The sequence below is a fragment of the Trinickia sp. Z7 genome (assembly GCF_056498045.1).
Map to the genome: position 1 here is coordinate 457,954 of NZ_JAUEQW010000001.1, position 57,323 is coordinate 515,276.

The 57,323-nt window shown below is 64.0% G+C and carries 51 protein-coding genes (1 of these 51 running past the window's edge); 29 read left to right on the forward strand and 22 right to left on the reverse strand.

The features are described 5' to 3' along the window. Positions 1-197 precede the first annotated feature (197 nt). The gene (locus QQS38_RS02060; protein WP_479643700.1) at positions 198-1,157 is read right to left on the reverse strand and encodes a helix-turn-helix transcriptional regulator; all 960 of its coding nucleotides are present in this window, start codon (positions 1,155-1,157) and stop codon (positions 198-200) included. 112 nt (positions 1,158-1,269) lie between these two features. Here QQS38_RS02060 and QQS38_RS02065 point away from each other — a divergent pair, with 112 nt between their 5' ends. After that, on the forward strand, positions 1,270-2,580 hold the full coding sequence (locus tag QQS38_RS02065; protein WP_479643701.1) for an APC family permease: 1,311 nt from the start codon (positions 1,270-1,272) through the stop codon (positions 2,578-2,580). Positions 2,581-2,600: 20 nt separating this feature from the next. Here QQS38_RS02065 and QQS38_RS02070 read toward each other — a convergent pair whose 3' ends face one another. Continuing rightward, the gene (locus QQS38_RS02070; protein WP_479643702.1) at positions 2,601-4,001 is read right to left on the reverse strand and encodes an alkaline phosphatase family protein; all 1,401 of its coding nucleotides are present in this window, start codon (positions 3,999-4,001) and stop codon (positions 2,601-2,603) included. A 594-nt stretch (positions 4,002-4,595) separates the two neighbouring features. On the opposite strand from QQS38_RS02070, the gene QQS38_RS02075 reads away from it, so the two are divergent. The 3 genes from QQS38_RS02075 to QQS38_RS02085 are packed head-to-tail and all read left to right on the forward strand — an operon-like array spanning position 4,596 to position 8,939. Further along, complete coding sequence (locus QQS38_RS02075; RefSeq protein WP_479643703.1) at positions 4,596-6,509, forward strand: TonB-dependent receptor plug domain-containing protein; 1,914 nt, start codon at positions 4,596-4,598, stop codon at positions 6,507-6,509. Between the two features lie 34 nt (positions 6,510-6,543). Next, entirely contained in the window at positions 6,544-7,044 is a 501-nt protein-coding gene (locus QQS38_RS02080; protein ID WP_479643704.1) for a YfiR family protein, read from the forward strand. Continuing rightward, positions 7,041-8,939, forward strand: coding sequence for a putative bifunctional diguanylate cyclase/phosphodiesterase (locus QQS38_RS02085; RefSeq protein WP_479643705.1), 1,899 nt, complete (start codon positions 7,041-7,043; stop codon positions 8,937-8,939). The genes QQS38_RS02080 and QQS38_RS02085 overlap by 4 nt, the downstream gene beginning before the upstream one ends. 25 nt (positions 8,940-8,964) lie before the next feature. On the opposite strand, the gene QQS38_RS02090 is transcribed toward QQS38_RS02085, so the two are convergent. After that, the gene (locus QQS38_RS02090) at positions 8,965-10,290 is read right to left on the reverse strand and encodes a hypothetical protein (RefSeq protein WP_479644079.1); all 1,326 of its coding nucleotides are present in this window, start codon (positions 10,288-10,290) and stop codon (positions 8,965-8,967) included. 356 nt (positions 10,291-10,646) lie between these two features. Here QQS38_RS02090 and QQS38_RS02095 point away from each other — a divergent pair, with 356 nt between their 5' ends. Then, entirely contained in the window at positions 10,647-11,915 is a 1,269-nt protein-coding gene (locus QQS38_RS02095; protein ID WP_479643706.1) for an acyltransferase family protein, read from the forward strand. Positions 11,916-12,030: 115 nt separating this feature from the next. Here QQS38_RS02095 and QQS38_RS02100 read toward each other — a convergent pair whose 3' ends face one another. Together QQS38_RS02100 and QQS38_RS02105 are read right to left on the reverse strand one after the other, a co-directional pair. Further along, the gene (locus QQS38_RS02100) at positions 12,031-13,200 is read right to left on the reverse strand and encodes an aldose epimerase family protein (protein ID WP_479643707.1); all 1,170 of its coding nucleotides are present in this window, start codon (positions 13,198-13,200) and stop codon (positions 12,031-12,033) included. A gap of 98 nt (positions 13,201-13,298) precedes the next feature. Next, a complete protein-coding gene (locus tag QQS38_RS02105) occupies positions 13,299-14,456 on the reverse strand; it encodes a pyridoxal phosphate-dependent aminotransferase (RefSeq protein ID WP_479643708.1) in 1,158 nt (385 codons plus the stop codon). Between the two features lie 40 nt (positions 14,457-14,496). On the opposite strand from QQS38_RS02105, the gene QQS38_RS02110 reads away from it, so the two are divergent. From QQS38_RS02110 to QQS38_RS02120, 3 genes are all read left to right on the forward strand, one after another. Then, positions 14,497-15,162 carry a GntR family transcriptional regulator gene (locus QQS38_RS02110; protein ID WP_479643709.1) on the forward strand — a complete coding sequence of 222 codons (666 nt, stop codon included), beginning with the start codon at positions 14,497-14,499 and terminating at the stop codon, positions 15,160-15,162. Between the two features lie 270 nt (positions 15,163-15,432). Next, positions 15,433-15,948: a ComEA family DNA-binding protein gene (locus QQS38_RS02115; RefSeq protein ID WP_479643710.1), complete on the forward strand. Its 516-nt coding sequence runs from the start codon at positions 15,433-15,435 to the stop codon at positions 15,946-15,948. A gap of 130 nt (positions 15,949-16,078) precedes the next feature. Then, on the forward strand, positions 16,079-16,531 hold the full coding sequence (locus QQS38_RS02120; protein WP_479643711.1) for a YidB family protein: 453 nt from the start codon (positions 16,079-16,081) through the stop codon (positions 16,529-16,531). A gap of 125 nt (positions 16,532-16,656) precedes the next feature. Here QQS38_RS02120 and QQS38_RS02125 read toward each other — a convergent pair whose 3' ends face one another. Both QQS38_RS02125 and gntR read right to left on the reverse strand, forming a co-directional pair. Continuing rightward, positions 16,657-17,364, reverse strand: coding sequence for a ProQ/FinO family protein (locus QQS38_RS02125; RefSeq protein WP_479643712.1), 708 nt, complete (start codon positions 17,362-17,364; stop codon positions 16,657-16,659). A 135-nt stretch (positions 17,365-17,499) separates the two neighbouring features. Then, on the reverse strand, positions 17,500-18,573 hold the full coding sequence (gene gntR, locus QQS38_RS02130) for an HTH-type transcriptional regulator GntR (protein ID WP_479643713.1): 1,074 nt from the start codon (positions 18,571-18,573) through the stop codon (positions 17,500-17,502). A gap of 175 nt (positions 18,574-18,748) precedes the next feature. Between gntR and QQS38_RS02135 the strand changes: the two genes are divergently transcribed. Further along, positions 18,749-20,011 carry an ABC transporter substrate-binding protein gene (locus QQS38_RS02135; protein ID WP_479644080.1) on the forward strand — a complete coding sequence of 421 codons (1,263 nt, stop codon included), beginning with the start codon at positions 18,749-18,751 and terminating at the stop codon, positions 20,009-20,011. Positions 20,012-20,086: 75 nt separating this feature from the next. On the opposite strand, the gene QQS38_RS02140 is transcribed toward QQS38_RS02135, so the two are convergent. The 7 genes from QQS38_RS02140 to QQS38_RS02170 form a co-directional block, all read right to left on the reverse strand. Continuing rightward, on the reverse strand, positions 20,087-20,875 hold the full coding sequence (locus QQS38_RS02140) for an ATP-binding cassette domain-containing protein (protein WP_479643714.1): 789 nt from the start codon (positions 20,873-20,875) through the stop codon (positions 20,087-20,089). Then, complete coding sequence (locus QQS38_RS02145) at positions 20,875-21,882, reverse strand: ABC transporter permease (protein WP_479643715.1); 1,008 nt, start codon at positions 21,880-21,882, stop codon at positions 20,875-20,877. Before QQS38_RS02145 ends, QQS38_RS02140 begins: the two co-directional genes overlap by 1 nt. Further along, positions 21,882-22,985, reverse strand: a complete 1,104-nt coding sequence (locus QQS38_RS02150) for a substrate-binding domain-containing protein (protein ID WP_479643716.1) — start codon at positions 22,983-22,985, stop codon at positions 21,882-21,884. The genes QQS38_RS02145 and QQS38_RS02150 overlap by 1 nt, the downstream gene beginning before the upstream one ends. Positions 22,986-23,644: 659 nt before the next feature. Continuing rightward, the gene (gene boxA, locus QQS38_RS02155) at positions 23,645-24,898 is read right to left on the reverse strand and encodes a benzoyl-CoA 2,3-epoxidase subunit BoxA (protein ID WP_479643717.1); all 1,254 of its coding nucleotides are present in this window, start codon (positions 24,896-24,898) and stop codon (positions 23,645-23,647) included. 145 nt (positions 24,899-25,043) lie between these two features. After that, positions 25,044-26,471: a benzoyl-CoA 2,3-epoxidase subunit BoxB gene (gene boxB, locus QQS38_RS02160; protein WP_479643718.1), complete on the reverse strand. Its 1,428-nt coding sequence runs from the start codon at positions 26,469-26,471 to the stop codon at positions 25,044-25,046. Between the two features lie 32 nt (positions 26,472-26,503). Then, the gene (gene boxC / locus QQS38_RS02165; protein ID WP_479643719.1) at positions 26,504-28,171 is read right to left on the reverse strand and encodes a 2,3-epoxybenzoyl-CoA dihydrolase; all 1,668 of its coding nucleotides are present in this window, start codon (positions 28,169-28,171) and stop codon (positions 26,504-26,506) included. Between the two features lie 137 nt (positions 28,172-28,308). Beyond that, complete coding sequence (locus QQS38_RS02170; RefSeq protein WP_479643720.1) at positions 28,309-29,271, reverse strand: helix-turn-helix transcriptional regulator; 963 nt, start codon at positions 29,269-29,271, stop codon at positions 28,309-28,311. A gap of 197 nt (positions 29,272-29,468) precedes the next feature. Here QQS38_RS02170 and QQS38_RS02175 point away from each other — a divergent pair, with 197 nt between their 5' ends. The 4 genes from QQS38_RS02175 to QQS38_RS02190 all read left to right on the forward strand — a co-directional run bounded on the left by QQS38_RS02175 (position 29,469) and on the right by QQS38_RS02190 (position 34,134). Further along, positions 29,469-29,942, forward strand: a complete 474-nt coding sequence (locus tag QQS38_RS02175; protein WP_479643721.1) for a DUF4863 family protein — start codon at positions 29,469-29,471, stop codon at positions 29,940-29,942. 29 nt (positions 29,943-29,971) lie between these two features. Further along, entirely contained in the window at positions 29,972-31,555 is a 1,584-nt protein-coding gene (locus QQS38_RS02180; RefSeq protein ID WP_479643722.1) for a 3,4-dehydroadipyl-CoA semialdehyde dehydrogenase, read from the forward strand. A 108-nt stretch (positions 31,556-31,663) separates the two neighbouring features. Further along, positions 31,664-33,295, forward strand: a complete 1,632-nt coding sequence (locus tag QQS38_RS02185) for a benzoate-CoA ligase family protein (protein ID WP_479643723.1) — start codon at positions 31,664-31,666, stop codon at positions 33,293-33,295. Positions 33,296-33,315: 20 nt separating this feature from the next. Then, positions 33,316-34,134 carry an alpha/beta fold hydrolase gene (locus QQS38_RS02190; RefSeq protein WP_479643724.1) on the forward strand — a complete coding sequence of 273 codons (819 nt, stop codon included), beginning with the start codon at positions 33,316-33,318 and terminating at the stop codon, positions 34,132-34,134. A gap of 45 nt (positions 34,135-34,179) precedes the next feature. Here QQS38_RS02190 and QQS38_RS02195 read toward each other — a convergent pair whose 3' ends face one another. Then, on the reverse strand, positions 34,180-34,920 hold the full coding sequence (locus QQS38_RS02195) for a helix-turn-helix transcriptional regulator (RefSeq protein WP_479643725.1): 741 nt from the start codon (positions 34,918-34,920) through the stop codon (positions 34,180-34,182). A gap of 114 nt (positions 34,921-35,034) precedes the next feature. Here QQS38_RS02195 and QQS38_RS02200 point away from each other — a divergent pair, with 114 nt between their 5' ends. Beyond that, complete coding sequence (locus tag QQS38_RS02200; RefSeq protein WP_479643726.1) at positions 35,035-35,571, forward strand: peroxiredoxin-like family protein; 537 nt, start codon at positions 35,035-35,037, stop codon at positions 35,569-35,571. A 13-nt stretch (positions 35,572-35,584) separates the two neighbouring features. Here QQS38_RS02200 and QQS38_RS02205 read toward each other — a convergent pair whose 3' ends face one another. The 3 genes from QQS38_RS02205 to QQS38_RS02215 all read right to left on the reverse strand — a co-directional run bounded on the left by QQS38_RS02205 (position 35,585) and on the right by QQS38_RS02215 (position 39,080). Beyond that, a complete protein-coding gene (locus QQS38_RS02205) occupies positions 35,585-36,460 on the reverse strand; it encodes a helix-turn-helix domain-containing protein (protein ID WP_479643727.1) in 876 nt (291 codons plus the stop codon). A gap of 83 nt (positions 36,461-36,543) precedes the next feature. After that, complete coding sequence (locus QQS38_RS02210) at positions 36,544-37,359, reverse strand: acetoacetate decarboxylase family protein (RefSeq protein ID WP_479643728.1); 816 nt, start codon at positions 37,357-37,359, stop codon at positions 36,544-36,546. 176 nt (positions 37,360-37,535) lie between these two features. Further along, a complete protein-coding gene (locus QQS38_RS02215) occupies positions 37,536-39,080 on the reverse strand; it encodes an FGGY-family carbohydrate kinase (RefSeq protein ID WP_479643729.1) in 1,545 nt (514 codons plus the stop codon). 248 nt (positions 39,081-39,328) lie between these two features. On the opposite strand from QQS38_RS02215, the gene QQS38_RS02220 reads away from it, so the two are divergent. From QQS38_RS02220 to trxC, 6 genes are all read left to right on the forward strand, one after another. After that, entirely contained in the window at positions 39,329-40,492 is a 1,164-nt protein-coding gene (locus QQS38_RS02220) for an efflux RND transporter periplasmic adaptor subunit (protein WP_479643730.1), read from the forward strand. 16 nt (positions 40,493-40,508) lie between these two features. Then, positions 40,509-43,757 (forward strand): efflux RND transporter permease subunit, encoded by a 3,249-nt coding sequence (locus tag QQS38_RS02225; RefSeq protein WP_479643731.1) that lies wholly within the window; start codon positions 40,509-40,511, stop codon positions 43,755-43,757. Between the two features lie 11 nt (positions 43,758-43,768). After that, complete coding sequence (locus tag QQS38_RS02230) at positions 43,769-43,978, forward strand: YgaP family membrane protein (RefSeq protein ID WP_277427804.1); 210 nt, start codon at positions 43,769-43,771, stop codon at positions 43,976-43,978. 39 nt (positions 43,979-44,017) lie between these two features. Continuing rightward, a complete protein-coding gene (locus tag QQS38_RS02235) occupies positions 44,018-45,388 on the forward strand; it encodes a TolC family protein (protein WP_479644081.1) in 1,371 nt (456 codons plus the stop codon). A gap of 83 nt (positions 45,389-45,471) precedes the next feature. Next, positions 45,472-46,743: an NAD(P)/FAD-dependent oxidoreductase gene (locus QQS38_RS02240; protein WP_479643732.1), complete on the forward strand. Its 1,272-nt coding sequence runs from the start codon at positions 45,472-45,474 to the stop codon at positions 46,741-46,743. A gap of 79 nt (positions 46,744-46,822) precedes the next feature. Next, positions 46,823-47,251, forward strand: coding sequence for a thioredoxin TrxC (gene trxC / locus QQS38_RS02245; RefSeq protein WP_479643733.1), 429 nt, complete (start codon positions 46,823-46,825; stop codon positions 47,249-47,251). An 84-nt stretch (positions 47,252-47,335) separates the two neighbouring features. On the opposite strand, the gene QQS38_RS02250 is transcribed toward trxC, so the two are convergent. Next, positions 47,336-47,785, reverse strand: a complete 450-nt coding sequence (locus tag QQS38_RS02250; protein ID WP_479643734.1) for a hypothetical protein — start codon at positions 47,783-47,785, stop codon at positions 47,336-47,338. Positions 47,786-48,313: 528 nt separating this feature from the next. On the opposite strand from QQS38_RS02250, the gene QQS38_RS02255 reads away from it, so the two are divergent. The 4 genes from QQS38_RS02255 to QQS38_RS02270 all read left to right on the forward strand — a co-directional run bounded on the left by QQS38_RS02255 (position 48,314) and on the right by QQS38_RS02270 (position 51,858). Beyond that, entirely contained in the window at positions 48,314-48,628 is a 315-nt protein-coding gene (locus QQS38_RS02255; protein ID WP_479643735.1) for a hypothetical protein, read from the forward strand. Then, positions 48,625-49,899 (forward strand): ferric reductase-like transmembrane domain-containing protein, encoded by a 1,275-nt coding sequence (locus QQS38_RS02260; RefSeq protein WP_479643736.1) that lies wholly within the window; start codon positions 48,625-48,627, stop codon positions 49,897-49,899. Before QQS38_RS02255 ends, QQS38_RS02260 begins: the two co-directional genes overlap by 4 nt. Before the next feature lie 2 nt (positions 49,900-49,901). Further along, positions 49,902-50,270, forward strand: coding sequence for a cytochrome b5 domain-containing protein (locus QQS38_RS02265; RefSeq protein WP_479643737.1), 369 nt, complete (start codon positions 49,902-49,904; stop codon positions 50,268-50,270). A gap of 322 nt (positions 50,271-50,592) precedes the next feature. Continuing rightward, on the forward strand, positions 50,593-51,858 hold the full coding sequence (locus tag QQS38_RS02270; protein WP_479643738.1) for an acyltransferase family protein: 1,266 nt from the start codon (positions 50,593-50,595) through the stop codon (positions 51,856-51,858). Here the strand turns inward: QQS38_RS02270 and QQS38_RS02275 are convergent. Both QQS38_RS02275 and QQS38_RS02280 read right to left on the reverse strand, forming a co-directional pair. After that, on the reverse strand, positions 51,815-53,230 hold the full coding sequence (locus QQS38_RS02275; protein WP_479643739.1) for a heavy metal sensor histidine kinase: 1,416 nt from the start codon (positions 53,228-53,230) through the stop codon (positions 51,815-51,817). The genes QQS38_RS02270 and QQS38_RS02275 overlap by 44 nt on opposite strands. Continuing rightward, entirely contained in the window at positions 53,227-53,898 is a 672-nt protein-coding gene (locus tag QQS38_RS02280; RefSeq protein WP_479643740.1) for a heavy metal response regulator transcription factor, read from the reverse strand. The genes QQS38_RS02275 and QQS38_RS02280 overlap by 4 nt, the downstream gene beginning before the upstream one ends. A gap of 115 nt (positions 53,899-54,013) precedes the next feature. Between QQS38_RS02280 and QQS38_RS02285 the strand changes: the two genes are divergently transcribed. The 3 genes from QQS38_RS02285 to QQS38_RS02295 are packed head-to-tail and all read left to right on the forward strand — an operon-like array spanning position 54,014 to position 56,113. Next, on the forward strand, positions 54,014-54,655 hold the full coding sequence (locus QQS38_RS02285) for a cytochrome b/b6 domain-containing protein (protein WP_479643741.1): 642 nt from the start codon (positions 54,014-54,016) through the stop codon (positions 54,653-54,655). A gap of 25 nt (positions 54,656-54,680) precedes the next feature. Then, complete coding sequence (locus tag QQS38_RS02290) at positions 54,681-55,454, forward strand: molybdopterin-dependent oxidoreductase (RefSeq protein WP_479643742.1); 774 nt, start codon at positions 54,681-54,683, stop codon at positions 55,452-55,454. A gap of 41 nt (positions 55,455-55,495) precedes the next feature. Further along, positions 55,496-56,113, forward strand: a complete 618-nt coding sequence (locus tag QQS38_RS02295; protein WP_479643743.1) for a hypothetical protein — start codon at positions 55,496-55,498, stop codon at positions 56,111-56,113. 11 nt (positions 56,114-56,124) lie between these two features. Here QQS38_RS02295 and QQS38_RS02300 read toward each other — a convergent pair whose 3' ends face one another. Further along, complete coding sequence (locus tag QQS38_RS02300) at positions 56,125-56,715, reverse strand: DUF1571 domain-containing protein (RefSeq protein WP_479643744.1); 591 nt, start codon at positions 56,713-56,715, stop codon at positions 56,125-56,127. Between the two features lie 265 nt (positions 56,716-56,980). Here QQS38_RS02300 and frmR point away from each other — a divergent pair, with 265 nt between their 5' ends. Then, positions 56,981-57,256, forward strand: a complete 276-nt coding sequence (gene frmR / locus QQS38_RS02305; protein WP_102612368.1) for a formaldehyde-responsive transcriptional repressor FrmR — start codon at positions 56,981-56,983, stop codon at positions 57,254-57,256. A 62-nt stretch (positions 57,257-57,318) separates the two neighbouring features. Further along, positions 57,319-57,323 carry the 5' end (the start) of an S-(hydroxymethyl)glutathione dehydrogenase/class III alcohol dehydrogenase gene (locus tag QQS38_RS02310; protein ID WP_479643745.1) on the forward strand. The gene runs 1,105 nt beyond the window's last position, so the window shows 5 of its 1,110 coding nt (coding positions 1-5); its start codon is at positions 57,319-57,321; its stop codon lies beyond the right edge, outside the window.

Genomic DNA, 57,323 nt, shown 5'->3' on the forward strand with positions numbered 1-57,323 from the left:
CGAGCGTCTCCTCATTTATGTCGGCCTTTTTAAAATGGCCGGGTTACATCGATGGAGCGATTCTAGGTGGAACAATCCTTCCCGAGCCTTTCACCACCCCCGGTCAGGCATACGGGATTACCATGACGGGCCGTTTCGGCGGATGGGAACCGGTTCGCAACCGTCACAACAGCGGCAAAAACGGCGCGCAGCGCGTGTCAGGCGGTAGCGTTCAATGCGGCGATTTCCTGGCCGAGCGTGCGTAGCGCTTCGCGCAACGCGGGCGGATCGAGCACGCGCACACACGCACCGAGCCGCAGCAATTGGCGCGCCGCCTGCTCCGTCGCTTCCACCGGCAGCGTCACTTCGCACCAGCCATCCTGCGCGGACAAGGCGCAAACCGCTCGATCGGCGGCGGCCGCGCCGAGCGCATGCAGATCGGCCAGCGCGTCGGGCCTGACGAGCAACGTCGCCTTGCCTTTGAGCAAGCCGCGCTCGAAGCGCTCCACCATGCCCGACCAGTGCTGCTGCAGGTCGAAACCGTCGGGGCGCTCGAAGGACTCATCGAGCAGGCACAAGCGCTCGATGTTGGCCGCCTTGTAGATGCCCATGCGCTTGCGCGCTTGTGCGACGAGATACCAATTGCCGGCCTTCAGTACGAGACCGAGCGGCCGGCAGCGGCGCAAGCGCGCGCCCTCCCAGCTTCGATAGCGCATTGCGATGCATCGCTGTTGCCACACTGCGCTCGCCAGTTGCGGCAGCAGCGGGGCCGGTTCCGGCCGTCGATACCAATCGACGGGATCGATATGCAAGCGCGAGCCGATCCGGGAGCCGCCCGCCGCCGCGGCCGGCAGCGCCGCCAGCAGCTTGAGCTGCGCCGAGCGCAGCGGCTCGCTCAAGCCCAGCGCGGCGGCCGCGCCGGGCAAGCCGGCGATCGGCAGCGTCTCGGCTTCGGCGCGCGTCATGCCGGTCAAGTCGGTCCGGTATCCGTCGAGCAGGGCAAACCCGCCGCCCGGGCCGCGATCGGCATAGACGGGCACGCCCGCCGCGCTCAGCTGATCGACATCGCGATAGATCGTACGCACCGACACCTCGAATTCGTCGGCCAATGCCTGCGCCGTGATGCGTCCGCGCGCCTGCAACATCAGCAGCATCGAGACGAGCCTGCTCGTTCGCATCGCCTGTCTCCCGATTCATGACATCCTTTGTCAGGTATCCGGGATTATAACGATCACACATCACGCCAACGAGCGACGCATCTGCGTCGGCCTACGAGAATTCGGACCCGCCATGAGCGAATCGACGAACACCACGCAGCGGCAACACGGAACAGCGCACGGGCGGCTCACCGTGCTTCAAGGGGCCGCGCTTTATGTGGGGGCCGTGCTAGGCACCGGCGTGATCGCGCTGCCCGCGTTGGCAGCCAAAGTGGCCGGCCCTGCGTCGCTGTTGGCGTGGCTTGCGCTCGTGCTGCTTTCGGCGCCCCTGGCCGCCACCTTCGCCGCGCTGGGCGCGCGCTACCCCGATGCGGGCGGGGTCGCCACCTATGCGCGCCGAGCCTTCGGCCCGCGCGCCTCGGCCATCGTCGGCTGGTGCTTTTATTTCGCCGTGCCGGCCGGCACACCGGCTGCCGCGATCTTCGCGGGCGCCTATGTCGCGGCGGCGCTGGGAGGCGGCGAACATACGGTGTTCTTGACGAGCGCTGCCTTGCTCGCGATCGTGACACTCGCCAATTCACTCGGCGTCACCGTATCGGGCAAGATGCAAGTCGTGCTGGCGACGTTGCTCGTCGCCTTGCTGCTGACTGCCGTCGCCGCCTCCGTGCCGCACGCGCATGCCGCCTACCTGCATCCGTTCGCTCCGCACGGCTGGCTCGCCGTGGTGCCGGCGGCCGCGCTGCTCGTCTGGAGCTTCGCGGGGTGGGAAGCCATCACGCATCTGGCCGGCGAATTCAAGCATCCGGCCCGCGATTTGCCGCTGGCATCGGCCATCGCCGTCGTCGTCGTCGGTGCGCTGTACTTGGCGGTCGCGCTCGCCAGCGTGCTCGTGCTCGGCCCTTCGGCCGGAGACAGCGCGGCGCCGCTCGCCGAACTGCTCGTGCTCGGCATCGGCGGCAATGTCCGCGTACTCGCCGCGGCGGCCGCATTGCTGCTCACGCTCGGGACGATGAACGCCTACTTCGCAGGCGCGGCCAAACTCGGCGCGGCGCTCGGCCGCGATGGCGCGTTGCCGGGCTGGCTCGCGGCGGGCAGCCTCGCCGGGGACGTGCCGCGCCGCAGCCTCGCCGTCGTGTCGGGGCTGTCCGCACTGTCCATGTGCGCGGTCGCGTTTGCAGGCGTTGGCCCCAAGCCGCTCGTGCTGATGACGACAGGCTCGTTCGTCACCGTCTACGCGCTCGGGTGCGCCGCGGCGCTGCGCTTGTTGCCGCGCGGCACCGCAGCGCATCGGTGTGCGCAATGCGCCCTCGTTTGCGTCGTCGCGCTGTGTCTTGCGACCGGTTGGTTCCTGCTGTGGCCGCTGGGCATGAGCGGCTGCGCCCTGCTCTATTTGCGGCTCGGCCGCCGCCGGGCGAATCGCACCGCAGTCGGTTGCGACGTTTGACGACGAGGCGCTGACGCCGCCTAGGCGGCGCCACCGCCGATCGGCCCGGGCCAGTCGAGCGCACGCAGCGCCGCCGCGCTGCCGCCCGGCCGAGCGGGGGCCGAGGCCGCGCCCACCGGCAACGCATGAGGACACGGGTGAATATCGCTGGCCTTGCGCGGCGTCGATAAGGTGAGCAGCGCCGTGAGATCGGCCGCGCCCGCGAAGCGCGGCGTATCGAGCAGCGGCGCGCCGTCCGAAGGCAGGAATTTCGCCAGCGTCTTTGCAATCGACGCATGGTCGTACACCGTGTGATCGATGCTGGCTTGCTTCACGTACGGCGACACGACGACAGCGGGCACGCGAAACCCGTAGCGATCGAATCGAAAGCCGCGCTTGGTCAGCCCTGTGGGCGAACTGGGCGCGAGCGCGCGCATGCCGGCTACGTGGGCGGAATCGGGGATCACGTGGTCGAAAAACCCGCCGTGCTCGTCGAACACGATCAACAGCAGGCTTTGCTCCCAATACGGCGACGAAAGAATCGCGTTGTAGACGCGTTCGACGAGCGCCTCGCCCAAGCGCACGTCTCCGCACGGATGCATCGATTCGCCGTTTTCGAAGTTGCCGATCGGGTCGTAGCGCGGCTCGATGAAGACGAAACTCGCATCGAGATTGCCGCTCGCCAACGTCGAAAAGAAATCCTCGTGCCCGATGAAGCGCGTGTGATGCGCATCGGCGCCTTTGATCGCCCACGACTGAGGGACGTCGCCATGGGCGACGAGCCATTGTTCGGGCGCAAGCCGGGTGAGCAACGAGTCTTCGCCATTGCCGTACTTGGCGCCGTCGAACAGGCTCGCTTCGATCGATACGAGGCCGCTCGGCGAATGATCGAGCCCCCAGGACGTGCCGGCCAAGGCGAAGAAACGATTCGGCCAGGTCGGGCCGGGCACCGACGAAAACCATCTGTCGCATACGGCGAATTGCTGCGCGAGAAAGTTCAGCACCGGCAGTTGGTCGGGTGTGAAGCAGCGCAACGCCGACGCCACGTCGTAACCGTGCGCCTCCAGATCGCGCGCAAAACCGAGGTCGTTCGGCACCGGCGCGCAAGCGGGATACGCGCCGTTCGCAAGCCCTGCCGAATCGTCGCGCACGCAGGTGGCGTATGCGCGACCGTCACTTGCGCAGGTCCATTGCATGAGCGCATCGGTAAACTCGTGGCCGGGGTCGAAGGCTAGCCGAAACGGCGCGCCCTGGCCTACCGCGTAGGCGGCCCCTCGCGCGCCCGCATTCGAAAACGGCGGCTTGCCGGTGAGCCCGTCTGCCTGTGTCGGCGCGCCGTCCGGCGTCCAACCGCGAAAATCCGACCACCCGAAGAGGTTGTCGTACGAGCGGTTCTCCAACATCAATACGAACATCTTCTTGATATTTAGGACTGCTGACATCTTCCACTCTCCGCTATTCGAGGAACGAGAAAGCCGCCGCGTAAGTCAGGTCGCAAGACGACAAGGCCCATCGGATCGATGAAGGCCCGCCGGACACCGCGTCCGGCCCGGTCGCGAAATTATGGACCCGCGACCTGACGAATGCCACCGTCATGGATTCGCGGCAAGCGCCGCACCGGCAGGCGTCCAATGTTGATTGAAACGGGCGTTTGGCGCATCGTCGCACCCGTTGCGCAAACGATTGCGGGAAAGGCCGACCGCGACGATCATGCCGAGCCCCTTCGCACAAGAATACGTTGCGCCAGCGGCCGTCGACGAACGGCGCGCGAACCCATGCGCGGTGAATCGCCGCGCTATCCCTAGAACAGTGCGGAGCGTGCGTCAAGCTGGGGCGAGCGCCCCTCAAGCTTTACATTTCGAGGCCGTTAAAAAGGCAGGCTCACAACAGATGATGGGTCGCCGTCTCACTCCTGCCTCATGCTTACGGACCGATTCATTCGCGGGCGAGTCCCGCACCCGCTGTGCCGCCTGGCGTTCGTAGCTGCGATTCTAGCCGCGACGGGAAACGTTCGCGCCGAAGATGCTCGCGCCGCCGTGCCCACTTCGCCGGTCGACCTCGCCTCGCTGCCGCTGGAAACGTTGATGCAGGTGAAAGTCAAGACCGCTTCGCTATTCAACCAATCCGTGGCCGAGGCCCCCGCCGCCGTTGTCGTGCTGACGGCCAAAGACATCCGGGCCTTCGGTTGGCGCACGCTCGCGGACGCGCTCGGTTCGCTGCCGGGCGTCTACACCACCTACGACAGGACCTATTCGTACCTGGGTGCGCGCGGCTTTCAGCGCCCGGGCGATTACAACAGCCGCTTCCTGCTGTTGATCGACGGCATGCGCGTGAACGACTCGGTGTACGATCAGGCGCCCATCGGCGACGACTTTCCGCTCGACATGGATTTGGTCGAGCGCATCGAATACGTGCCCGGCCCCGGCTCGGCCATCTATGGGTCGAACGCATTCTTCGGCGTGATCAACGTCGTCACGAAGAAAGGCAGCGATATTCACGGCGCGCAAGCCGCAGCCTCGGTCGGCAGCTTCGGCGAAAAGCGCGCACGCGCAACCTACGGCTGGCACGGCGAGCATGGTGCCGATCTGGTCCTATCCGCGACGTCTTTCGATCGCAGCGGCCAAGACCTCTACTACCCCGAGTTCGATACGCCCAACCAGAACCACGGCGTTGCGCAAGGACTCGACTACGACCGCGCCCAATACTTGTTCGCGAAGTTCGCCTACGCGGGCTTCAGGATCAGCGCCGGTTACGGCAACCGCACCAAGGGCATGCCGCCCGCGCCCTACGACGCCGTCTTCAATGCGCCGCAAAGCACCACCGATACACATAGTTTCATCGACGCGACCTACAGCCACAGCGTCGCGCATGGGGTCGACATCGCAACGGAACTCTATTGGGAGCGATACGACTACTCGAACCTCGCGTTGTACGGCGCACCGGCGCTCGCCAATCGCGACGGCGACAAGGCGATCTGGTACGGCGCGGATGTGCATGCCACCATTTCCTCCGTCCCTCGCAACAAGTTCGTCATGGGCGTGAGCGCGATGCGCGACGCGAGCCGCGATCAGTTCAACTACAACACCGATCCCTATCAGCTCGTGCTCGACGATCGACGCAGCAGCAACTCGATCGGCGTGTATGCGGAAGATGAGATCAAGCTGCCTTGGCGCATGACGTTGAACGCGGGATTGCGCGTGGATCACGAAACGATCGCGGGAACGAACGTGAGCCCGCGGCTTGCGCTGAACTACAGGCCGACGGACGTCGATACGTTCAAGATCATCTACGGACGAGCCTATCGCGCGCCGAACGCGTACGAACTCTATTACACGATTGCCGGCCCGGGCGGGCAGCAAGGCAACCCCTCGCTCAAAGCCGAGCACATCACGACAACCGAACTCGTTTACGACCGCGCGCTCGGCGAGAATGCCCATGCCACCGTTTCGTTGTTCCATTACGAAGTGCGCGACCTCATTACGGAGACCCTCGATCCGTCGGGCGTCTTTGTGTTCGAGAATACGGACAGGGCGCGCGCGAACGGCATCGAGCTCGCCTACGAGCAACACATCGCCTCGTTGGCCACGATCCGCGCGAGCTATGCCTGGCAGCTCGCGCGCAACGGCGATACCGGCGCCGTGCTGCAAAACTCACCGCGCAATCTGGCCAAGCTCAATGTCACCGTGCCTCTCTTTCATCATGCGGCCCGTTTGGGCGCCGAAATGCGGTGCGCATCGGCGCGGCTCGCGCAGGCAGGCTCGGCCGCCGGCTACTGCCTCGGCAACGTAACGATCGGTAGCGCGCGCCTAGTGCCGCACGCGGACGTGTCCTTCTCGGTTTATAACGTCACCGACAAGCGGTACGCGGATCCAGCCGGCCCCAACTTCACGCAGAACGTCATCGCGCAGCAAAGCCGGACCTTCGTGCTCAAGCTCGTCTACGGTTTCTGACATGCGCGCCGCTAGATCGCTCCCGAGCCTCACGATGGCCTGCGTCTCGCTTGCGACCGCCTGCGTGTGGACGCTGGCGCACGCCCAAGTCGACCTCTACTCGCTCGAGGCCGCTTACGTCTTCAACTTCACCGAATTCACCCAATGGCCGCCGGCGCACGCGAGCGGTCCGCTCGCCGTCTGCGTCAATCCGCGCACGGAACTGGGCGCGGCCATAACCAAGCTCGACGGGCGCACGGTGTCGGGCAGGACCTGGCACGTCCAACCGGTGCCGGACGGTGCGGCGATCGCCGCGTGCAACGTATTGATCGTCGAGGACGCCGCCTCCAGCGCCGCGAGCAAGTCGGCCAGCGCACGCGACGTGCCGATCCTCGTGATACGGGCGGCGGAGGCCGACGTCGGCGATGGGCCGTCCATCGTCACCTTGGTTCGCGACGGCGAGCGGCTTCGCTTCGACATCGACAACAAGGAGGCGGCGCGCCGCCGCCTCGCACTCAGCTCGAAATTGCTCCGCTTGGCTAGGAACGTCACATGAAGCGCAGCGGACATGCGGGGCCGAGCCCCATGAAGGAGATGGCGCGCATCAAGCTCGCGGGGTTCGGCGTCGCCCTTTTCATCTCCGGCTTGGTCTTACTGCTTTATCAAGCGTTGTCCCTGCGCTCGGCTCTCACCGCCGACGCCAACGTGCAGGCCGACATGATCGCGGACAACGTTTCGGCTGCGCTCATGTTCGAAGACGTGCGATCGGCGCAAGAGGTGTTGCATTCTCTGCGCAAAGTGCCCTACGTCGAGAGCGCCGCGATTTATACAGCGGGCGGCAAGCGCTTCGCTGCCTACGCGCGGCCCGGCGTTTCCGGACGAGAACTGGCCGAGGCGAGTCCCGACCACGTCAGGCCGGCCAAGCACCGTTTTTCATTCGAAGACGTGTTCGTTGCCGCGTCGATCGCGCAAAACGGCAAGCCGCTCGGCTCGGTCGTCGTCGTCGCCACCACGGAGAAAATGCTCGACGAGTTGCTGCACTATGCGGCGTTCATCCTCGGCGCCTCGTTGTGCGCACTCTGGATCGCATTCGTCGTGACCACACGGATGAGCGCGCGCATCGCGCAAGCGGAAAAGAAGCTCGAATATTTGGCCTCGACCGATCCGCTGACGGGGTTGCCGAACCGGCGTGCGTTCTACGAGCAATTGGAGCAACGGCTGCAGCGAGGCGCCGACGCGTGCTCGCGCGCGGCGTTGATTCTCATCGATCTCGACGATTTCAAAACGGTCAACGATACGCTCGGACATGGCGCAGGCGACGAACTGCTCAAACACGTCGCTATCGCGCTGCGCCAGAGCGTACGTCTCGCCGATCTCGTGAGCCGCCTCGGCGGCGACGAATTCGCCGTGCTGGTTGCGATCGCAAAGGAGAAGTCCGAAGGCATTCGCACGGCCGAGCGCATCGCGCGCGCCCTCGCGCGCCCGTTCGATTTGCCGCGCGCGAGCATCATGGCGAGCGCGAGCTTGGGCGTGAGCGTATTTCCCGATGACGCCGCGGATGTCGCCGGGCTCGTCAGCAGCGCGGATATCGCGCTCTATGCGGCCAAAGGGGTCGGCAAGAATGCGGCCGTCGAATTTCATCCCAGCATGACCGTCGAAGCGCGCAGGCGGGCGCGGGTCGACGCGCAATTGCGCAAGGCGATCGAAACCGATGCTCTGCATCTGGTGTACCAACCGCAGTTCGAATGCCGCACAGGGCGCTTGGTCGGCGCCGAGGCGCTCGTTCGTTGGGTGCATCCCGTCGATGGCGAGATCGCGCCGACCGAGTTCGTCCCGGTGGCGGAGGACAGCGACCTCATCGTGGCGTTGGGGTATTGGGTCCTGCGCCGCGCCTGCCGCGATGCGGCACGCTGGAACGCGGAGCACAGCGTGGGCGTTCACGTGGCCGTGAACGTTTCGGCACGTCAATTGCGGCAACCGCAATTTAGCGAGGACGTTAAGGCGGTGCTTGCCGAAAGTGGCCTTTCCCCGCATTTGCTCGAGCTCGAGCTCACGGAGAGCCAACTGATGGCGAACATGACCGCCGGCGTGGAAGCGATGCGCCAACTGCGCGCAGCCGGTATTCGCTTGTCCCTCGACGATTTCGGGACGGGCTACTCATCTCTGTCGTACTTGCAGGCGTTTCCCGTCAACAACCTGAAGATCGATCGCGCGTTCGTCAATCCATTACCGCGAGACGGACAGCCGATCGTGACGGCCATCATTTCGATGGCGCACAGCTTCGGGATTGCCGTCGTTGCCGAGGGCGTCGAAGAGCCAGCGCAACTGGCATGGCTTAGCGACGCAGGCTGCGATATCGTCCAGGGCTACCTGACGGGCAGGCCGATGTCGCTCGAAGGCATCACCGACCTTTTTCATTCCGAGTGCGAAGATTCCGAGCCGCTAGCCTGAGCCGCCGCGCAACCGGCTACTACCGCTACTGGTCGGCATTCGATGCGGTAAACGCGCTGTATGCCGTATGCGTGGGCTGTATCGGGGCCAAGTCGTTCATCACGATGCCGAACGTCTGGTCGCCGCTGATCAAGTCGTAGTACATCACCGCCTGAATACCTTCGTTCTTGCGCGCTGCATAGAAGCGCTGCAACTTTTGTTGTACATAGTTGGCGCGGAACTGCTCGTCTACCTCCGGCGCCGCGTTCCACTCGGTAATCATGAACGGCACGCCATAGCGCGCCTTGCAATAGGCCGGCAGGTTGAAGCCCGGACCCGCGCCATCGATCCCGATCTGGAAGATATCGCCGTAAGGTTGGTAGTTGTGCCAGGTCGTAATGTCCCAGCGCATCTTCCGATAGCCGCCCGAGCCGTCCGGCTGCTCGCCGTCCCACAGCAAATCCGAAGCGCCGATGTCGGCCACGGTGAAATTCACCGCGCACTTCGCAGTGGGCTGAACGGATTTGACGCCGTCGATCATCCCTTGAATCGCGCCGCGCAGAATGGGCCAATTCTGGTTGTTGAAATCGTGAGGCCCCGTGCCCGCCTGCCTCGAGTCGAGAATGATCGCCCGATCGCGCGTGAGCTCGTTTCCGCACTCGTACATCGTGATGCCATGCGGCCCCAGAGCTCGCGCGACCGCGGCCGCACCGGCGCGATTGGCGAGGTACGCGTCGCGCTCGCTAGCGTACAGATTGCCGTTGCCGTCGCGCAAACCGTAGTTCAAAAGCGGCAGCAGCGTAAAGCCGACAGGACGGAACGCATCGGCTAGCGCGATCATCGGCTTCAGTTGCGCATCGGTCGCGATGCAGCCGACCCGGTAGCTCGTGCAACCGAGCGCTTGCAGCGTCGAAATGATTTGCTGCGGCGTGAACGGATAGTCGTGGTGACCGTTGATCCCGTAGAACGCACCGGTCGGCACCGACATCGGCACGCGCGGGTCCGTGCAGGGCAACCAGCGGTTGGCCCAGGTCATGACGTAAAACTGACCGCCCGTGCCGCGCTGATAAATCATGCCGCCGTACCAAAGCAACAGACTCACGTTGTAAGAGTCCTTGTCGCGCACGCCGTTTTTGTAGACGAATCCGCTCTTGACGGTCCATACATTGTGCAGTCGATCGACGATCGCCGCGGCGGAAGGAATGACCGTTCCATCCGTGGAAACAGCAGTATTTGCCGAAACCGTGGTCGTGGTACTTCCGGTATCGCTCGCGGCGATAGCTTCGTCTGCTCCAGCGCCACCCAATGCAACGAGTACGTGGCCGCCCGCGAGGGCGGCCACTTGGCCCAGGAATCGACGTCTCTTGATGATCACAAAGCGCCTCCATGGCGAGTAATAGATGAGTTAGGTACGACCCTTGCGAGGTCGCGCACTCTGACCATGGAGCGGCAGAAAGAGTTCGAATCGATTTCAGTTTTTTCTCGTAGGCATGGCGGTATTTTTTTCTGCCTGCTGCTCATGCCGCGCGCGACCGGGCACACAATCCGCTAGCTAGCGGGACGACCGGGTGCGTCAATTCCTCGTCGTTTTCGGTCCTCGCAACCGCCGGCACGCTAGCGCGCGGCTATTGTTCGTCTACCGACGAGCACCAGGCATGGACGGGGCGCTATCGCGCCGATTCATATCGGCATCGAACCGCTCTTCGATCGGCATGGAAGGGGACATACATGAACAAAAAGTTCGATGCGCTCGACCTGCTTAGATTTGCATTGGCCTGCTATTTGATGGTGTTTCATTCGATCCATCAGTACCCCCAAAGCGGGCAGTTGCGCTTCATCGCGCTCGCCGATCTTGGCGGATTCGCGACGAGCTCGTTCTTCCTGCTTTCCGGGTTCATCCTCACCCACGTCTACTTCGGTGGGAGCGTGGCATTGCGCGGGGGCAGGTACGCGTTTTTCGTGAAGCGGCTGTCCAACCTGTACGCCATTCACCTCATCGCGTTCTGCTTGCTCTTGTTCGTTTCCCTCTCGGGCACGCGAGCGCTCAACGCGTTCTATTTGCTGTCGCTGGACGAAAGCAACGTTTCGGCGCAATTGCTGCCCCCCGTAGCGGCCGCCGTCAATTGGCTCGCGAACGTGTTGTTGATCCAAGCGTGGAATCCGCTTTATTCGTCGATCAATCCCCCCTCGTGGTCGCTTTCCGCCCTGCTCTTCTTCTACATCACCTTCCCGGTGGCCGCGCCTAAATTGCTCGCGGCGAAGCGGCCGGGCGCGCTGGCCTTCGCCTTGTGGCTTCTCTACCTCGCACCGCCCGTCTGCGCCGCCGCGATGCATTGGTATGGTCCGGCCGGCGTCGGCACGATCCTGCACAACCCGATGATCCGGTTGCCCGAGTTCTTTCTCGGCATTCTGACGTACCGCCTTTTCCGCGAGCATCGTTTCGATTGGATGACGCGCAGCCCGATGGTGCGTGTCTGGCTCGCGGTGTTCATCGTGCTTTCTTTCGTCGCGGCAGCGCAATGGGTCGCCGTGGGGCCGGAGTACGCCAAATACGTCGTGCATAACGGCGCGCTGACACCGGCTGAAATCGTGCTCGTCGTCCTGTGCGCCAGCGTGACGGTCCCGCATCGCTTCGCGCGATTGTCGTCGCGACTCGGCAACGCGGCGCTAGCGCTGTTCGCGATTCATGGACCGATCTTTCTGGTCTCGATGAAACTGCTCAAGCTCGCGTCGATGGGCGAATCGCCCTGGCGCTGCGCACTGCATTTCGGCGCCTGCGTGGCCGCCTCGAAACACATCGAACCGAGCATGGCGACTTACCCGCTCTACTTGATCGGAACCGCCGTCGCAGCGGTGTACTTTCAAGAACGCTGCGTGGTGCCGCTGCGAGATTGGATCCGAGCGCGGTTGCTGATTCGCACGGGGCAGGAAGCGCCCCATGCAGCGAGCGTCGCGCCCCAGAACGGGCAACGGCCGTGGCGCCCGCCGCGTGGATAGCCCGCGCTGGCGAAACGATTAGGAGTCCTTAGAGGTTACGCAGCGAGAGCCCGCATCCGTGCCATGCCGCGGCGGGCGCTCGTCAGTTTCCCGACCGACCGCCACGGGCACGGGGCTAGCGCACCCCGAGCCGCCATAACGTCGTTTCATGCAAGGTCTGTCCTGGCTTGAGCTGCGTCGTGGGGAATTGCGGATGATTGGGCGAGTCGGGGAAATGCTCGGCTTCGAGCGCGAAGCCATCGGTCTGCCGATAGGCGAGACCCGAGCGCCCCACTATGCTGCCGTCGAACCCATTCGACGTATAGAACTGCAACCCCGGCTGCGTCGTATACACATCGAGCGTGCGTCCCGAATCGGGATCGTAGGCGCGGGCGGCGAACTCGGGCGTGTCGCGGCCACCATTGTCGAGCACCCAATTTTGGTCGTAACCGTGCGCCCAGAGGATTTGCGGGAAATCGTCTCTCAGGTGCGCGCCGATCGGCGCCAATCCGCGCAAATCCATCGGCGTGCCGGCCACATCGCTGATCGCGCCGGTGGGAATGGCATGGCGGTCGGTGGGCGTATAACGCGACGCGGCGATCTCGATCATCTGCCGCTCGACGCTGCCGCTTGCCTCGCCCGCAAGGTTGAAGTAGCTATGATTGGTCAAATTGACGACGGTGCTCTTATCCGTCGTCGCTTGATAATCGATGCGCACTTCGTCATCGTCCGTCAGGGTGTACGTCACATCGACGGTCAATTTCCCCGGAAAACCGTTCTCGCCATCGGGACTCACATAGCGCAGTTGCACCCCCGCCTCCGTCGGCTCTTCGAACGTACGGACCGCAGTCCAAACTTTCGCATCGAAGCTGTCGGGCCCTCCGTGCAAGGTATTGGGCGGGTCGTTGACCGGCAAACGGTACTCGCGGCCATCGAGCGTGAAGCGCCCGTCGGCGATCCGATTCGCATAGCGGCCGATCAACGCGCCGAAATGTATGTTGCCGTTGTAGCGCTCGTAGTCGCGCAGCGACGAGAAACCGAGCACGATGTTCTCGACCTGCCCCCGCCGGTCCGGCATATCGAGTTCCGTCACGATGCCGCCGTAAGTAATGATTTTCAGCGTCACGCCATAGCGATTGGTAAAAGCGTATTGCCGCACCGCTTGGCCGGCACGCGTCGTACCGTAACCGGACTCGGACAGCGAAACGGCCGCGCATGCCGGTGCCGCCGCGAATGCAGCGCATGCGAGCGCCAGCGCGGTGGACAGACGCGCCAGCGCGCGGGACGGTTGGGTCTTGTCGTTCATGGGAGGATCCGTGCATTACGTCTGGTTTTTTGGAGCCAGCAGCAGGGATCGTGCCGCGCCGTTCGCGATGTTTGCGCACCGCTCGCGGCTGCGTCGCCTTATATGCCCCACGCGTGGCGCACCCGCGTCCGAATGTCGGCCAGTCTCTGCACGGGTTCGTTGGCGAAGACGAAGCGCAAATATCGTCCCGCTTGCGGGCCCCACCCTTGCATTGGCGTCGCCGCGACGTCCGCTTTCGCGAGCAACAGGCGCGATGCCTCATCGGACTTCAATCCCAGTTGCTCCGTGTCGATCAGGAGCGACCAGCCGCCATCCGGGCGAATCACGGGCAGATCGCTCAATTGCCCCAGCAAGACATCTCGCCGCGCCTGCCATTGTGCGACGGCTTGCGCAACCCCGTCGTCGCCGCAAGTGAGCGCCGCAGTTGCACCGGGCATACCGATGCCGACCTGACAGACGACGTTCGAAAGGCTCGTCAAGCGAACGTCGGCCATGATCGGTGCGGGGCCGACGATCCATCCCACGCGCCACCCGATCATCCGCAATTCCTTGGACACCGACCCCACCGTAATCGTCCGTTCGCGCATGTCCGCCAATGCAGCAGGGTGAATGACGGGATGGCCGTCGAAAACGATGCGCTCCATCGCAGCGTCATAGACGAGCCAAGCGTTCGCGCTACGGCAGTGTGAGGCGATCGCGTCCCACTCCTGCGCATTCGCGACGAAGCCGCTTGGCATCGAGGGCGACATCACGAGCAACGCTCTCGTGCGCGGACCGACCGCGGAGGCAAGCGAGTCGAGATCGAGGCGCCATCCGTGCGCACCGGGCGCCAACCGAGCAAACTTGGGTACGCCGCCCGCCAGCCGCACGCGATTGATCAGCCCGGCGTAGGTGGGATCGGTGAGCACGACTTCGTCGCCGGGCTCGAGGATCGACAGCAAGACGTTGAGGATGCCGGCAAGACCGCCGGCCGACACGATGCACTCCGTGTGCGGATCGAAGTCGCTGCCGGTCGATCGCCGCATGCGCGCAACGACCGCCTCGCGCAAGGCCGTCTGTCCCGTGAACGGCAAGTAGCTGTTGGCATCGTCGTCGCCGATCGCTGCGTGCGTGCGCGCAATCGCCTCGGCCGGCGGCCGCAGGTCGGTATCGAGATTCTCGAGCCGTAAAATGTCGCGGTTGCGTTGGGCATCGGCGGCATCCCCCATCTTGTCGACGCCGATTCCCGGAATGTCCTTCAAACGAGAGACCGTCATGCGCACCTCCTCCGTTTCGATCGTGTTTTAATATATTAAAATGAAGAAGTCGCCGACTGCAAAGTTTTTTTCGGAGTCGCTAGCCGAGCGGCTGCGCGCTCGCATCCTGCGCGGGGAATTGGCCCCCGGTGCGCAACTGCGGCAGGACAAAATCGCGCAGGAGTACGGCACCAGCCACATCCCCGTGCGCGAAGCGTTTGCACAGCTCGAGGCGCTCGGGTTCGTCACGATCATTCCCAATCGGGGTGCATTCGTTTCGGCCATGACGCGCGACGAAGCCGAGCAATTGCAAGCGATGCGCGTCGCGCTCGAGCTGCTTGCACTGGATTCGGCCATCGACGCATTCACGGCGCAAGACGCCGCCGCGGCGCGCGCGATCCTCGAACTCGATCGCACGGCGCGGGACATCGACCAATGGTCCAAGGACAACTGGGCGTTTCACCGTGCGATTTACGCCCCCTCGGGCAAGCAGCATGTGATGGACGTGCTCGAAACGCTGTGGCAGAAAGCCGATCGCTATTTGCGGCTCGTCTGGCAGCTCGCGTCATGGCAAGCCACGTCGTTCGCCGAGCACCTGCAGATCCTCGAAGCGGTCGCGGCTAAGGACAAACGCCTTGCGAAGCGGCTGACGAAGGAACACATCGAAGCAGCCGGAAAGGTGATGCGCGATGCATTGAGCGGTCATCAGGCGGACATCGAGCCGTAGCGAGAATGTCGCGTGCGCATGGCCCGGCATGTGCGGTAGCGCACACGCCGAGCGGCGCGCCACCCACATAGTGAGCACATGTTGCTGCCTGCGCGCGACGCGCGGTGCGACGGACGAGTTATCCCCACATTCTGTTGGCAATGCTGTGGACAAGCTGCAGATTAGCGAGGTAAGTTGTTGATCGGATTGGGAAGAAGACATCGTGCCCGCATTTGAGGTGGCGGCGCGACCATCGCTGCATCGATATGCTCGTCGAACGGGAGTCTCGCCATGCTCAAGAAGCTGCTGTTGCTGCTCGCCGCACTGATCGTTTCGATGTCGACCGCCCTCGCCGCATCGGTTGAGGTCAACCAGGCGGATCAGGCCACGCTAGAGGCGCTCAAAGGCCTCGGCCCGGTCAAATCGAAGGCCATCATCGACGAACGCGCCAAGGGGCCGTTCAAGGATGCAGACGATTTGGCCAATCGAGTCAAAGGATTAGGACCGAAATCGGTCGCGAAGCTCGAAGCGCAGGGGCTGACGATCAACGGCTCGTCAGCGCCGCCGGCTGGAACGAGCGCCAAGACGGCGCCTTCGGCAACGGCAACGCCGGCGCCCTCGAAAACGACAACGGCAACGACAACGCCGGCGCCATCGGCCGAGCAACCATCAGCAAAAGCGGGCAAGCGCGCGGCAGCCGCACCCGCTTCGAGCAGCGCATCGATGCCGCAATCCGGTGCGCACGAATCGAAATCGAAGAAGAAGAAAGACAAGGCGAAAGCTGCTTCCGCTGCATCTGGCGCCTGAACGAATGGCATCTGGGCGCTAGGCGCGCCCCCACCCCGCCTCGCGTGCGTCGCGCGAGGCGTTCCGTTAGGCATACCGTTGGGCGCCCCAAGCCGCGGGGCGCCAGCGTCTTTTTAGGAGCATCGACGACATGGGTCTACTCGATATGATCGGCTCTGCGCTCGGCCAAACGAACGCCGACGGTCAGCCGCACCAGAACGTGCTCACCGCCGTGATGGAGTTCGTCAACAATCAACCCGGCGGGCTCAACGGTCTCGTGCAGAAATTCCACGAGCATGGCGTGGGCGACATCGTTCAGTCGTGGATCGGGGCGGGGCCGAACCAATCGGTTTCGCCCGAAACGCTGCAGAACGTGGTCGGCCCCGATGCATTGAGCGAACTGGCAAGCAAGGTGGGCGTGCCGCCCGAACAAGCATCGGCGTTGCTCGCGCAGATACTGCCGCACGTGCTGAATCACGCGACGCCGGACGGGGAAGCGCCGCCGTCAGGGCAGATCGACGTGGCCCACGTGCTCAGTTCGATTCAAGGCGCGGGAGGGATCGGATCACTCGTCGAGGGATTCCTGGGGAACCGGCAGGGCTGATCGAACCAAGCGGCTCGCTCTCCACCGCGCCCGGGTGGGGGCCGTCTGCAAAACGATTCGGACTCGCGGCACGTCGCTTTGCCGACGCACCGCGAGCGAGCGCATTGCCGTACCGCGTATGCGGCTTACGACTCGAGTGAATCGCGATCGTTCTGTGCGGTACCGGATTCGACGCTTTCGGCTTGCGCCTCGTTCGCTTGCGCCTCGTTCGCTTGCGCCTCGTTCGCTTGCGCCGTTTCGGCTGCGGACGCAGCACCCGCTGCGGTCGCGACCGCAGCGCCGGCATCGGCCTTCGCCGCGCCCGGTTTGCCGCGCGCCTTGCGCCGGGCACCCGCACCGCCCTTCGCCTGGTTGCGTGCGAACGCGGCATCGCGCGCCGTCACTTCGCCGGCAGGCGCGCCCGCCAGATCGACGCGGGCCGCACCGTCGGTCAAGCAAGCCCAGTACCGGCTACCGCGGCACCAAGTGCCGACGGCCTCCCGAATCTCCGCCTCGCTGAGCTGCAATTGCGACGCCTGCGCCACGAGATCGGCCAAGATGCCGACCTTCAATGGCACTTTCGGGGCCGGATTCTTTGGAAAAGCCGCCGGAAAACGCTTCTGCAGCTTGCCGATCACGCGCACGACCGGATCGACCGGTTGCGCGTTCTCGCTCGGCCGCGCGTTCGTGCCGGTCCGTGCAGGGCGAGCGGGACGCGCCGGCCGGTCCGGCTTCGCTTCCGGCTTCGGCACTTTTTTCGCAGCCGGTTTTTCAGTCGCCTGTTCCTGCTGCTTCTTCAACTTCGCTTCTTTCGTCAGCTGCGCCTTAAGCGCGGCCAGTTGCTCGAAACCCATGCTTTATCCTGTCACCGCGTGCCTGATTCGGGACGACAATAGTATCAGCGTCGCCGCCTCGATGCCTACGCGAGCGCGCACGCCGTGCCCGCCCTACGGTTTTGCCCATCGAATCGACGCAGTGCGAACGCGAAACTACGCGCTTTCGCGCACCACCAACTCGAACCCCAGATCGATGCGGCGCTTGGCGGGCGCCCCGTCGACGATGATCTGCAGGAGCATGCGCGCCGCTTCGAAGCCGATTTCATAGCGCGGCGTCGCCACCGTCGTGATCGAAGGCGCGGATACCGCCGCGAACGGCAAATCGTTGAAGCCGACGACGGCAAGCTCTTGCGGCACCGCGATCCCTCGCCGCTGGCATTCGAACAGCACACCGAGCGCAAGATCGTCGTTGCAACAAAACACGGCGTCGCAGTCGGGCGCCTTGTCGAGCAACTCGCGCAGCAATCGGCCGCCGAGCGCGGCGTCCGACGGGTCTTCGGTCAACGCTTCGAGCGATGCATCGAGCCCGGCCGCGCGCAGCGCGCGCCGAAAGCCCGCGCGGCGCTGCATCGTTCGAGGGTCCAATTGCGCCGCGAGAAACGCCGGACGGCGCACGCCGCGTTCGACCAAATGCGAGCCGATCGCGAATCCCGCGCGCCGCTGCGAGAATCCGACGGAACCCTCGTCCCCCGACACGAGGTCGAACATGTGCACGAGCGGCACCTTCGCCGCGGCCAATTGCCGACGCACCGCGTTCGAATTATCGATGCCGGCCACGAGGAAGCCGTCAGGTGCGTGCGCAAGGTAGGCCGAGAGCAACTCGGCTTGCCGCGCCGGCGAGTACCCCGTGTTGCCGATCAGCAATTGATAGCCAGCGGGGCCGACGCAGTCTTGCACGGCCGCGATGGTCTCCACGAACACGGCGTTGGACAGGGACGGCACGAGCACGCCGATCAGCTTGGAGCGCGCCGATGCGAGGGTGCGCGCGGCGCGATTCGGAATGTAGCCGAGTTGAGCCACCGCGGCCTGCACGCGCTCACGCACGCTTGGCGAGACCAGCGCGGGATCGCGCAGCGCGCGTGAGACGGTCATCGTGCTGACGTGCGCGCGTTGGGCGACTTCATCGAGCGTGACGCGTCCGCTCGGCCGCCGGCGCGCGTTGCCTGGGGGCTGCTCGTCGCCGTTGCGAGGGCGAGGCGATGGTCGATTGCGATCGGGCCTATTCATGGCGAAAGTATCGCCGGTTTGCGCGTGGACAGAAAGATCGCACGGCGACGACAGGGTTCCTCCTAGTGGGGCCGTCGCGATGTTAGCGCTACCATTTGCCGCCGAAATTCAACAACCGTCTACGCCGCCAGCCGGCGATGGGAGAACATCGATGCATCCGAAATGCAGCGCACGCATGTATGCCCGTAAGCCCCTCGCCGCGATGACCGCTTGCGCCGCCGCGGCGCTCGGGCTCGCTACGACGCCCGCACGAGCCGCTTCCGTCGAGGTGCTGCACTACTGGACCTCTGGCGGCGAAGCCAAATCGGCGCAATTGCTCAAGAAGATGCTGGAGGAAAAAGGCGATACCTGGGTGGATTTCGCCGTGGCAGGCGGAGGCGGCGGCAATGCGATGACGGCGCTCAAGACGCGCGTGGTGGCGGGCAATCCCCCTGCAGCCGCACAAATCAAAGGACCGGCGATTCAGCAGTGGGGCGACGAAGGCGTCCTGTTATCGATCGACGATGTCGCCAAGAGTGGCAATTGGGATCGCCTGCTGCCGCCCGAGATCGCCCGCATCATGAAATACAAAGGCCAATACGTCGGCGCGCCCGTTAACGTGCATCGCGTGAACTGGCTCTGGATCAACGCCGACGCGCTCAAGAAGGTCCATGCGCAACCGCCCGCCACGTGGGACGCCTTCTTCAAAGTGGCCGATTCGCTCAAGCAAGCGGGCATCGTGCCGGTCGCCATCGGCGGGCAACCTTGGCAAGAAGCCGAGACGTTCGAATCCGTGGCGCTCGGTGTCGGCGGGCCGGACTTCTACAAGAAGGCGTTCGTGCAACTCGATCAAGCCACGCTCAAAGGCCCGACGATGGTCAAGGCACTCGAGACGTTCAAGCGGATCAAAGACTATACCGACCCGGGGCAAGTCGGGCGCGACTGGAACATGGCGACCGCGATGGTCATCAACGGCAAAGCCGCGATGCAGTTCATGGGCGATTGGGCGAAAGGCGAATTCACGGTCGCGGGCAAGACCCCGGGCAAGGACTACCTTTGCGTTGCAGCGCCTGGCTCGCAACAGGATTTCACGTTCAACGTGGATAGCTTCGTGTTCTTCAAGGTCAAGAACACCGGCGTCGAGAAGGGGCAAAAGGACATGGCCGGCTTGCTGATGAGTCCGGCTTTCCAAGAAGCCTTCAATCTCAACAAAGGCTCGATTCCGGTGCGGCAGGACGTGAGCCTCGCGAAATTCGACGACTGCGCGAAACGATCGTCGGCGGACTTCAAGGCCGCCGGCGCGAGCGGGGGTCTCGTGCCGTCCTGGGCGCACGACATGCTCGTCAGTCCCGCCGTGGAAGGTGCGTTCTACGATGTGATCGGCAACTACTGGGCGAGCAAGGACGAAACCGCCCAGCAGGCCGCCGACAAGTTGGCCGCCGCCGCGAAGACGAACTGAGCGACCGACGGCGAACGGGGCCCCTCGTCAAGCCCCGTTCGACCCCGCGCTCATTCGACGGCGTGCGAACGTGCCCTAGGCCGACGCGCCGTTCGTCGCCTCGCGCATCGCGCGATATTCGCGGCGCACGATTTCCATGAGTTCGGGCACCGACGTTTGCGCGCTGTGCTGCTCGTAGGTGACGCGCCCGCGTTGCATCAGCATGATGCGGTCCGCAATGTCGAGCGTCTGCGCGTAGTTGTGCATGATCATGACGATCGACAAGCCGCCCTTCTCCTTGAGCCGCATGATCAAGTCGATGATGAGCCCCGCCTCGCGCGCGCCCATGGCGGCCAGCGGTTCGTCGAGCAATAGGATGCGCGCGTTCGAGTTCACGGCCCGCGCCACCGCGATCGCTTGACGCTGCCCGCCCGATAGCCGTTCTACCGGCATCGTCACCGACGGCACGTGCACGCCGATGTCCTCCAAGCACTGAGCGGCGCGCTCGCGCATCGCGCGATGGTTCAGAAAGCGGATCGGCCCGGGGTAGACGATCTCGCGATTCAAGAACATGTTGTGGTAAATGCTCAGCGAGTTGGCGAGTGCAAGATCCTGATAGACGCACTCGATGCCGAGCGAGCGCGCGTGATCGACCGAGCGCAGCAGCATGTGCTCGCCGCGAATCGATAACTCGCCGCTCGTCTGCTGATGAAAACCCGTGAGGATTTTGATCAGCGTCGATTTGCCCGCGCCGTTGTCGCCCAGGATGCCCAGGATTTCGCCTTCGGCAAGTTGCAGCGACACGCCGTCTAGCGCGGTGACGGCGCCGAAGCGCTTGACGATGTTTTGAGCCTGCAGCGCGAGCGGCTCGCCCATCTCAGCCATTACGATCTCCCGCGCCGGCCAAGCCGCGCCACGTGGATGTTGAAGATCATCGCAGCAAGAATCGCCGCGCCGAGAATGATGTTGAACGTGAAGGCGTTGATGCCGATCAGCGTGAAGCCGTCGTTCAGCATGCCCAGCACGGCCGCTCCGATCAGCCCTCCAATGATCGTGCCCGAACCGCCCGTGAGCGGCGTGCCGCCGATCACGGCTGCCGCGACCGCGAGGAACATGATCTGATTGCCGCCCGCCTGCGGGTCGATCGACGTGATCCGAACGCCTTCGAGAATGCCCGTGAATCCGGCCAACACGGCGGCCAGGATGAAATTGCCTAGTTTCAGGCGGTTTACGTGGATCCCGGCTTCCGAGGCGCCGAGCGGGTTGGCGCCGCTCGCGACCGTATGCAAGCCCCAGCGCGTATGCCGCAGCAGGACGTGCATGGCGAGTGCGATCGCGACAGCCCAGCAAATCTCGCTATAGCCCCATCCGCCCATCACCGCCATGAAATCGGGACCGCCGGGTGTCGAAACGGGCGTACCGCGCGAGATCGTCAACGTGATGCCGTTGATGAGAAACAGCGTGCCAAGGGTCGTGACGAAGGAAGGCAAGCGCAGAAACACCGTCACGGCGCCGTTGACGAACCCGACGAGCCCCGCGGCAGCCATGCCCGCGAGCACGGCCAGCCACATCGGCGCGCCGGCATCGGCGGCGAACGCCATCATGAACGGCGCAAACGCGAACACCATGCCCGCCGACAAGTCGATCTCGCCGCCGATCATCAGCATGATTTCGCCGAATGCGATGATCGCCGCCGGCGCGACGAACTGCGAGAGGTTCTGCAGGCTCGCGCTCGTCAGCAAGAAATCGTGATTGGCCGTTTCGAAGTACGCGCCGACCAGGATCGCGACGAGCAGGATCCGCAATTCGGCAGACCACGCGAAGCCCCCGAACCTCGCGCTTGCGCGCGAGGCTGCGGGACGGCGGCGAGTTTCGTCGACGCTTTCGCTCATCACTTGATGGCACCCGAGCGCGGCACGACCTGCGCCTTGGTGCTCTTGCCTTCATAACGGGTGGACGTGTTCAGGTATGGATCGACGGTCGACTTCGTGACGAACTTCAGGCCGGAATTGATATCCGCCGGACCGACGAGCCCCCCCGACACCAGATACGTAAAGGCCTCGACCACAGTATAGAAGCCCTGCACGTAGGGTTGCTGATCGATCGTGAAATCGAGGAAGCCGTCGTGAATCAATTGCACCGTCTGCGGCAGCAAGTCGAACCCGCCGCCATGCACGCCCTTCTCCGGCAGCTTGGATTCCTTCATGACTTGCGCGACGCCTTGCGTACTCCCCGCATCGACGGCGAACATCCCTTTCACGTCCTGGTGCCCGAGGTAGAACGACTTGATCTTCGAGAGTTCCTCGTTCACCGTCGCGCCCGTGGCGATCGTTTGGATCTCGATCTTCTTGCCCGACTTCTTGATCGCATCGGAGGCGCCGTCGAGCCGCGGCTGGATGTTGAGCTGGCCCGGCGTGGCGATGAAGAGCGCAACGAGCCCGCTATCGATCAGGCTCACGATGCGCTCACCCATCTGATAGCCCGATAAATACAGATCCTGTCCGATGTAGGCGAGCCGCGGGTTCGGGCTGCCGCGCGGCGCGTCGGCGTTGTAAGCAAACACCGGGATGCCGGCGTCGAGCGCCTTCTGAATCGGACCGTTGAATGCTTTCGGATCGACGATCGGCACTGCGATCGCGTCGGCCTTCGCCGCGATCGCCGCATTCATCGCGTTGACCATCTCGCCGACATCCGCATTGGCGGAGCCGGTCCACTGATAATCCATGTTCAGCACGGCACAGGCATCTTGGATGCCGTATTGCGTCGGCACGAAAAACGGATTGGTCGTCACGTGATTGACGAACACGATCTTCCAGCGCTTGTGCGAGGGAAACGGCGCCTCGGCCGCTTGCGCGGGCGTGATCATCCCACCCATCATGGCCAATGCGGCGCCCAGCCCCGCACCTTGCAGCAACCCCCGCCGCATGCGATTCGCGGCGCCCTCGCCGGTCGTCCCTTCCATTTCATCGTGCGCATCGTCTCGCTCGTTCGTCATCTCGTCCTCCGTAGTTTTTCGTTGGCTAAATGCTTCTTTGCGAAACGGCGCGGACCGTCGACGGCTCGCGCCGGATTGTGCTCCGGCGCCCCCGCGCGATCGAACTACGAGCACGCGGCGGCCAATGCATGAACGCAGCAATGCTAGCGTACCGATACGATGCTCTTAATACATGAATACCCTTAACTAGTCGGACTATTTAATCGCGCAAAGGGCCGCGAACGCTGCACTGACGAATTTCGGCGCGCACACTCGTCATGCTTGGTAAATCGGGGGAGCGCAAGAATAACGTAAGCCTCGCGGGCACGAATGGCCAAACAACGCGCTACGACCGGCGCCACCCAATAAGAGTAAGACTATATCGTCCGTGGACTGCGCACGCTGCGAGGGTGCCGGGATAGCTACGAGCGCGCCGTCATGCTCATTCGGCTCGCGCGCATTCCCGCAACGATACGACTTCGGCCGCGAATAATCGTCAACTCCAACTCGTTACCCACATAGTGCGCTTGCACGATGGCGCAATCTCGCGTGCGCAGCGCTGCGCGACCCATCTGCGCGCCATTTGCAATACCCTATGCCGCCATACGACACGTGGCAAGGCATACATTCAGGTGAGGCCCTCACCCTGGCGGCTTGAACGGCGCCGACACGCCTTGGACTCAATACGTTTCGACGTGCAAGCGCCCCTCGCGCTTCAGGCGCGCCCAGAGCGCCGGCCAGGCGAGACCCTTGCGCTGCGCGATCTCCTGCAGCACCTGCAGCACGCCCTCCTCCATTCCTCGCAGCCCGCAAACGTAGAGATAAGTTTGTTCGTCCTCGAGCCATTGCGCGATGTCGGCGGCGCGCTCGCGCATGACATCTTGGACGTATCGCTTCGGTTGCCCCGGTGTTCGCGAGAACGCCAGGTTCGTATCGATGAAGTCCTTGGGCAGGTTCATCAGCGGCCCGAAATAAGGCAGCTCGTCCTTGGTGCGCGCGCCGAAGAACAACATCAGCTTGCCGGTCGCGCCCTGCAACCGGCGCCTGCGCCGGTACTCGGTCATCGCGCGCATCGGCGCCGATCCCGTCCCCGTGCAAATCATGAGCAAATTCGAATGCGGATGATTGGGCATCAAGAACGTACTGCCGAACGGACCGATCACCGTGACGACGTCGCCCTTGCGTAGATCGCACAGATAATTCGAGCACACGCCCGCGGCCACGTTGCCTTCGTGATCGTGCGTGACGCGTTTGACCGTCAAAGAGAGATTGTTGTAGCCGGGGCGCTCCCCGTTCCGGGGACTCGCGACGGAATACTGACGCGCATGGTGCGGCTTGCCGTCTCGCGTCGTACCCGGCGGCAAGATGCCGATCGATTGCCCTTCGAGCACGGGAAACGGCATCGCACCGAAATCGAGGACGAGATGGCGGATGTCGCTTTCGGTCGATGCATCGGTCAAGCGATAGTTGCCCACCACCGTCGCTTGGATAGGCGCTTTATGGGTGTAGAGATTGACATAGGGCTTTGCCGCGGACCACGGCGGCACCGTCGCGCCGCGCGTCTGGGTCGAACCGGCGGCATCGGCATCGCCCCCATCGCCGCCCAGGGACGCGACGCCCGATGCCTGCATCGATGCGCTCGCCGCCTCGCCGATCGCTTGCTCCGGCGGCAGTTCGTCCCATCCGAATTGCTCGTCGATGCCGTAGGCCTGCGCTTTGAACACGGTGCGCCAACTGTCGATCGCCCCCGTGGGGCACGGGGAGATGCAGGCCATGCAGCCGTTGCAAACGTCTGCTTTCACGACATAGTTGTTCTTGTCGTGCGTGATCGCATCGATGGGGCACGTCTCTTCGCAGGTGTTGCAACGAATGCAAATCTCGGGGTCGATCAGGTGCTGCTCGATGACTTCGATGGGGGCGGCTGGCATATTCATGAGGGCTCACTCCGCGCGCCGGAGAGTCTCTCGTACGGAGAGGCCGCACCGGAGCGGATGTCATGCGTTGGCGTATGCAGTGAAAGCAAGGGCCGGGCGCGCGAAGCTAGTCGCCGGCGCGGCGTTCGGCGTTCGGCGTTCGGCGTTAGTTGAACCGTACATACTCGAAGTCGATCGGCTGACGGTTGATGCCCATCGCGGGCGGCGCGATCCAATTGGCGAACTTGCCGGGTTCCGTCACACGGCCCATGAGGGACGCGACATAAGCACGGTCTTGCGGCGTCGGCAGCCAGTTGGCCTCGTTCGCCGCCCATTCGCCCTCGCTCACGATGCGGCCGTCTGGTGCGACGCGCACGCCCGCGAACGTGCCGATCTGACGATTGAACGCTTTGTGCGGCACCGTCAGGCGAAAATCGATCCCGGCCTTCTCCAGCACCTTGTTCCACCGGTTCACGCCCGCCACCGAATCCACGATGTAGTCGTCTCGCAGCACTTCGTTCATGGCGTTGAGCATCGGCACGTCGCGTTCGATCAATTTGCCGTCTGCAACGTCGAGCAACTTGTAGCTCATCCCCGCCAGCCGATGGTCGTCGTCGCGCTTGCCTTCCTCGTAACGGCCCTTGAGCCCCGAGCTATAAAAAGTCGCCGCGTTGGAGGATTGATCCGCGCCGAACAAATCGATCGTCACCGAGTAGTGAAAGTTGAGGTAGCGTTGAACCGTCGGCAGATCGATGACGCCAGCCGCCCGCAGCTTGGCCACGTCGTCGGTCTTCAGTTCGTTCATGACCTGCGCCGTGCGCTGCACCACACGCGAGACGCCCGATTCCCCCACGAACATGTGGTGCGCTTCTTCGGTCAGCATGAACTTGGTCGTGCGCGCGAGGGGATCGAAGCCCGATTCGGCGAGCGCGGACAGTTGAAACTTGCCGTCGCGGTCCGTGAAGTACGTGAACATGAAGAACGACAGCCAATCGGGCGTCTTTTCGTTGAAGGCGCCGAGAATGCGCGGGTTGTCGTCGTCCCCCGAGCGGCGCGCAAGCAGCGCATCCGCTTCCTCGCGCCCGTCCCGCCCGAAATAGCGGTGCAGCAGGTAGACCATCGCCCACAGGTGCCGCCCTTCCTCGACATTGACTTGGAACAGATTGCGCAGGTCGTACATCGAGGGCGCCGTGAGGCCCAAGTGCCGCTGCTGCTCGACCGAGGCGGGCTCCGTATCGCCTTGCGTGACGATGATTCGGCGCAAGTTGGCGCGGTGCTCGCCCGGCACTTCCTGCCACGCGGCTTCGCCCTTGTGCTCGCCGAAATGGATCTTGCGATCGGCCTCGCCTGGAGAAAGGAAGATGCCCCAGCGATAGTCGGGCATCTTCACGTGATCGAAGTGCGCCCACCCGCCGGGATCGACGCTCACGGCCGTGCGCAGATATACGTCGAAGCCGTGCGAGCCGTCCGGGCCCATATCGCCCCACCAGGACAAAAAATTCGGCTGCCATTGCTCGAGCGCGCGCTGCAGCGTGCGATCGCCGGCCAGGTCGACGTTGTTGGGGATCTTCTCGCTGTAGTTGATCGTGGACATGATTGAACGTTCCTCGTGCGAAGTCGTGACGGTCAGACGCGGGCCGCGTCGAATTGCGCTTTGCTGCCTTTGCCGTAGACCTTGAGCGCGCCCTTCTCGCCGACGGCGTTCGGACGATTGAAGATCCAGTTTTGCCAAGCGGACAAACGCCCGAAAATGCGCGTCTCCATCGTTTCGGGCCCGTTGAAGCGCAAGTTCGCTTCGAGTCCCGTCAACGCGTCCGGCGACATCGCGGCGCGCTCCTCGAGCGCGATGCGAATCTCGTCGGCCCAGTCGATGTCGTCGGGTGACGCCGTCACGAGGCCAAGGCGTTCGGCTTCGATCGCGCGAACCGGAATGCCGATCTTGGCCCGCACGGCTTCGATCGTTTCGGAGTCCTCATAAAATCGCCGAGCAATGCGAGATTGGCCGGTGACCATCGGATACAGACCGAAATTGACTTCGGAAAGCGTGATGGCCGGCTCTTCTTCCTCGTTGGCCGGCAGCGCGGCCATATAGGTGCGGTCGGCAGCGAACGCGAATTCCGCGAATGTGCCGGCGAAGCACGAGCCGGGCTCGATCAGCGCGAACAACGAGCGCGAGGACACGTCGATGCGCGCCAACGTGCGGCGCAACATGCCGATCGTTTCGCGCACGAACCAATGGTCGCGATGCGCGAGCAGCATGGCATCCGCGGCGAGGACCGCCGCCGCATCGCCCGAGGTCTTGAAGATCCAAGTGCCGATCTCGAGCTCGTTGGTGCGCATCGAAAGAATCGCATCGTCGAGCTCGCGCGCGAACCGGAGCGGCCACCACCGCGCGCCGGCTTCGACGATTGCATCGAGCGTCGCGGGGCCGGGGCCGCTCGGCGCCTTCACGACGAAGGTGGCCGTGCGTTTCGCGCGGTCGATCGAAACCTCGACCGTTTCGTAGTCGATGCCGTCTTCGCGGTCCGTGCGTTCGATGCGCTCGAGCGCCACCCCCTTGGCATCGTCGGGGCGATCGCTGTGTGCGGCCAGTTCCAGCGCGCGCGCCTGCACGGCTTGCTCGAACTGGTTGGGCTTGACCACTTCATCGACGAGCCGCCATTGTTTGGCCCGTTCACCGCGAATACCTTCGACGACCGTGCAGAATATATCGGCGCGATCGTGGCGGACCTTGCGCTTGTCGGTGAGGCGGGTCAGCCCCCCCGTGCCGGGCAACACACCGAGCAACGGCACCTCGGGCAAGGCCACCGACGAGGAACGATCGTCCACGAGCATGATTTCGTCGCAAGCGAGCGCGAGTTCGTAACCGCCGCCGGCGCACGCGCCATTCACGGCCGCGATGAACTTGAGCCCGCAGTGGCGCGATGTGTCCTCGATCCCGTTGCGCGTTTCGTTCGTGAACTTGCAGAAGTTGACCTTCCATGCATGCGAGGACAAACCGAGCATGAAGATGTTCGCTCCCGAGCAAAACACGCGCTCTTTCAAGCTCGTTAGAACGACGGTCTTGACTTCCGGGTGTTCGAAACGAATCCGCTGCAAAGCATCGTGCAACTCGATGTCGACGCCCAGATCGTACGAATTGAGCTTGAGCTTGTAGCCGTCGCGTATGCCGCCGTCCTCCGCGATGTCGATGCCGAGCGTGGCGACGGGGCCATTGAACGCGAGCTTCCAATGCTTGTACTGCGATGGGTCGGTGCGGTAATCGACGCGCACCGCCGTCTGCGGGTTGAGCATGCCTTCCTCCTAATGAGCTGCATCGTTTCGATGAACGATAGTGCATCATCAGGTCGCATGTAAAGCATTTTAATTCATGTTTTGCGCAATTGCGGGTAAACGCGGACGGCGCAGTGGCAGGCCGCCCCGTGTGCCGGTCACTCCATTTCAGCGCCCAGTCGAGCCGCGATGCGATCGCGCAGCGCCAGATACGCGTCGGCCAGCGTCTTGTCGCTCGTGTCGAACGTCATGTCCGCTCGACCGTACAGTTCGCTGCGGCCGGCCAGGATGCGCTTCAAATCGTCCATCGCCTCGCTATTGCCCGACATCGGGCGCAAATCGCCTTGCGCCACGACACGGCGCATGTGCTCTTCGGGCGTGGCCTGCAGCCAGACGGTGAAGCAGTGCGCCAGCAGCATGCTGAAGGTGGACGGCTCCGACACGAGCCCGCCGGGCGACGCGATCACGGCACGCGGATGTTCGGCGATCACCGCCTCGAGCGCCCGATGCTCGTAGCGCCGATAGGCGCTTGCGCCGTAGAGCGAATGAATTTCCGAAGGCGGGCACCCGGCCAATTGCTCGACCACCCGATTGAGCTCGACGAAGGGCACCTTCATTTCCTGCGCCAGCATGCGCCCGAGCGTCGACTTGCCCGCGCCGCGCAAGCCGATCAACGCGATCCGCTCGCGGCGGTGCGGGTCGGCCGGCGCTTGCTCGAACAGTTGCGCGAGCGCCGTGCGCGCGCGCTGCAGCGCCGCTTGATCGCGGTCCTGCAACAACTCGCGGATCAGCATCCACTCGGCGGACGAAGTCGTAACGTCGCCGATGATCTCGGCCAACGCGCAATTGAGCGTCGCCGCGATCTGCCGCAAGACCTGCACCGACGGATTGCCCATGCCCGATTCGAGATTGGCGAGATGGCGCTCCGAGAGCCCCGTTTCCGCGGCGAGCGCTTTGCGCGTCATCCCGCGCCGCGCCCGCAGCAGCCGAACGCGCTCGCCCATCGCGGCAATGAACGGATCGCGTTCGGCGCGCTCGGGCTCGGCGCCCTCGCCCTCGGGCTCGTGGATACCGGGCGCGGCGGCCGCGCCGCCCGCCACAACGGTGTAATTTCGCTTCATGTTTTGCTCGTTTAATTTGTCATACACGCACTATAGTGCTTGACACATCGATTCTATACGGCTAATTTTCGCCAAAACGAGGAGATGCGGCAAACGGTAGCAGAGTGTCGAGCCGATTCCAGTCCGCTCGACATGCACTAGGGTGCAGCCGAGCTGCCGATCGTTCGGCGCAATCAAGACGGAACAAGGAGACATCGGTGTCACCCGACGATTTCGAAAGCCTCATAGCCGAGGTGACGCAGCATATCGCTGACCGTCCTCTCGACCAAACGCTGGAAAGCTGGCTCAACGCAACTTGGCCGCCCGGCAGCACGGCCTATGCGGGGCTCGCCCAGGCATGTCGCGCGGGTGTGGCTGAAGGCTGGCTCTGCCATCGCGAGGCAGGCGGGATCCGTTATGGACGGATCATCAAGCCTACGCCGCGCACGCATGGCTTCTCCGTCGATGTCGTGCAGATGGAGGACCTAGCCGGACCCTACCACGTGCATCCGCTCGGCGAAATCGATCTGATCGTGCCCATTTCCGAGCATGCGAAGTTCGACGGCCGGCCCGCCGGATGGTGTGTCTACGGGCCGGGCAGCGCGCACCGTCCCACGGTGTCGGGCGGGCAGGCGCTGATTCTCTATCTCCTGCCGCAAGGCGCAATCGACTTCACGGGCGCCGGCGCCTAAGCGCGCTGCGTGCCGCATCAGGACGACCCATGACAGAACGACTCGAAAACTACGTTGCCGGCCAATGGATTGCCGGCAATGGCCCAGGCGCCGTGCTCACCGACCCGATAACCGGCGAAGCGCTCGCAAGCGTATCGAGCGAGGGGCTCGATCTCGATGCCGCGTTCCGCTTTGCGCGCGAGACGGGCGGCGCGCACCTCCGATCGCAGTCCTACGCCGCGCGTGCCTCGCTGCTTGCCGAAATCGCCAAGGTGCTGCAAGCCAATCGCGAGGCGTACTACGCCATTGCCACGGCCAACTCGGGCACGACCCGCAACGATTCGGCGGTCGATATCGACGGCGGCATTTACACGCTTTCCTGGTACGCCAAGCACGGCGCTGCGTTGGGGGAAACGTTCGCCTGGCGCGACGGCGCGGATACGCCGCTATCGAAAGATCAGTCGTTCCGGGTCCGTCATCTGTGGACGCCCACACGCGGTGTGGCGCTGCTCATCAATGCATTCAATTTCCCTTCGTGGGGCCTGTGGGAGAAGGCCGCGCCGGCGCTGCTCTCAGGGGTTCCCGTCATCGTCAAACCGGCTACGGCCACGGCCTGGCTCGCGCATCGGATGGTGGCCGACGTCGTGCAAGCGGGCGTTTTGCCAGCGGGCGCCCTGTCGATCGTGTGCGGCAGCGCCGCGGGCTTGTTGGACCGGGTCGGCTCGTTCGATGTCGTATCGTTCACGGGGTCGGCAGAAACCGCGGCCACGCTGCGCTCGCATGCCGCTTTCGTCGCGCGGGGTGCGCGCTTGAACGTAGAAGCGGACAGTCTGAACAGCGCCATTGTGTGCGCCGACGGTGCGCCCGGCACTGAAGCCTTCGATTTGTTCGTCAAAGAGCTCGTACGCGAAATGACCGTGAAGTCGGGGCAGAAATGTACCGCGATCCGCCGCGCCTTCGTGCCGCAAGCCTGGCTGGCTGATGCGATCGACGCCGTTTGCGCAAAGCTCGCGAATATCAGCGTCGGCAATCCGCGCAACGAATCCGTTCGCATGGGCGCGCTCGTGAGCCGCGCGCAACGCGACACCGTCGAAGCGGGCATCGCAGCGTTGTCGCGAGAGGCCCGCCTCGTCTTCGCCGGGGCATCGACTCCCTTCGTCGATGCCGATGCCGCCTCGGCCTGCGTCGCACCGCATTTATTCGTCGTCGAAGATCCCGACCGCGCGAGCCTGATGCATGACATCGAGGTGTTCGGCCCGGTCGCGACCGTCGCGCCTTATCGCGTGGCGGCCCAAGGATTGCCCGAAGCCCACGCCGTGGAATTGGCGCGGCGCGGACAGGGTTCGCTCGTCGCATCCGTCTATGCGAACGACGATGCACGCGTGGCGCCCGTCGCGCTGGAATTGGCCGATACGCACGGCCGCGTGCACTGCATCACGCCCTCGGTGCGCGAAAGCCATACCGGCCACGGCAACGTCATGCCGATGTCTTTGCACGGCGGCCCGGGCCGCGCCGGAGGCGGCGCCGAACTAGGCGGCCTGCGCGCGCTCGAGTTCTACCATCGGCGCGCCGCCGTTCAAGCGTCGTCGATCGCCATCGAAGCGATGACGGGTGTCGCCGGGCCGCGCCCGTAACGCGACGCCCGGCGTTGTTCCGCATAGCCGCGGCGTTGCACTTGCAGCGCAGCGCCTAGCCAATCAGGTATCGGCCCCCTCGAGGGCCAGGACGGAGACGAAGCACCCATGGATACCCGCACGACAATGACGGCCGAGCACGGGCACGAGGTCACGCCCCCGCCGGCGCAACTGAACTTCGCGTCGCACATTTTTTCGTTGAACCGATCCCGCGCGGCCAAAGCGGCGTATATCGACGATCGCGGCGTCACGACCTATGCCCAGCTAGAGGAGCGCGCGCGGCGATTCGCAGCAGCGCTGCACGCACGGGGCGTTCATGTGGAAGAGCGCATCTTGCTTTCGCTGCATGACAGCGCCGATCTTCCCGTTTGCTTTCTGGGCGCGCTTTATGCCGGTGTCGTGCCGGTCGTCGTCAATACGCTGCTCACGGCGCCCGACTATGCCTACATGTTGGCCCATAGCCGTGCGCGGGCCGTCGTCACATCGGCCGCGCTCGTACCGGTGTTCGTCGAGGCGCTAACGCAAGCACGCGCACAAGCGCAGCTCGATTCGTGCGCCGTGTTCGTGTCCGCGGGGGCGGAGGCATCGCCCGCCTCGCATCCGAGCCTGAGCGCACTCATCGAAGCGGCCCCACCGGCGGTAAACGCGGCCGCCACCAGCGGCGACGACATTGCCTTTTGGCTCTATTCCTCGGGGTCCACGGGCAAACCCAAGGGCACCGTGCACACACATGCGAATCTGTATTGGACCGCCGAAATGTACGGCAAGCCGATTCTAGGCATGCAAGAAAACGACGTCGTGTTCTCCGCGGCGAAACTCTTTTTTGCATACGGCCTCGGCAACGCCTTGACCTTCCCGCTCTCGGTCGGCGCGACGACCGTGCTGATGGCCGAGCGCGCGACGCCGCAAGCCATCTTCGACCGGCTCGTCAAATACCGGCCGACGGTGTTCTTCGGCGTGCCGACGCTCTACGCGAATATGCTGAGCTACGCGCATCTGCCCGCGGCGGGAGAGCTCGCCCTGCGCATTTGCGCCTCGGCCGGCGAAGCGTTGCCGCGTGAAGTCGGCGAGCGCTTCACTGAGCATTTCGGTTGTGAAATCCTCGATGGCCTCGGCTCGACCGAGATGTTGCACATCTTTCTATCGAATCGCCCTGGCGATGTGCACTACGGCACGACGGGCACACCCGTGCCGGGCTACGAGGTCGAGCTGCGCGACGAGCACGGTGCGCCCGTCGCCGAAGGGGATGTGGGCGACCTCTACATCAAGGGTCCCAGCGCGGCGCTCATGTATTGGAGCAACCGCGAGAAGTCGCGCGCCACCTTCCTCGGCGAATGGGTCAAGAGCGGCGACAAGTATCGCAAGCTGCCCAATGGTTGCTACGCGTATGCGGGCCGCAGCGACGACATGCTCAAAGTGAGCGGCCAATACGTCTCGCCGATCGAAGTCGAAATGACGCTCACGGAACACGACGCGGTGCTCGAGGCGGCGGTGATCGGCGTCGAACAAGACGGCCTGGTGAAGACCTGCGCGTTCGTCGTGCTAAAACCCGGCCACGTGCCTTCCGATGCGCTCGGTCAGGAGATGAAGGCATTCGTGAAGCAGCGTCTCGCGCCCCACAAGTATCCGCGCGACATCGTGTTCGTCGACGATCTGCCGAAGACGGCGACAGGTAAGATTCAACGCTTCAAGCTGCGCGAGCAAACGCAGCGACAGCAAGCATCGCTACGCCCTTCATGACCATGCCAACCGCTATGCCAATGCATGACGACGACATTCGATTTGCAACCCTTCCCGCACGCGAGGGACGCGAAGCGCTGACGATCGAATACCAGTGGATCGATGCCGGCGGTCGCGATGCGCCGCTCGCCGTGTTCCTCCACGAGGGACTCGGTTCGCTCGCCATGTGGCGCGATTGGCCGCGCCAGCTCTGCGAGCGGCTCGGCATGCGTGGTTTGGTTTATTCGCGCCCTGGGTATGGGCGCTCGACGCCGCGCGCGCATCACGTCAAATGGCCCGTCGATTTCATGTCGCATCAAGCGCGCGAGGTGTTGCCGGCGCTGCTCGATGCGCTGCACATCGAAGCGCGCGAACTGCGGCGGATGTGGCTCGTTGGGCACAGCGACGGCGGATCGATCGCGCTGCTCTACGCGAGTGCATTTCCAACCATGCTGCAAGGCGCGGTGGTCATCGCGCCGCACGTTTTCGTCGAAGAGATCAGCGTGCGAAGCATTGCGCAGGCGAAGCAGGCGTACGAACAGACCGACCTTCGCGAAAAACTGAGCCGCTATCACGCCGACGTCGACTCTGCGTTTTATGGGTGGAACGATATTTGGCTCGATCCCGAATTCAAGGCCTGGAGTATCGTGGATCAATTGGCGCGGATCGCCTGTCCCGTTCTCGCCGTGCAAGCCGAGGACGACCATTACGGCACGATCGCGCAGATCGAAACGATCGCGCAGGCGGCGAACTCGGCGCGGCTATGCAAGTTGCCGCGAGGCGGGCATTCGCCGCATCGCGAGGAGAGCGCGATGTTGAACGACGCGATCGCGCAGTTCGTCGAGACGGCCCGCGCATAGAGCCTAAGTCACGCGCCATGGCATAGGCGGCGCCATTGCCGACGTTCACACGCGCATATCGTCCACCGGCGGCCGGCCGAATTCACGTTGATACGCACGCGAAAACGCCTCCGCGCTGGCGAAGCCGACGCGCCTTGCCACCGCTTTGACCTTGATATTGCCGCGGCGTAATTCGCGCTGGCCCAAACGCACGCGCCACTTCGTGAGATACGACATGGCCGTTGCGCCGACGACTTTCGGAAACAACGCCATGAAATGGCTGCGCGAAAGCCCCGCGACTTGCGCCAGTTCTTCGACGGTCCAGGGGTGCGCGGGCGATTCGTGCACCGCCACCAACACGCGGCGCAAGAGCGGATGCGCGAGTCCCGCGAGCAGGCACGGCCTCGCGCTACCGCGTTCGATCGCCGCGCGCAGCATCATCAGCACGATGACTTCTCCCAGACGGTGCAACGCGTGCCGATGGCCGCACCGCTCGCTCGCCAACTCGTCGATGAAGGTGCGGGCGAGGTGGCCGACACCCGTTCGATCGTCCTCGAGTGGTAGATGCAACGCATCGGGCAGCGTGCCGAGCAACGGGTTGTCGCTGCCGCCAAACGATACCTCGACAACCGTCAGCGCCTCGGCCGGGACGGCCGCGCCGCGCACGAGGAGCACGACTTGCGTGAGGCGCCCGCTCGCGTCGCCGAGCAAATACAGCTTCGGGCCTTCGTGCTCGCTCGTCCCCGCGTGCGCGGGAACATGAACTTCGAGCGGATAAGCATCGAAAAAGGCAGAAAGTCGATCCACGGGCGATCCCCAGCACAAGATTTTCGATCATGATATTTGGATTCAACATGACTGTAAATCTGCAACACTGACGTCATCGTTTGTTTCCGACACATCTTCAAAAGGAGTCGACCCATGCTTGTCCCTCGCCAAATCGCGCCCGAGCTATCTGTGGATACGCTGGCTCACGGGCGCTTCGACCTAACCGGGGAAAAGCCAGAGCGCATGACCCTCGTTTGCTTTTACCGAGGCCTGCACTGCCCGATTTGCGCAAATTATTTGAAGGAATTGGAACGCCTCACGCCGGCCTTCGCCGAACGCGGCGTCAGCACGATCGCGATCAGCACCGACGATCAATCGCGCGCGCAAGCGATGGCCGCGAAAGTGGGCGCGTCTCAGCTACGCATCGGCCATGGCTTGCCGCTCGCCACCGCACGGCGCTGGGGGCTTTACATTTCGGCATCGCGCGGCAAGACCTCCATCGGCATCGAAGAGCCGGCGCTGTTCTCCGAACCCGGTGTGTTTTTGGTTCGCCCCGATCGCAGCATCTACTACTTGTCGGTTCAGTCGATGCCGTTCGTTCGGCCCTCGTTCGCCGAGATGACACAGGCGCTCGATTTCGTCATCAAGAACGACTATCCGGCCCGTGGCGAATATGTGGGCGATGTGTGAGTCCTGAGCCCGCCTAACTGTTTGTTTTGCGTTCATCGAGCATGCCGACGTCTGACGCGGCGCTACCCTCGCGTGTCGCCGCGGGCTCGGCCGGCGACCGCTTCAATGCCCCCGGCGGCGCGCCATGAATGCGCTTGAATACGCGCGTGAGGTGCGCTTGATCGGCGAAGCCCGTGGCCGCAGCGGCATCGGCGAGCGGCATGCCCTCGACGATCAGCGATTTCGCTTTCAGCGCCCGCCAATTGCGCAGCCACGCGTCGGGCGGCAAACCGTAGCGCCGCGCGAATCGTTTGCTCAACGTCGTGCGGTGCATGCCCCAGCGTTGCGCGAGGGCGCTTACATCGGCCTTGCATAGGTCATGGCGGTCGAACGATGCTTGCAATTGTGCGCAAGCATCGGTTTCGCCTCGCACCGACGCCGTGGCGTCTGCAGGCGTCGCGTGCTTGGCGAGCAGTTCGAACAACGCGGCCGAAATCGCGCGCTTGCGTGTTCCATCGTCCAGATCGGCACGCGTGAGCGATGCGGCTACGCGGCGGCACAGCGGCTCGTCGGCAATCACGACATCGGCAAACCGCACCGCCTCGCCGCCGTGCACCAGCGCCGCATGGGCATCGAACCAACTCGGTTGCAGGTACGCCATGGCGTACGAGAGCGGGCCTTCTGAACTCCCGCCCGTATGCACGGCGAGCGGCGGGATGACGACGAGCTCGCCCTGCCGCGCGACGTGCATGCCGCCTTCATACGAAAACGTGCAGCAGCCCGCGACGATCGCGCCGATCGACCAGGCATCGTGGAAATGCGGTTCGAACTGATACGCCTCCAAAGCGGCCGTCATCACGTCGCCCGGTAGCGTCGCCCCGCAGTACCACGTGAAACTCGTCATCGCCATGAAGCCTCCGGCCAACGGATCGTTCAGCTATCGGCCCGGCCGACGGCCGAGCCAGCGTGCCGCCGCGCTGCGCCGATTCTCGCTCATCGGGTTGACCTCGTATAGTCTTCGACCACTTGCAGGTCGTCGATCGTCAACGAGACTGTCATGCGAAATCCCTCCCCGACCGAGAGCGGTGCAAAAGCGGCCAACTCCAAGCCGGGATGGTCGAACAAGGTCAACGACGCCGTGCCGATCATCGGATTCTCGATCGATACGTCGCGTGCGCGCAACTGAACGAGCTCGTGCACGGCCGCGTCGTCGTGATGGCCCGCGTTCAAGCGCGGAAAGTGACGCACGTTGAAGGTCGAGGCGAAACCCGGATCGGGCAATCGATGGCTCTGCCCTTGCAGCGTGATTTGCGCTTCGGCGACACGGCGTTCGCGAAACGTCAGCGCCGCGCCGAAACGGCCGCCGGCCGATGCGCAAGGGGCCGCCGGCGTTTGCGAGCCGTAGCACCGCGTCATGCCCGTGCGCCCGAATTGCTTGGGCCATCCTTGGATCAAGCCGCGCATCAGCGCGAGGTCTTGGTCGACCCAGATATACGGACAAAACGAAGCGCGTTCGGCGTCGCGCTCGCATGCAATCAACAGGATCGTTTCGCGATATTGACTAGCGAACGGATCGAGATACTCCTGGCCGGCGTCGGTGGCGAACTGCCAGTCGCAGAAATATAGCGCGCAGCGGCCCGCACGCACGCCCGTCGCGGGGCTCAGGCCCGGCGGGAGGTAAGCGGCGGTCGCGATTGCATCTGCGCAGAACTCGACCGCGAGCACCTCACCCGTGTAGTGCCAGGGCGGCCGCGGGGCGAGCGACGAGCGCCCCGCGGGCGTGCGCGGAATCGAATAGCCTTGCAACATGTAGCCTCCCTTCAACGTAAGCGTAAGGAGGCCAGTATCTCGACGCACGGCCGATGCGTCTTGAACGCCAGTGACGCCCGTGATGCCCGCTTCATGCCGCGAATCGCCCTTTTCCCCATGCGCTATCTTCGGCGGCTACGCTTACACGCCGTCCATTCGCCGCTCGGCGCAAGGCTTCACGACGCACGCAGCTTGTGCATGAAAGGCTTGAGCGCTGGATAAAGGCCCTTATAAACCTCGAAACGCTCCGAGTAGAGCGAGCGGCGCGCGGGATCGGGACGGGCGCGCTCGACCAGCTTGGACCACCCGCCACGTGCGGTTTCCTCGGAAACGAGCCCGATTCCGAACGCAGCCAAGAGCGCCGCGCCCATGGCGGCTTCCACTTCCTGTTCGATCGTGAAAACAGGATAGCCCGTGACATCGGCAATGATCTGCATCCACAAGCTGGAATACGCCGCCCCGCCCACGACGATCAGCTTGTCGTCGAGCGCTTGCGCGCCTTGGCGGCCCGCCTCGATGTTGTGCTCGAGCGCAAATGCGACGCCTTCGAGCACGGCGCGATACAGATGCGCGCGCGTATGCCCGAGACTGAGCCCGACGAAGGCGCCGCTCGCCTTGGCATCCCACACGGGACTGCGCTCACCCATCAGATACGGCAGGAAGAGCGCGCCGTCCGAACCGGCGGCCACGCGCGCGGCCGCCGCTTCCAGCAACACGTGCGGATCGCCGTGCGGGAGCGCGCGCGCGGCTTCGATCTCTTCGTGGCAGAACTGATCGCGATACCAAGCGACGGACGCGCCCGCGGCCATTGCCCCGCCGAACACGTACAGGTCGCGGCGGCCGTTGAATACGTGCGGCATGCTCACGAGCCCATGACGCGCATCGACCGCTTGATTGATGTACCCCCAGCACATGCTCGTGCCGATCATGGCGACATGTTGCCCGACGCGCGTCGCCCCCGCCGCGAACGTCGCGACCGCGGCATCGACGCCACCCGCGACGATCGGCGTTCCTGCCGCGAGGCCGAGCCGCTGCGCCCATTGCGGCAGCAAGCCGCCGACGACGTCGGTCGATTCGACGAGCCGCTCGGGCATCATCTTCGCGGGAATGCCGAGCATGTCGAGCATTTCGTGCGACCAGTCGCGCCGTGCGACATCGTAGATGCCGCCGATGTTGCCGGCCGAACTGTGATCGACGGCGATCTCGCCCGTCAGCAGATAGATCATGTAGGCGTTCGGCGGCAGGAAATGGCGCGTTTTCTCCCAGACTTCGGGCCGATTGTCGCGCAGCCATAGCATCTTCGTGAAACCGTAGTAGCTATCGACGCCGTTGCCCGTGACGGCGAGCAGACGGTCCAGATCGACGCCCGCGCGCACGCGTTCCACTTGCTCGGTCGCGCGGCGGTCCATCCAAATCAAGCAGGGGTGCAGCGGCTGCATCTCGCTGTCGACGGGAATGCCAGACCCGCCGTAGAGGCTGCTCACGCAGACGGCGCGGATGTCCGATGCATCCACGCCCTGCTCGCGCGCCGCTTGGACACACCCGGCGACGCATTCGACCACGGCGTCGAACCAGACGGCGGGCCATTGCTCGGCCCAAAGCTGCTTGGGCATATCCGGCTGATAACCGGCCGAATGCCGCGCGAGGATCGCGCCATCACGGTCGACGAGCAGCGCCTTTGTGCTCTGCGTGCCGATATCGACACCCACCACGTATTCCATGGAGCCTCCTTGGTCGAATCAAGACGAACCTCATTTGTAAGCGCAAGTGTATGCCAGAGCTAGCGTGAGCCGCTCGTTCGCCGCCGCGGCGGCATTCGCCGTATGAAGGCGAACATTGGCGCGCGCTATCGTTGACCTCGATCAAAGGCAACGGCACGGGCGGGCCGAAGATGGGACTTGCGGCGAATGGGCTGCGTTTATGCGCCCGGCCGCGTGCCGGCACTTTCGTCGCTCATCGTTGCTCTAACATGACCTATCGACACCAACCGCAGGCGTGCGACGCATCCCGTCTCAGCGGACAAACGTTGCGCACAGCTTTGACGCGGCGCTGCGCACCGGACGAGCGCGCCGCCACGCCGCTGCGTCGCGGCTTGCGCCCCCTCGCAGTGGTAGCGGTGGCGGCCGTAGTCGCCAGCTTGAGCGTGGGCATGACGGGCGCCCATGCCGACAAGCTCGTCACGCTCACGGTCGAACTCACGCCCGTGGCAGACGAGATCGTTGCGGACGCCGTGATCGAATCGACCCGGCAAACCACGATCGCCGCGCAGGTCGCCGGGCGCATCACGGGTCTTTACGTCAAAGCGGGCGACCGCGTGAGCGCGGGGCAGAAGCTGCTATCGGTCGATCAGCGCGCCGTCGACCAGCAATTGGCGGCGGTGCGCGCCCAGGCGGCGGCGGCCCAGGCCGAACGCGACGTCGCCCGGCGCGAGTTGGAGCGCGCTCAGTTTCTGTTCGACAAGCAGTACGTGAGCCAAGCCGCGCTCGATCGCGCAAAAGCGCGCTATCAGTCGGCTTCTTCCATGACACTGGCCAGGCAGGCGGATGCGGGCGCAGCCGCCGTCGGACCTTCGCTGCACGGCATCGCCGCCCCGTACGCCGGCGCGATCGCCGGCGTGGAGGTGGAACTGGGCTCGATGGCGATGCCGGGCATGCCCCTCGTGACGCTGTTCGACCCGGGGGCGCTGCGCGCGGTCGCCACCGTGCCGCAAGCGCGCGCCGCCGCGCTGACCAGCGGCAACCCTCCCGTACGTATCGAGTTGCCCGACGCACCCGCTGCGCTGCAATGGCAAACCGCGACATCGGTCACGGTTCTGCCGGTCACGGATCCGCTGAGCGACTCGGTGAAAGTGCGGCTCGGGTTGCCCGTGACGGCCGCCGCGGCGGCACGCCCGGGCATGTTCGCACGCGCCCACTTCCTAGTCGGCGCCCCGCGCCCGCGCTTGATGGTCCCGCTTGCCGCCATCGTCCGCCGCACCGAGGTCACGGCCGTGTATGTCGTCGCCGGCGACGGCAGCGCCACGCTGCGCCAGGTGCGGCTCGGTGAAACGCACGCCGACCGGGTCGAAGTTCTCGCGGGGCTGTCGGCGGGGGAGCGCATCGCGCTGGACCCGCTGGCGGCAGCAAGACCTTGAGGCGCGAGGCCACGCCATGACGAGAGACGAATCGAGACTCGGCGTGTCGGGCCGCATCGCCTCGTTTTTCCTGCAGAACCGGATCACGCCGCTCATTGCGCTCGTCGCTCTCCTGCTCGGCCTGTTCGCCATGGCGATGACGCCGCGCGAAGAAGAGCCGCAGATCAACGTGACGATGGCCAACGTACTCGTGCCGTTCCCCGGCGCCAGCGCGCACGACGTGGAACGCATGGTGGCCGGCCCCGCCGAGCAGGTGCTGTCGCAGATCAGCGGCATCGAGCACGTGATGTCGGTCTCGCGCCCAGGGTTAGCCGTATTGACCGTGCAGTTCAAGGTGGGCGTGCCGCGCACCGAGGCGCTCGTGCGCCTGTATGACACCGTGTTTTCCAATGCCGACTGGCTACCGAGGAATCTCGGCGTCTTGCCCCCGCTCGTCAAGCCCAAAGGCATCGACGATGTGCCAATCGTCGTCCTGACGCTCTATAGCACGCGCCCCGACGGCAACGCGTACGACTTGGAGCGCGTCGGCCATTCCATCGAAGCCGACCTCAAGCGCGTACCCGGCACGCGCGACGTGACGACCATCGGCGGCCCGCAGCGCGCGGTCAACGTGCTGCTCGATCCCGCGCGCATGCGGGCCGCGGGCGTCACCGTCGACGATTTGCAGCGCGTGCTCTCGGCCGCCAATGCCGGCGCGACGGTGGGCGATCTCGTCAGGGAAAATCGCAGCACCCACGTCGAGAGCGGGCCCGTATTGGCCAACGCGCGCGACGTGGGCGAGGTGATCGTCGCCGTCCGCAACGGCCACCCCGTGTTCGTCTCGGACGTCGCGGCCGTCGAGGAAGGCCCGCCGGCGGCGACACACTATGTGTGGGAAGGCGTCGCGGGCGCGCATCGAGCGGAGTATCCCGCGATCTCCGTGGCCGTGACCAAAAAGCCGGGCGAGAACGCCGTAACGGTCGCCAAAAACGTCTTGCAACGCGTGGACGCCTTGCGCAACACCGTGATTCCAGCCGACGTCAAGATCGAGGTCGCCCGCGACTATGGGGTCACGGCGAATGCGAAAGCGATGAAGCTGATCGAAAAGCTCGCCTTCGCAACCACGTCGGTGGTGGTGCTCGTCTTGTTCGCGCTCGGTTGGCGCGAGGCGCTCGTCGTCGGCGTGGCGGTCGTGCTGACGCTGACTGCGACGCTGTTCGCCTCCTGGGCATGGGGTTTCACGCTCAATCGCGTGTCCTTGTTCGCGCTCATCTTGTCGATCGGCATTCTCGTGGACGATGCGATCGTCGTCGTCGAAAACATCCATCGCCATCATCAGCTTCAACCCGGCACGCCGCTGGCCGCCATCATCCCGCATGCCGTCGACGAGGTGGGCGGCCCCACCATTCTGGCCACGCTGACCGTGATCGCCGCGCTGCTGCCGATGGCTTTCGTCACTGGGCTGATGGGGCCGTACATGAGCCCGATCCCGATCAACGCGAGCATGGGCATGGCGATCTCGCTTTCCGTCGCCTTCATCGTCACCCCTTGGCTCTCGCGGACCTGGCTTGCGCATGCACAGCACGGCACGCAAGCCAACGGCGCACAAAGCGCGAGGGAGAAACTACGAACGAAGATGCTGCCCTTCTTCAGCCGGCTATTCGCACCGTTTCTCGACGATGCGCGCGGCGCCCGCAACCGTTCGCTCCTGTGGCTCGCGGTGGCAGGCGCCATCGCCCTATCGCTCGCATTGCCCGCGGTCCAATGGGTCGTGCTCAAGATGCTGCCGTTCGATAATAAATCCGAGTTTCAGGTGGTCGTCGACATGCCTGCCGGCACGCCGCTCGAACGCACCGCAGGCGTCCTGCATGAAATGGGCGCGTATCTCGCGACGGTGCCCGAGACAGCGACGTACCAGGCTTATGCGGGCTTATCGGCGCCGATCAACTTCAACGGCCTCGTGCGGCAATACTATCTGCGCGCCGGCGCGAACGTAGGCGACATCCAGGTCAATCTCGTCGACCAATCCCAACGCCGCAGGCAAAGTCACGCGATCGCGGGATCGGTGCGGCCCGCGCTCGAAAAGATCGCCGAGCGCAATGGCGCACGCCTCAAAGTCGTGGAAGTGCCGCCCGGACCGCCCGTGCTCGCCCCGATCGTCGCCGAGGTGTACGGCGCTGGGCAAGCGCAGCGCGACGCCGTGGCGCACGAGATTCGCACTGTGTTCGCCGCGACGCCCGGCGTGGTCGACGTCGACGACAGCACGGTCGCCGACGCACCGCAACGCAACTTCGAACTCGACCGGCGCAAGGCGGGCCTGCTCGGCGTCTCGCAGCAGGACGTCGCTCATACCCTGCGGGCGGGACTGACCGGCGAGGAAATCACGTACCTTCGCGACGGCGCCAAGTACCCTGCCGCCGTACGTCTGGCGCTGCCCGCGACCCTGGGCGGCGATGCCTCGGCGCTACTCGCCCTCGCGGTGCGCGGCGGCCAAGGCCAGTTGGTGCCGCTGTCCTCGGTGATCCGCGAGCGGGACGCTCGAATCGAGCAACCGATCTACCACAAGGACCTGCTGCCCGTGACCTACGTCGTGGGCGATATGGCCGGCAAGGTGGACAGCCCGCTTTACGGCATGTTCGAAATGCGCAGCAGGCTCGCCAAGCTTGCCGCGCCGGGGGGCGGCAAGCTCGGCGAATGGTTCGTCCGGCAACCCGACGATCCCTATCGAGCGTTCTCGTTCAAATGGGACGGCGAGTGGCAGGTCACCTACGAAACGTTCCGCGACATGGGCGTCGCCTACGCCGTGGGGCTGATGTTGATCTACTTGCTCGTCGTGGCCGAATTCGGCTCGTACCTGACGCCGCTCATCATCATGGCGCCGATCCCGCTCACCATCATCGGCGTGATGCCGGGACACGCTTTGCTAGGCGCGCAATTCACCGCGACCTCGATGATCGGCATGATCGCGTTGGCGGGCATCATCGTGCGCAACTCGATTTTGCTGGTCGATTTCATCAATCTGCAGGTCGCCGAAGGCATCCCCTTGCGCGACGCCGTCGTCCATTCGGCCGCCACGCGCGCTCAGCCGATCCTGCTCACCGCGCTCGCCGCGATGATCGGCGCGCTCTTCATCCTCGACGATCCGATCTTCAACGGTCTAGCCGTGTCGCTGATCTTCGGGGTCCTCGTCTCGACGCTGCTCACGCTCGTATTGATACCCCTGCTCTATTACACGGCGTACCGGCGGCGTTTAGGCGGCACGCCGCCCTCCACTGTCAACCCGTAAGGAGTGCAATCATGACTTCCTGGCAAATCACCCGAGTGTTCGCGGGCCTGTTCGTGCTCGTCACCCTCGCGCTCGGCGCTCCGGCAAGCCCGCTCTACGTGAGCGCGTGGTGGCTGTGGGGCACGGTGTTCGTCGGCGCCAATTTGCTGCAAAGCGGCCTTACACGGTGGTGCCCGATGGAAATTTTCATGCGCAAGCTCGGTTTGCGTGCGGGCGCATGAGGGGCGGACGATGACTTCGCGAACCGAGCGGTGAACAAGATGAGGCACGGCGCCAGGGCGTGGGCGTTCGCGCTCGTCGTGGCGAGCACGCCCGCCCACGCGCAAACGGACCTGCTGAGCGCCGCGCAGGCTGCGCTCGCGCACGATCCGGTGTACGCCGCTGCCCTCGCGCAGAACCAGGCCGACGCGACCAAGCGCAAGCAAGGCCGCGCCGGCTACCTGCCTCAAATCTTCGCAACGGGGAATGTGCGCTACGGTGCGATCGATCAGGAAACGACCGGCGCGCATTTCGCAGGCGGCGGCTTCGGGGCGAGCAACGGCATTGCTTTCGATACGCGCGCCGCAGGTGCGACCGGCGCGGGGTGGGCGATCACGATCAAAGAGAATCTCTACAGCGCAACCAAAAACGCGGACGCGCGGCAACTGAACGACGCGGCCGACGCCGGCGACGCCTCGTTGCGGGTTGCGCGCCAAACGCTGCTGCTGCAAGTTGCGCAAGCGTATTTCGGCGTGCTCGCCGCGCAAGACGACGTGGCGGCGCTGCAATCGATCCGCGATACGGCGCTCGAAGCGCGCAACGTCGCCCAAGGCCGATTCGACACGGGCGATGCGCCGATCACCGACATCAAGGACGCCCAGGCGCGCGCCGATCTCGCCCAAGCACAGATGCTGGCCGCGCAAACGACGCTCGAGCTCAAACGCGGTGAGTTGAACGACCTGACGGGCGCCCCCCAAGGCGCCGTGCGTCCGCTCGCCGGCTCGGCCGCGGTCGAATCGATGGGTAGCGGCGAGCTGGGCGACTGGCAATCCCGCGCCATGACCGGCAATCCGCTCATCGAGCTGCGCAAGCTCGGCATCGACAGCGCTCGAGCCGAAACCTCGCGCTATCGTCCCGGTGCAGGCACGACGGTCGACGCGTTCGCCTCCTATATAGGCGACCGGATCAACGGCGCGGGCTACGGCGGAAACAGCTCGATGCGCAGCAACAGCGCAGTGGTGGGAATCATGGTCACCATTCCGCTCTATACGGGTGGCCTGCGCAGCGCGAAAGCGCAAGAAAGCGCCGCCTTGCTGACCCGCGCGGGCCTGGACGAAGATGCAGCGCGCGTGTCCATCGCGCGCGAGGTGCGCCAGGCTTTTCTCGGCATGCAAAGCGCCCAGGCCCAGGTGATAGCGCTGGGTCGAGCGTTGCGATCGGCCGAACTTCAGCTCGACGCCAACCGCACCGGATTTCAAGCGGGCGAGCGTCCCTCGATCGACGTGCTCAACGCCGAGCAGGCGCTCGTCGGCACGCGGCGCGATCTTGCGGCCGCGCGCTATCAGGTCGTGCTCGATCGTCTACGACTCGCGGCCGCCGCGGGCGAACTCGACGAGGCTCAACTTGAAACGATCAATGCGCTACTGCATTAGCGCGCTGTAATCGCGAGCCGGCGTCGCACGGGCGCCGGTCGAGACATTCATGCGCCCTGTGGCGCATTCGAGAAGGAGGCAACATGGCTCAAATCGTCATTCTGGGCGCCGGACTCGGCGGCCTGTCCATGGCCTTTGCGATGCGCAAAGCCGTTCGCGCGCAGGACCGTGTCACCCTCGTCTCCGACGACACGCATTTTCACTTCGTGCCGTCCAACCCTTGGGTCGCCGTTCGCTGGCGATCGCGCGACGATGTCAGCGTGGAGCTCAAGCCCGTGCTGGACAAGAAGGACATCGCCTTCGACGCTACCGGCGCGAAGCGCGTCCATCCCGAGCGCAACGAGATCGAGCTTGCGGACGGCAGAACGCTCCCCTACGACTACTTGATCGTCGCAACGGGCCCCAAGCTGGCGTTCGATGAAGTCGAAGGGCTGGGGCCACAGGGCAATACGGTTTCGATCTGCCAGATCGATCACGCCGAGCAAGCGGCCGGCAAGTGGGATGCGTTCGTCGCCGATCCCGGCCCGATCGTGGTCGGCGCGGTGCAGGGAGCATCTTGCTTTGGACCGGCGTACGAGTACGCGATGATCATGGATGCCGACCTGCGCCGTCGCAAGATCCGCGACCGTGTGCCGATGACGTTCGTGACGCCGGAGCCGTATATCGGGCATTTGGGCCTCGGAGGCGTGGGCGACTCGAAAGGCATGCTCGAATCGACGATGCGCGAGCACGACATCAAATGGATCTGCAATGCGAAGACCACGCGAGTGGACGCGGGCCACGTGTTCGTCACCGAGCACGACGATCTAGGCCAGGAGCGCCGCAAGCACGAGCTGCCGTTTCGCTTCTCTATGATGTTGCCCGCATTCAAGGGAGTCGATGCGGTGGCCGGTATCGACAAACTCACGAACCCGCGGGGCTTCGTGATCATCGACGAATTCCAGCGCAACCCCACGTACCGCAACGTGTTCGCGATCGGCGTATGCGTGGCGATCGCGCCGCAAGAAGCGACCCCGATACCGACGGGCGTGCCCAAGACCGGCTTCATGATCGAGTCGATGGTCAGCGCCACGGCGGAAAACCTCCGCGCTGCGCTCGATGGCAAGGAACCCGAGACGCGCGCGACCTGGAACGCGATATGCCTCGCCGACTTCGGTGACCGCGGCGTGGCGTTCGTCGCGCTACCGCAAATTCCGCCGCGCAACCTGAACTGGTCCAGCGAGGGAAAATGGGTGCATCTGGCCAAGATCGGCTTCGAGAAGTACTTCTTGCACCGCATGCGCACAGGCTCGACCGAGCCGGCCTATGAACGCCTGCTGCTCGATCTGCTGGGGGCGAAGAAGCTCAAGTCTTGATACCGCGCGCGCATCGAGGCCACCGGCTGCATGGCCTGCAATTGGGCATGGCACGCTTGCGCGCATTTAAGGAGGCATCATGCATATCGTCTGCAGCCGTTGCTGGAGAGTCAACCGCATCGAGCCGGCGCGGCTCGATGCAAGCGCCGTATGCGGTGCTTGCGGCGACCCGCTGCTCCCCTCGGAACCCGTGCAACTGGACGCGAACGGCTTCGTCCAATTCATCGGCAGGAACGATCTTCCGGTGCTGGTCGATTTTTGGGCGCCATGGTGCGGGCCGTGTCGCGCGATGGCGCCGCAGCTATCGGCGGCGACGGTCAAGCTCAAAGGCCGTATCCTGTTCGGCAAGCTCAATACCGATTCGCACCCGCAGATCGCCACGCAATTTCAAATTCGCAGCATTCCGACGCTGGTCTTGTTTCGCGCCGGGAACGAGGTCGATCGACGCAGTGGCGTCATGAGCAGTCAGGAGATCGGTGCGTGGATGGACGCGGTGATTTCATCTTGATCGTTGGGTCGAGCGATGCGCCTGCGTCGCTCGGCCTGGCCTGCAGCCACTCGCCGCAAGGCGGCCCCGCGCGCAGGCGGCGATTTACCGCACCCGGTATTCGAACTGGCCCGACGCCGTTCTGGAACGGTCAGGCCTTCTGACTTCGAGCTTCACTCGATAGGGGCCGGGGCCACTCAATCTGAAGTAGGTCCCATACGTCGCGGAGTCGCCGCTGCCCATCGGCTCAAGTTTGTGGCGCGCCTCGCTCAGGCCCAACTCTCGCACCGCCGCTGTCACCTTGGCGTCCGAAATTCGTCTGTGCGTTTTATGATCGAACAGGGCAACAACGAGGTGATATTTGTGCCGTTTCCCTGTCACGCCGCCGTGGGCCGTAGGCGCTGGATGCGACGGTTGGCGAGCGCCGAGCGTCGTGTATGGGACGAACCCGTAATGCACGTCGGTATCGCCGATCAACAAATGTTGGCTAGCGTTGCCTTGAGCGGCAGCCGCCACCGACACGAACAGCGCAATCAAGAAGATTAGCGTTTTCATCGCATTGCCTCACTTGGAGCCTGCCCGCCACGGCACGCGCTAGCAACATTCGAATAGGCGCCGCGGATCTGCTTCCGCTCTGCGCTGATCGCGAAACAGAGAGACACCTTTTCGGGTTTCATATTTCAGGCTACGCGCACCTGAAACGCCGCCGTTGACGCAAATCAAGCACTCGTCACCGGCGCCGGCGTCCGTTGACCTCAGTCAAGGCCTAGCCGGACGCGCCTCCTATGATTCGATATGAAAAGCCGAGTCAGCCAAGCGCTCCGTTCGTCGTGCGCGCCGAGTAAGGCGTCGACGCCCGAACGCATTTTGCTCAGGTTCCAGATGGGCCGGATGGCGCAGGAGCGTGCTGCTTCGAGCAATGCCGAGCACTCATTCGTCACGAAACGTTCAGGTACAGCGATGAGTCCCACACAGCGTGACACGCGGCTATCCGGGCCCTTGATCGCGCCATCGTTTTCGAGTTCGAACCCGCCTCGATCGACGCTGGGCTGCCAGCGACTCAGCCCGTTGGGGAGGGACTAGATGGTCCATTCGAAGGAGCGCTTCGCCCGCCTGACCGCGCTTGCCATTTTGCTGGCTTTATCGTTGCCCGCGGCGTTGGCGGGCCCATGGCACGCGTCGTCCCCTAACACCTACGGCTGGCAATTCATGACGCCACAGGAACGAGAAGAACATCAGCGTCGCATGCGCAGCTTCACCTCGTACGATCAATGCAAGGCGTATCAAGCCGAGCATCATGCCGCCATCGCCGAACGCGCGCGCCAAGCAGGCGTTTCGCTCCAGCCTCGTCCCGACTCCGGCTGCGAACAACTACGCGCGCGGGGCCGCTTGCAATGAGCGCCAACCGATTCGAACGTTGGCGAGAACGCCTGACGATTCCCGCCGTCATCGCAGGGGCGCTCCTGTTGCTTGCGTGGTGGGCGTTCGCGAGCGAGTTATCGTGGACGCGCGACGTGGCGATCGTCAGCGCGTGGGTCGGCACGGGCATGTTGGCCGCCACGGCGCTGCTCGTGGTACGCGAGCCGCATTTCACCGGCGCGTTGGGCGGACTCGAACGGTGCTACACCTGGCATCACCGGCTCGGCGTGCTCGCGTACCTCGCACTGCTCTTGCATCCGCTCGCCCTGGCCGTGAACGGTTGGGCAGAATCGCCTCATGTGGCGTGGCAATCGCTCGCGCCGTGGCTGCAGGCGTGGCCGGTCTGGCTAGGCTGGGGCGCGCTCGTGCTTCTCATGCTCGGGCTGACCGCAACATTCGACTCCCGACTGCCTTACCGCCGCTGGCGCAGGCTCCATACCGTGCTCGGCGCGGGCACGGTTTTAGGGTTTGCGCATGCCTGGGTGCTGCTAGGCGAGCCAGAGCCGTTACTGGGCCTGCTACTCGTTGGCATTCTTGCTCTTGGCTGGCGTTTCGTCGTGAGCGATCTCGGGTTCGCCGCACGCCCCTACCGAGTCATTGCGGTGACGAATCCAGCGGCGGACACCGTCGAAGCCACCGTCGCCCCATGCGCCGCCGCACTCACCGTTGCGCCGGGCCAGTTCGTGCTGGCCGCCTTCGGCCAGGGCTCGCACTTCCGCGGTTGCGGGGAGTATCACCCGTTCACGGTGAGCCGCATCGATCCGGGGCGCCGCCTCCGGCTGACCGTGAAGGCGCTCGGTCAGTGCTCGCACCGCCTGCAAACGCTCGAGCCGGGGGTGCTGCTTCGGCTGCAAGGGCCTTTCGGACGCTTCCTTTCGAACAGCGCCGATCGTCCCGAGCTTTGGATCGCCGGCGGCATCGGGATCACCCCATTCATCGCCGCGCTGCGCGCTCAGCCGCGCACGCAACCCACCACGCTGATTTACCTTTACCGCACCGCGGCCGACGCCGCTTTCCTTGAAGAACTCGGCCAATTGGCCGCCACCGATGCGAAGTTCGAACTCATCGGCGAAGCCACGGGCAACTCGCCGCCCGATGCCGCGGCGCTGCTGGCGAAGGTCGAGCGGCTCCCCGAACGTCACGTGTATCTGTGCGGACCGCCGGGCATGGTCGACGCGCTGAGTGCGCGATTGGTCGAGCTTGGCGTTGCCCCGCGATGCATCCATAACGAGCGTTTCGATTTCCGCTGACGATGCGCAGACTCTTCATTTTCTCCACGGCCGTGTTTTGGCTAGCAATCGCGACATTCTGGGCCGCGGATGTCTGGCTCCCTCGCGACGCGCCTCAAGCGAGTGCCGTCGCAACGGAGAAGACGTGGACGCTGGTCGAGGTGGCGCGGCACGGCACACCGTCCGACTGCTGGATGGCGATAAACGGCGTGGTGTACGACCTCACCGCCTACTTGCCGCAGCATCCGTCCAATCCGGACCTCATCGTGCCTTGGTGCGGCAAGGAGGCAACTTCAGCGTATCGCACCAAGACGAAAGGTCGACCGCACTCCCCCCGCGCGGATCAACTGCTGCCCGAGTATCGTATCGGCAGCCTCGGATCGACACGCTGAGCCCATCGGTTCATCGGTTCATCGGTTCATCGGTTCATCGGTTCATCGGTTCATCGGTTCATCGGTTCATCGGTTCATCGGTTCATCGGTTCATCGGTTCATCGGCCCATCGATTGAAATTCTTTCAGCGGAATCCTTGATTTGCATCGCCCGCACCGGGGCGATCGCATCGGCGCTCGAGTCGACAATGAGCCCTGGGGCCCCAAGACATGGCCCTTCTACCATGCTCACCTTCGCCAACGATCGACTGGCGCAATTCCTGCGTCCATCAGCGCCTTCGAAGCATTGAAGCATTTCTTCACATCATTCCGAAGGAGAAAGGATGCAGCGAGAAAGGATCTCTGGTCTCGATCAAGCTCGATCTATTGCCATCATTGCCGTCGTCGCGGTTCATTTGTCATTTCAATTTCCCCATCTGCCCCAATGGGCCACGGTGCTGGCCCGCATGGGTCAATACGGCGTGCAATTGTTCTTCGTCATCAGCGCCATTACGATCTTCATGACGCTCGCCGCCGACCGCGAGCGATATCGAGCGGCCAGCCATATCACGGCGCGCTTTTACATCAAACGATTCTTTCGCATCGCACCGCTCTATTACGCTGCGATCTTGGCGTATGGCGCAATGAGTTGGTACACGTACCATTTCACGCCCGATCACGCTTCGATTCTCGGCCGGCACGATGTGGGAGACGTCGTATTGAATGTGCTCTTCATGCATGCCCTGTCGCCCTCGGCGATCAACAACGTGGTTCCGGGCGGATGGTCGATCGGCGTCGAAATGGCGTTTTATTCGATCGCGCCGGTCATCTTCTTCTATGCCACGACGCGAGCCAGGCTGCTTGCGATCACCTCGGTGTTGCTGCTCCTGTGCGCGGCATTCGTGTCATCCGGATCCTGCGACGGCGACCTGTCGTGCAACGTCGAAAACAACTCGTTCTTCTACTTCTGGCCGCCTGTGCAAGTCCCCTGCTTTCTCGTCGGCATTTGGTGCTGGCACTTCTTTAGCCCCTATCTGAACGGGCACGCCACACTCGGCAGCCGGGGCAAGAGCATAGCGCTCGGCATGACGGCGCTGTGCGCCATGCTGGCCGCCGTGTTCGGCGTCTGGATCGGACTGGCGAACGAGTACGCACCCGTCTGCGCAGCATGCGGGTCCGCGGCGCTGCTGCTCGTGTTCTGCTCGACGGCCAGCCAGCGGCAGCGGTTCGTGGGGCGCATCGCGGGCGCCATCGGGCGCGAAAGCTATGCCATCTATTTGTGGCATTTTCTGTTCGCATTCGCAGCGATTTATCTCTTCAGAGATTCTCGCGTGCTTGCCGCGCGTGGGCCAGCGCTTTCCGTGCTTGCGTTCGTTGCCGCGCTCGCCGTTACGCTGGCCGCGTCTTACCTGCTGTCGCGGCTAACGGACAAGCTCATACAACGATTCGCCTCGAAGCTTGCCCGCAGCCTGCTCGCGAAGATCGACCTCGCGTTCGCATTAGGCCGCACGGCATCGGCACATGCGCTCGCACATGGCGCATCCCGGCCCCGCAGTGGCAGCGCACCTAGGCACCGACCGCGCGCGACTCGCGCGGAAAGCTCAGCGTGAACTCGATCCACCCGTCGGCCGAGCAATCAGCGGATACGCCGCCGCCGTGCAGCCGCATGATTGCCTGCACGATCGCCAACCCCAGCCCGCTCGATTCGGTGAACTCGCTGCGCGCGGCATCGCCGCGATAGAAGCGGTCGAACAGGCGTGCGAGTTCCTCGCGCTCGATACGCGGCCCGAAATTGCCGATGACGATGCGCGCGCCCGAGGCATCGGCATGCGCGTCGATCTGCACGGTCGTGCCCGCATGGGCATAGCGCACCGCGTTGACCACGACGTTGCCGATCGCCCTGCGACACATGATCGAGTTGGCCGCCATCTCGCCGTCGGCGTCGATCCGAAACGTGATGCGCCGCTCGTCGGCGATCCCATCGAAATATTCGACGATCGTCTCGATCTCGCTGCGCATATCGATGCGCTCGCGCCCGAGAGGCTGCTGCCCGTGATCGGCCTGCGCCAGGAACAGAATGTTTTGCGCGATGCGCGCGAGCCGCTCCAATTCCTCCAAATTCGATTCGAGCACGCTGCGATACTCCGCTACGCTGCGCTCATTCGCGAGCGCGACCTGCGTTTCTCCGATGAGCACGCCAATGGGCGTGCGCAACTCATGGGCAAGATCGGCCGAGAACTGCAACAACCGTTCGTAACCATGTTCGAGGCGATCGAGCATGGCATTGAACGAGGCCGCAAGGCTTTGCAACTCCGCCGGCGCCCCTGCCACATCGAGTCGTGTGGACATACGGTTCGGAGAAATTTCGGCAGCCTTGTCCGCCATCAGCTTCAGCGGCATGAGCCCACGGCTCGTGACCCAGTACGCGAGCGCGAGGGTCACGAGCACGGCGCAGATCACGGTGGCCCATACGCGCCGCAGATAGATCGACAATACCCGCGCTTCTTGCGTCATCACATGGGCGGCGATGATCTGCACCCTATCGCCGTCATCGCCGATCTGCGCCTGGGCAGCGACCCAGCGCATGCGCACGCCGTCGGGGCGCTCACCCTCGTACAGCGCATCGAGTCCGACACGCTGCGAGACCGGCACGATATGGAGCGGCGGCAGCGCCATATGTTCAGGATTGACATCGATGATCGGGGCCGATCCTGCCCGCCTGAAAATGATCACGTCCTGGCTGTCGCCGAGCATCGTTTCGAAGAGCCGAGGCCGGGCTTCGATTTCGTTGATCGTGTACAGATCGTGCAACAGCGAACGAAAATGCTCGACGCGACCGATCAGTTGATAGTCGGCGCGCGTGGACAACGCCCGATTGGTTGCATGGTACAGCGCTGCCCCCACCATGCCGACCACGACGCAGACGATCGCGGCGAACGAAAGCGCAATGCGAATCGCAAGCGAGCGTGCGGGCCGTCTCACGCGGTTTCCCCGAACGAATAGCCGATGCTGCGCACGGTATGAATCAGTTTGAGGTCGAATGGATTGTCGATCTTGGCGCGCAGGCGCTTCACCGCGACATCGACCACGTTGGTGTCGCTGTCGAAGTTCATATCCCACACTTCCGAAGCGATCAACGTGCGCGACAATGCCTCGCCTGGGCGCTTGCAGAACAAATGCAGTAGCGCGAATTCCTTGTTGGTCAAGGTGATGTCGATGCCTTGTCTCGTCACCTTGCGCCGCAAAACGTCCACATGCAGGTCCGCCACCTTGAACGTATCCGATTCGCGCATGACGCCTCGCCGCAACAACGTGCGTATGCGCAATAACAGTTCGGTGAACGAGAACGGCTTGACGAGGTAATCGTCCGCGCCAAGCTCGAGCCCATGGATGCGATCCGCGACATGATCTCGCGCCGTAAGAAAAATGACAGGCAGGTCACGCTTGGCACGCAGCGCCGCCATGATCTGCCAGCCATCGATGCCGGGCAACATCACATCGAGCACGATGACTTCGTACGCGTTCGCGAGCGCTTGGTGCAGACCGTCGGCGCCGTTGCGCGCCAGGTCGACCTGATAGCCCGATTCCGTCAGGCCCTTCTTTAGATAGTCGCCGGTCTTGCGGTCGTCTTCGATCACGAGGATGGTCATGCTGGCGCAGCCTTGATTGCATTGGCGACATTCTAGCGACCGCGTGCCGAAGCTATTCGTTCATGACAAAAAAGTCATCGACGGGTCATCGATCGATCAGGGCTGCGCTTCTACCATGTCAAGCGTTTTAGCTCGATCGAATGCGAGGCATGCCGTGCAAACACCCACGCCGCACCCTATCCAGCCGCTCTGGTTGCGCGTCACTCATTGGATCAACGCGCTCGCCATCGTAATCATGGTGACGAGCGGCTGGCAGATCTACAACGCATCGCCGCTTTTCCAAGCCCTGACGTTTCCGTCCGCCGTGACATTGGGCGGCTGGCTCGGCGCCGCGACCGAATGGCATTTCGCGGCGATGTGGTTATTGGTGGTCAACTTCGTGGTCTATCTCGCGATGAACGTCGCAACCGGACGCTTGCGACGCCGCATGTTCCCGTTGAGCCCGAAGACGCTCTTCAACGAGGCGAACGCCGCCCTGCGCGGCAAACTGGGGCACGACGATCTCACACACTACAACGCCCTGCAGAAACTCGCGTATCTCGCGGTAATCGTCGACCTGTCGATCGTCATTCTTTCCGGCCTCGTCGTCTGGAAATCGGTGCAATTCCCGCTGCTGCGAACGCTCATGGGCGGCTACGACAATGCGCGCGTCGTGCACTTTTTCGCCATGAGCTTTCTCGTGGCGTTCTTCGTCGTGCATGTGGCCATGGTGGCGCTCGTGCCGCGTTCGCTCGCGCTCATGATTCGCGGACGGTAACGCCGCGCCAACGGATATTCGATCCATGCCATTCAAACTGACTCGATCCAGGCCCGATGCCGAACTCATCATCAAGGATGCGGCGAAAGAATTGAAAGCGCCCGCGCGCCGCTTGTTCGGCAAGCGCATCGTCTCGCTCGGCGGCCTCGCGTTGCTCTCGGGCTGCAGCATCACCGACGACAAGTCCGTGAACGCGATGTTGCGCAAAATGTCGAGGTTCAACGACGACGTCCAAGCGCTCTTGTTCGATCCGAATGCACTCGCGCCGACTTACCCCGAGTCGATGATCACTCGGCCGTTCCCGTTCAACGCCTTCTACGACATCGATGAAGTGCCGCAAGTCGATCCCTCCAGCTACAAGCTCACGATCGGCGGCCTCGTCAAAGGCAAACGTGTGTGGACGCTCGACGAGTTGCATGCGATGCAGCAAGAAAGACAGATCACTCGGCACATCTGCATCGAGGGCTGGAGCGCGATCGGCAGGTGGGGCGGCGTGCGCTTCGCGCATTTCTTGGCCCGCGCCGGCGCGGATACGAGCGCGAAATACGTCGCCTTTCACTGCGCCGACAATTATTCGACGAGCATCGACATGCCGACGGCGCTTCACGCGCAGACACTGCTCACGCTCACCTACGACGGCCAGATCTTGCCGCCGAAGTACGGCTTTCCGATGAAGCTGCGCATGCCTACCAAGCTCGGCTACAAGAACCCCAAGCATATCGTCGCCATCACCGTCACCAACGAATATCCGGGCGGCTATTGGGAGAACCAGGGCTACAACTGGTTCGGCGGTTCCTAAGGCCTGCGGTCCTACCACCTTCGACAACTCAAGGAGCTTTCATGTCGATTCGCATCAAACTCACCGCCAGTGTCGTCACGATGACGCTGACCTCCATCACCTGCGCCGCGCTCGCGCAAACGCCGGCAAAACCGGCGCGCATTCGCGGCGACATCGTCGCGCTCTCGGCCGACACCCTCACCGTGCATCGCCGCAGCGGCGACACCGTCAAGATTTCGTTGAAGGGCGACACGCCCATCACCGCGCTGAAAAACATCAAGCTCCAAGACATCAAGCCCGGCTCGTTCGTCGGCACGGCGGCGATGACGGGCGTGGACGGCAAGCTGACCGCAACCGAAGTGCTGGTCTTCCCCGAATCCGCGCGCGGCACCGGCGAGGGGCACTACGCGTGGGATCTCGGTCCTAACAGCTCGATGACCAACGCGAATGTCGACGAGGTCGTGCAAAGCACCGACGGGCGTAACCTGAAGCTCTCGTACAAGGGCGGCGCGAATGCGGTGACGGTGCCGGAGAACGTGCCCGTCGTCACGTTCGCACCGGCGACACGCAGCGATCTGCAGGCGGGCAAGCAGGTGTTCGTCGTCGCGAGCCCGATGGGATCGGCGTATACGGCGCAACGCATCGTGGTGGAGAAAGACGGGGTGAAGCCGCCGATGTAAGGGGCCCTCGGCTAGCCGAACCGCCCGAGTTGCGACTCGGGCACGTCGATCCTCAAATCCTCCATCTGCACGGTCTCGATCGGCTCGCCCGACGCCCCCTCGCTCACCGCCTTGACCGGCAGCCCGAGGCCGGCATCGAACCACAATTCATAGCGGCACACACCCGCCACCCGCTCGCCCGGGCCACGCGTCACGACCACATGCGAGGCCAGGCGCATGCCGATCGTCTTCACGCCGACGACCTGCGTATCGCCGTGTCGTTGCAATTCACGAACATTGACCAGCAGTGCGCCGAGATCGGACTGGTCGATGCGATGCCCCTGCGGACTCTGGATGAGCGGATTGTCGGGACTCAATTCGAGCTTCGGCAACCGGCCGAAACCCAAAGGCCACAGCATGACTTTCCCCGTTTCAGGGCTGTAGACGAGGGTCGTGCCGGCATGCGGCCGGATGCAATCCATCCGAACGAAACCCGGCTTGCGATAGCTATACCTTATCGCGACCGGCTTGGCTCCCGCAGCGGTCGATTCGAGCGTGACCTGATAATTTACGAGCGCGTTGAAGCGGGCCTGCGCGTCGGCAACGAAATCACGATCCGGCATTCGGGCATCCGTCATGACACAGGTTCGCGCAACGGCGGGAACGCCGCGAAGGACACAGCCCCCGCCCTCACGCAAATGCAATCAGCCGTAGATGACCGATGATTTTCGCGCACTGCGTCGCACCACGCAATGCCGGCGTGAACGGCGAGCATTCGTGTAGAACGTGTGCCATCGAACAAGACCGGCGTCTATTTCAAATTGCTGCTTTCATACTGCCGCCCAGTATGCTACTTTATACTCTACCCCAGTTCCGATAGCGATAAAAATGCCACACACCGCAGCAGAGAAAAAGCGCGTCCTGGCCCGCGTGCGCCGCGTGAAAGGACAGATCGACGCGCTCGAGCGCGCGCTCGAGGAAGGTGCCGACTGCGGTCCGATTCTTCAGCAGATAGCCGCCGTGCGCGGCGCCATCAACGGATTGATGGCTGGTGTTCTCGAAAGCCACTTACGAGAAGAGTTTTCGCATGTCGCGCAAACAAACGGTGCACAGCAAGGATCGATCGATGACGTCGTCTCCCTCGTGCGCTCATATCTTCGTTGAACGGATTCAGCGGCCGCCGATAGCGCCGGCTGAGTTTGCCCTCTTTTGCTCAAAGGACTGACATGAA

Coding starts and splice junctions, on each gene's coding strand:
- QQS38_RS02230 (WP_277427804.1), top strand. CDS start 43,769: ATGACTTCCTGGCAAATCACCCGAGTGTTCGCGGGCCTGTTCGTGCTC.
- trxC (WP_479643733.1), top strand. CDS start 46,823: ATGCATATCGTCTGCAGCCGTTGCTGGAGAGTCAACCGCATCGAGCCG.
- boxC (WP_479643719.1), bottom strand. CDS start 28,171: ATGCTCAACCCGCAGACGGCGGTGCGCGTCGATTACCGCACCGACCCA.
- QQS38_RS02125 (WP_479643712.1), bottom strand. CDS start 17,364: ATGGGTTTCGAGCAACTGGCCGCGCTTAAGGCGCAGCTGACGAAAGAA.
- QQS38_RS02265 (WP_479643737.1), top strand. CDS start 49,902: ATGCGCAGACTCTTCATTTTCTCCACGGCCGTGTTTTGGCTAGCAATC.
- QQS38_RS02210 (WP_479643728.1), bottom strand. CDS start 37,359: ATGTTGCAAGGCTATTCGATTCCGCGCACGCCCGCGGGGCGCTCGTCG.
- QQS38_RS02080 (WP_479643704.1), top strand. CDS start 6,544: ATGGCCTGCGTCTCGCTTGCGACCGCCTGCGTGTGGACGCTGGCGCAC.
- QQS38_RS02250 (WP_479643734.1), bottom strand. CDS start 47,785: ATGAAAACGCTAATCTTCTTGATTGCGCTGTTCGTGTCGGTGGCGGCT.
- QQS38_RS02190 (WP_479643724.1), top strand. CDS start 33,316: ATGCATGACGACGACATTCGATTTGCAACCCTTCCCGCACGCGAGGGA.
- QQS38_RS02270 (WP_479643738.1), top strand. CDS start 50,593: ATGCAGCGAGAAAGGATCTCTGGTCTCGATCAAGCTCGATCTATTGCC.
- boxA (WP_479643717.1), bottom strand. CDS start 24,898: ATGAATATGCCAGCCGCCCCCATCGAAGTCATCGAGCAGCACCTGATC.
- QQS38_RS02235 (WP_479644081.1), top strand. CDS start 44,018: ATGAGGCACGGCGCCAGGGCGTGGGCGTTCGCGCTCGTCGTGGCGAGC.
- QQS38_RS02240 (WP_479643732.1), top strand. CDS start 45,472: ATGGCTCAAATCGTCATTCTGGGCGCCGGACTCGGCGGCCTGTCCATG.
- QQS38_RS02170 (WP_479643720.1), bottom strand. CDS start 29,271: ATGAAGCGAAATTACACCGTTGTGGCGGGCGGCGCGGCCGCCGCGCCC.
- QQS38_RS02260 (WP_479643736.1), top strand. CDS start 48,625: ATGAGCGCCAACCGATTCGAACGTTGGCGAGAACGCCTGACGATTCCC.
- QQS38_RS02120 (WP_479643711.1), top strand. CDS start 16,079: ATGGGTCTACTCGATATGATCGGCTCTGCGCTCGGCCAAACGAACGCC.
- QQS38_RS02145 (WP_479643715.1), bottom strand. CDS start 21,882: ATGAGCGAAAGCGTCGACGAAACTCGCCGCCGTCCCGCAGCCTCGCGC.
- QQS38_RS02225 (WP_479643731.1), top strand. CDS start 40,509: ATGACGAGAGACGAATCGAGACTCGGCGTGTCGGGCCGCATCGCCTCG.
- QQS38_RS02280 (WP_479643740.1), bottom strand. CDS start 53,898: ATGACCATCCTCGTGATCGAAGACGACCGCAAGACCGGCGACTATCTA.
- QQS38_RS02205 (WP_479643727.1), bottom strand. CDS start 36,460: ATGGCGATGACGAGTTTCACGTGGTACTGCGGGGCGACGCTACCGGGC.
- boxB (WP_479643718.1), bottom strand. CDS start 26,471: ATGTCCACGATCAACTACAGCGAGAAGATCCCCAACAACGTCGACCTG.
- QQS38_RS02070 (WP_479643702.1), bottom strand. CDS start 4,001: ATGTCAGCAGTCCTAAATATCAAGAAGATGTTCGTATTGATGTTGGAG.
- QQS38_RS02065 (WP_479643701.1), top strand. CDS start 1,270: ATGAGCGAATCGACGAACACCACGCAGCGGCAACACGGAACAGCGCAC.
- QQS38_RS02255 (WP_479643735.1), top strand. CDS start 48,314: ATGGTCCATTCGAAGGAGCGCTTCGCCCGCCTGACCGCGCTTGCCATT.
- QQS38_RS02215 (WP_479643729.1), bottom strand. CDS start 39,080: ATGGAATACGTGGTGGGTGTCGATATCGGCACGCAGAGCACAAAGGCG.
- QQS38_RS02100 (WP_479643707.1), bottom strand. CDS start 13,200: ATGAACGACAAGACCCAACCGTCCCGCGCGCTGGCGCGTCTGTCCACC.
- QQS38_RS02290 (WP_479643742.1), top strand. CDS start 54,681: ATGCCATTCAAACTGACTCGATCCAGGCCCGATGCCGAACTCATCATC.
- QQS38_RS02295 (WP_479643743.1), top strand. CDS start 55,496: ATGTCGATTCGCATCAAACTCACCGCCAGTGTCGTCACGATGACGCTG.
- QQS38_RS02060 (WP_479643700.1), bottom strand. CDS start 1,157: ATGCGAACGAGCAGGCTCGTCTCGATGCTGCTGATGTTGCAGGCGCGC.
- QQS38_RS02115 (WP_479643710.1), top strand. CDS start 15,433: ATGCTCAAGAAGCTGCTGTTGCTGCTCGCCGCACTGATCGTTTCGATG.
- QQS38_RS02105 (WP_479643708.1), bottom strand. CDS start 14,456: ATGACGGTCTCTCGTTTGAAGGACATTCCGGGAATCGGCGTCGACAAG.
- QQS38_RS02300 (WP_479643744.1), bottom strand. CDS start 56,715: ATGCCGGATCGTGATTTCGTTGCCGACGCGCAGGCCCGCTTCAACGCG.
- gntR (WP_479643713.1), bottom strand. CDS start 18,573: ATGAATAGGCCCGATCGCAATCGACCATCGCCTCGCCCTCGCAACGGC.
- QQS38_RS02095 (WP_479643706.1), top strand. CDS start 10,647: ATGAACAAAAAGTTCGATGCGCTCGACCTGCTTAGATTTGCATTGGCC.
- QQS38_RS02135 (WP_479644080.1), top strand. CDS start 18,749: ATGTATGCCCGTAAGCCCCTCGCCGCGATGACCGCTTGCGCCGCCGCG.
- QQS38_RS02140 (WP_479643714.1), bottom strand. CDS start 20,875: ATGGCTGAGATGGGCGAGCCGCTCGCGCTGCAGGCTCAAAACATCGTC.
- QQS38_RS02110 (WP_479643709.1), top strand. CDS start 14,497: ATGAAGAAGTCGCCGACTGCAAAGTTTTTTTCGGAGTCGCTAGCCGAG.
- QQS38_RS02220 (WP_479643730.1), top strand. CDS start 39,329: ATGACCTATCGACACCAACCGCAGGCGTGCGACGCATCCCGTCTCAGC.
- QQS38_RS02085 (WP_479643705.1), top strand. CDS start 7,041: ATGAAGCGCAGCGGACATGCGGGGCCGAGCCCCATGAAGGAGATGGCG.
- frmR (WP_102612368.1), top strand. CDS start 56,981: ATGCCACACACCGCAGCAGAGAAAAAGCGCGTCCTGGCCCGCGTGCGC.
- QQS38_RS02200 (WP_479643726.1), top strand. CDS start 35,035: ATGCTTGTCCCTCGCCAAATCGCGCCCGAGCTATCTGTGGATACGCTG.
- QQS38_RS02185 (WP_479643723.1), top strand. CDS start 31,664: ATGGATACCCGCACGACAATGACGGCCGAGCACGGGCACGAGGTCACG.
- QQS38_RS02285 (WP_479643741.1), top strand. CDS start 54,014: ATGTCAAGCGTTTTAGCTCGATCGAATGCGAGGCATGCCGTGCAAACA.
- QQS38_RS02150 (WP_479643716.1), bottom strand. CDS start 22,985: ATGACGAACGAGCGAGACGATGCGCACGATGAAATGGAAGGGACGACC.
- QQS38_RS02180 (WP_479643722.1), top strand. CDS start 29,972: ATGACAGAACGACTCGAAAACTACGTTGCCGGCCAATGGATTGCCGGC.